Source organism: Kineosporia rhizophila (assembly GCF_021277265.1).
Taxonomy (GTDB): domain Bacteria; phylum Actinomycetota; class Actinomycetes; order Actinomycetales; family Kineosporiaceae; genus Kineosporia; species Kineosporia rhizophila.
The window spans coordinates 343,259-400,078 of the sequence record NZ_JAJSOH010000001.1; the positions used below are offsets into that span (position 1 = coordinate 343,259).

A 56,820-nucleotide genomic window follows, 5' to 3' on the forward strand; every position below is an offset into this window, starting at 1 on the left:
CGGTGTAGGGACCGGCCGGGGCGGGCCGGCCGTCGTGGCCGGGCAGGTCGAAGCGCAGCACCCGGAAGTTCTGGACCAGGCCGGGCAGCTGCGGGTCCCACATCCGGTGCGAGGTGCCGATCGAGGACCCGAGCACCAGGACCGGGGCCTGCGGGTCGCCGTCCACCACGAAGTTGATCATCGCCACCCTGCTCGTCCGGTCACCGAACCTGCCCGTGCACCCGACACCCTACGCAGCAACCCGGCCGGATCGTGCGCCGACGGGTGGGTCCGGATCACCGCCGAATCCCCGGGACCGGCTCAGATCCCGGTCATCAGCCCGCCGTCGACCTGCAGGCTGACTCCAGTGACGTAGGAGGCGGCCGGGGAGAGCAGGAACACTGCGGCGGCGGCGAACTCGTCCGGGTCTCCGTAGCGGCCGGCCGGGATCTTCGCGTCCCACTCCTGCTGGATCTGCGACACCGGGAGGCCGGTGCGCTCGGAGCGCCCCTGGTCCAGCTGCTCCACCCGGGCGGTGGCGATCCGGCCGGGGATCAGCTGGTTGACCCGTACCTCGGGGGCCCAGCTACGACTCAGCGACTTGGCCAGTGCGGCCACGCCGGAGCGGAACACGCTGGACAGGATCAGGTCGTCGGACGGTTCCCGGACCTGGCTGGAGGTGCAGAACAGCACGCTGCTCCCGCCCTTCACCAGGTGCGGCCGGGCCGCCTTGGCCAGCCTCACGGCGGGCCGCAGCAGCAGGTCGAAACCGAGCTGCCAGTCCTCGTCCTCGGTGGCGTCGAACCCCTTGGCGGGCGGGCCCCCGGTGTTCACCACCACACCGTTCAGGCCGCCGAACCGGCCGGCGGCGTCCTGTACCCAGGCCTCCAGCGCCGCGCCGTCGGTCAGGTCGACCGGCCGCCCGGTGGCGGTGCCGTTGACCGCCCCCTCGTTCAGCGCCGTCACTGCGGTCTCGACCCGTTCCGCGGTGCGCCCGCAGATCGACACGTCGTGCCCGGCCAGCACCAACTGCCGCGCGATCGCGTGCCCGAGGCCCGACGTCGCCGCCGCCACCAGGTATCCACCCATCGTTCTTCTCCTCCAGCGCCGATCCCGGCCCAGCCGTCCGCCGGCCGGACCGACGGTACCGATCAAAGGCGCCGAGCGGGACAGCTACTGGTAGACCTCGGACGAGCGGCGCTGCGCGGAGTAGTGCCCACGGTCCGAACTGCCGTAGCGCTCGGAGCCGTAACGCGATCCGTAACCGGAGTCGTAACGGGGTTCGTAGGAAGGCTCGTACGAAGGTTCGCGGGACGGCTCGGAACGGTAGGAGGGCTCGGGCCGGTAGGGCGCCTCGTAGTCCGGCTCGGGGCGGTAGGCCGCCGGTTCGGGGGCGGGCACGGTCCGCGGCGCCGAAGGCGCGTCGGCCAGGGCCTGCACCGCCATCGCGACCCCGGCCGCGCACGGCTCGATCACCGGCACGCCCAGCTCGTCGGCCAGCGGTCCACGCAGGCGCTCCATCCCGACACTGCCCAGAATCACCGCCTCGGCCCCTCGGCGGCCGACCAGCTCCCGCGAGGCCGACAGCACCGCGTTCGCCGCCTCCCGCGTGCCCAGCTCCAGCACGCCGCGCCCGATCGCCAGGTCGGCCACCACCCGGCCGCTCACCCCGAGCCGCGCCCAGTACAGCTCGTGCCGGAAGGTGGCCATCGGCAGCGTGCTCACCACGCCGATCCGCCGGCTGTGCGCCATCGCCGAGATCAGCGCCGCCTCCGCGATCCCGACCACCGGCACCGGTGCGGCGGCCCGCAGCTCGTCCAGACCGGTGTCCGAGAAGCAGCCCACCACGTACGCGTCGGCCCGGTGCTGTCCGGCCGTGGCCAGCAGGGGGCCGACCGCCGCGCGGGCGTCGTCGTCGGTCTCGATCGCTCGGGGCCCGCCGTAGGAGGTGACCGCGGTCGCGCCGACTCCCCAGCGGCGGGCGGCCCGGTCCAGCGACTCCTGGATCCCCGCGGTGATCTCCGCCGAGCTGGTCGGGTTGATGACGACGACATGAGGCATGCGGTAGTCCGTTTCACAGCGTTGGTCGGGCACCGGCCCGTGCCCGGTCCCACAAGGTACGACCGGGTAGCCACGAGACGCACAAAAGTCTCAGACGGCGCTCATGCACCACGAGGGCAGCAATGCGACCAAAGCCTCACGCCCAGCGCCCGCCCGAGCCGGTCCCGGGGTTTCCCGGGCCACGGCAGAATCCGACCAGAACCGCATTTCGTTATCGGTCAGCACGACCAAGATCACGGAAGATAGGGCTTTTCCGGCAGGAACTCCTTGGTGTATACCTCGGCCAGTTCCGGCTTCTCGTTCAGCCGGCCGGCCCGGGTCAGCGCCTCGACGGTGCCGCGCCAGGCGCGGTCGTCGATGGCCAGGTAGCCGTTCTTCTGCTGTCGGCCGGCTCCCCAGTGGTAGCCCAGCTCCTCCAGCTCCTTGGCCGTGACCGCCTCGTCGATCTGCGGGTAGGTCTTCTTCATCAGCGCCACCGCGGCGGCCGGATTCTGCACGGCCCACTGCATGCCCCGGGCGTAGACGTCGACGAACCCGGAGACTGCCTGCGGGTTCTTCTCGGCGAAGTCGGTGTTGACGTCGAGCACCTGGCCGATCACCCCGACCTGCTCGGCGAACGGGAACACCACCGGCTTGGCCCCGAACTCCTGCTCGGCCTGGAGCGGGGCCAGGGTGAGGAACTCGGGGTAGCAGTCGACCACGCCCTGGAACAGCAGGGGCAGCCCGGCGTCGGGGGCCACCTCGTTCACCCGGCCACGCAGGCCCTCCCGGTCGCGCCAGATCTGCCAGACCGCGTCGTCGGCGTCGTTGCCGGCCGTGGCCAGCTTCCGGTCGAGCAGGCTCTCCGGGTTGTCGGCGGTGATGCTGGAGCCCGGGCGGCAGATCAGCCCCTCCAGCGCCTGCGGCTGGACCAGCCCGACCGCCTTCACCGGCAGGCCCTCGGCCTGCGCGAGCAGCAGTTCGACCCCGCCGCCCAGGGTCAGGTCGTGCTGACCGTCGGCCACCGAGCGGAGCTGATCGACCTTGCCCCCGGGGGTGGTCGTCACCTTGAGCCCAGCCTCGGAGAACCAGCCCTCGCGCAGCCCGACCAGCACGGGAAGGTCGGCCGAGGTGGGCGTGTGGTCGTAGATCCAGCGCACCGGGGTGGGGCCGTCGGCCACCGCCGCGTTCTGATCCTCGTCGGAGCCGCAGGCGGCCAGCACGCTCAGCGCCACGGCGGCCAGGGCGGCGGTACGGACGCGGCGGTTCCTGGTCATCTGTCCGGTCTCCGGCTGCTTCATCGGGGCGGGAGTGAGGGCAATCACCAGAACCGACTGAAGACGTCCGTGGTCCCGGGAGGCGTGAGCGTAGCGGACATTCCACGCACGTTGTCAGCTGACCGCTTCTGCCCGATCACTTTTCGTCAACTGTCGGACAGATTCCGGAACCCTCGGAACATCCCTGGTCACAGCCCGTAGCAATACGGGCGGACGGGTGTGGCCATTTTCATGTTGCCACTTCCTATAGGATCAAGGTTAGGCTGACCTAACCATGACTGAAGAGACTTCATCCCCCCGTCCGCTGCGCATCGGGGTGATCGGTGCGGGCCCGGCGGGCATCTACGCTGCCGACATCCTGACCAAGTCCGAGGTCCCGGTCGAGATCGACGTCCTCGAGCGGCTGCCCGCCCCGTACGGCCTGGTCCGATACGGCGTGGCCCCCGACCACCCGCGGATCAAGGAGATCATCAAGGCCCTGCGCCGGGTGCTCGACCACGAGAACATCCGCTTCATCGGGAACGTGAACTACGGCACCGACCTCAAGCTCGAGGACCTGAGGGCGCACTACGACGCCGTCATCTTCGCCACCGGCGCCTTCGCCGACCGCGACCTCGACGTCCCCGGCACCGACCTGCCCGGCAGCTTCGGCGCCGCCGACTTCGTCAACTGGTACGACGGTCACCCCGACGTGCCCCGCGAGTGGCCGCTGACCGCGCAGAGCGTGGCCGTGCTGGGTGCCGGCAACGTGGCCCTGGACGTGGCCCGGGTGCTGTCCAAGACGGCCGACGAGATGCTCGTGACCGAGATCCCGGACAACGTCTACCAGGGCCTGAAGGCCAACCAGGCCACCGACGTGCACGTGTTCGCCCGTCGCGGCCCGGTGCAGGTGAAGTTCTCCCCGCTGGAGCTGCGCGAGCTGGCCCACTCCCCCAACGTGGACGTCGTCGTGCACCCGGAGGGTTTCGAGTTCGACGAGGCGAGCATGCGCCTGGCGAACGAGGACAAGCACGTCAAGCAGGTCATGAAGACGCTCAACGCCTGGGTGGGCAAGGAGCCGACCGGCAAGATCCACCGGCTGCACCTGCACTTCCTCGAGGCGCCGGTGGAGATCTCCGGCGACGGCAAGGTCGAGAACCTGCGCACCGAGCGCATGGAGCTCACCGGTGACGGGAACGTGCGCGGCACCGGGCAGTTCACCGACTGGCCGGTCCAGGCGGTCTACCGCGCCGTGGGTTACCGCAGCTCGGCCCTGCCGGACATCCCGTTCGACCACTCCCGCCACGTGATCAGCAACGACGGCGGCCGGGTGCTGGACGTGAACGGCAACCAGGTGCCCGGCGTCTACTGCACCGGCTGGATCAAGCGCGGCCCGATCGGCCTGATCGGGCACACCAAGTCCGACGCCAACGAGACCGTGCAGCACATCCTCAAGGAGGTCTCCCCGGACGACCCCGCCCCGCACGGCGTGGACATCCTGGCCCACCTGGAGCTGGTCGGCGTCGACTACACCACCTGGGACGGCTGGAACTCGCTGGACGCGCACGAGGTCAGCCTCGGCGAGCCGCACAGCCGCGAGCGCATCAAGGTGGTCGAGCGTGAGGACATGATCCGGATCAGCAAGGCCTCGCCGACCGACTGAGCACCTCCCGGCACGACAGAAGGTCCGGCACCCCCTCGGGTGCCGGACCTTCTTCGCGTCTCAGCCCAGCAGGCTGAAGGCCTTGTCGTAGTTCGCGTCCGCCTTGTAGGTGAGAACGCCCACACAGGTGCCGTTCTCGTCCTGGTACCAGACGGTGAAGGCGTCTCCCTCACCCTCCTCGTACAGCGCCTCGACGTATCCGTCGCCCCAGGCGGCGTATTTCAGCCAACGGTCGCCGATCTGGCTCCAGAATCCCGGCGGGGAGGACCATTCCGCACCCTCGACCCCGGCCGCCGATCGGCCCGCGATCTTGCCCATCGTCTCGGCGTCGAACCAGTGCTCGACCGAGATCCCGCGCCCGGCCGCGGTGTTGAAGGCGTGCACCACGTCGCCGGCCGCCAGCACCCCGTCGGCCGAGGTGCGCATCTGCGCGTCGACCAGGATCCGGCCCTCGTGCAGCCGCAGCCCCGCCTCTGCGGCCAGGTCGGAGGCCGGGCGCACGCCGACCGCCAGGAGAACCTCGTCGGCCCGCACCGGTTCCCGGCCGGCCAGCTGCACGGTGACGCCCTGGGCGTCACGCTCGATCGCGGTGACCGTGACCCCGGTGACCAGGTGCACCCCGTCCTCGGTGAGCCAGCGGGCGATCCGGGCAGCTGCCTCGTCGCCCAGCCGGTTCTCCTGCGGCGCATACTCGTTCGTCACCTGCACCACCTCGACCCCCAGCCGGCGCAGTGACGAGGCGGCCTCGCAGCCGATGAAGCCGGAGCCGATCACCGCCACCGTCTTCGCCCCGGCCACCGCCTGCCGGAGCCGGCGGCCGTCTTCCAGGGTGCGCAGCCGGAGCAGCGAGCTGTCTTCACCGCCCGGCACCGGCAGGTCGGCCGGGTTCGCACCGGTGGCGAAAATGCACTTCCGGTAGGCGAAGTCAGCGCCCTCCCGGGTACTCACCCGACGGGCCTCGACGTCGACCGAGACCACCCGGTCGCGGGCCCAGGTGACCTCGAGCCGGGCCAGTTCCCCCTCGTCCAGCAACCCGAAGTCACCCTCCGCCTGCTCTCCGCGCAGGAAGTCCTTCGACAGCGGGGGACGCTCGTGGGGCGAGTCCGGATCGGCCGCGACCAGCACCACCCGGCCGAGGCCGCCCGCCTCCCGGTAGGCCCGCACGGCCGAGAGCCCGGCCGGGCCGCCACCGATCACGAGCAGTTCCACCACCTGGTCAGTCATGACCGTCATCCTTGCGCGCATCTCGGCCTGCGCAACCGTCCCCCCAGGGCGAGAGTCGGATTCGTGACCTCCGGCCCCACCCGGGCCGGACCTGATCAGCCTTGAGGAGTTTCACGTGTCGCTCAGCGGTAAGAAGATCGCCTTCCTGGTCGCCGACGAGGGCATCGAGCAGGTCGAACTGACCGAACCGTGGGAAGCGGTGAAGCAGGACGGCGGGCAGCCGGTCCTGATCGTCGGCAGTGACAGCAAGACCGTGCAGGGCTTCAACCACCTGGACAAGGCCGACACCTTCGACGCCGACCTGCCGGTCTCGCAGGCCGGGGTGGAGGACTACGACGGCCTGGTGCTGCCGGGCGGCGTGGCCAACCCGGACGCGCTGCGCACCAACCCCGAGGCCGTGGCCTTCGTGAAGGCCTTCGTCGACGCCGGCAAGCCGGTCGCGGCGATCTGCCACGCCCCGTGGACGCTGGTCGAGGCGGACGTGGTCCGCGGCCGCACGGTGACCAGCTGGCCGAGCCTGCAGACCGATCTGCGTAACGCCGGTGCGCAGTGGGTGGACCAGGAGGTGGTGGTCGACTCCAGCGGCCCGGGCCCGCTGATCACCAGCCGCAACCCCGGCGACATCCCGGCCTTCAACCGGGCGCTGGCCAGCGCCTTCTGACCGGGACGAGGAGGGATCAGGGGTCTCCCGGGGAACCGGGGAACCCCTGATTCCGACAAGCGTCGCTTAATGGGCGTACGATCACCCTCCGACACCGTTATTACTTTAAGTGAGTTGAAAATTCTTTCAGTCTCGTCCGCGACGGCCCGCGCCGAACCCTTCACGTAGAGTGCTGAGAAAGCGTCGATCTGACCTTATCGTCCCGAAACTCCGGCGTGATCACGAGACTACGTAAAGCCAGCGTCATCGAGGCCGAAAATTGCTGTCCCGGAGCGTGTTAGCGTCCGGATCATGCTTGAGCTGCGACCTAACTGCGAAGCCTGCGACACCGACCTGGCGGCCGACTCGCCGGACGTGTGGATCTGCTCCTTCGAGTGCACCTGGTGCACCGACTGCGCCGCCACCTTCGCTGACAATGCGTGCCCGAACGACAAGGGCAACCTGGTCTCCCGCCCGATCCGCACCCCGGAGATGCTGGAGAAGTTCCCGGCCTCCACCGAGCGCAAGCACAACCCCGAGCTCGTCCCGGCCGGCTGAGGTCACGGCCGGGTCCGCTCAAGCAGTGACCTGACCCGATCGAGACGGCATACTGACAGGTCTGCTGTCTCGACGGGGAGGTCTGCCGGTGCCTGCGGAACGCGTTGTGCCGAATGCCGAGGCCGCCGACCTCGTCGCCCTCACCCGGCAGATCGCCGCGAGACACCTGGCCCCCCTGGTCGACGCCCACGAGGCCGAAGAGACCTTCCCGCGCGAGGTCTTCCGCGTCCTGGGCCGGGCCGGCCTGCTCGGCCTGCCCTACCCGGCCGAGTACGGCGGCGGCGAACAGCCCTACCAGGTCTACCTCCAGGTGCTGGAGGAGATCGCCACGGTCTGGGCCAGCGTCGGGGTGGGCGTCAGCGTGCACGCCCTTTCCTGCTTCGGCCTGGCCGAGTTCGGCACGCCCCAGCAGAAGAAGGACTGGCTGCCCGACCTGCTCGGTGGTGAGCAGCTCGGCGCCTACTGTCTGTCCGAACCGCACGCCGGCTCCGACCCGGCCGCCCTGCGCGCCACTGCCGTGCGCAGGGGCGACGACTACGTGCTGAACGGCGTGAAGGCCTGGACCACGCACGGCGGGCAGGCCGACTTCTACAAGATCATGGCCCGCACCTCGGACGAGAAGAACGGCATCTCCTGCTTTCTCGTCCCGGCCGGCACTCCCGGCCTGGAGGCCGATCCGCCCGAGCGCAAGATGGGCCTGACCGCCTCGCACACCACCGCGATCCGGCTCACCGACGTCCGGATCCCGGCCGAGCGCCGTCTCGGGGCCGAGGGCGACGGGCTGAAAATTGCTCTGAAGGGCCTGGACTCGGGCCGTCTGGGGATCGCCGCGGTGGCCACCGGCCTGGCCCAGGCCGCCCTCGACGCCGCGGTCGAGTACGCCGGGCAGCGCGAGACCTTCGGCCGGGCCATCATCGAGCACCAGGGCCTGAGCTTCCTGCTCGCCGACATGGCGGCCGCGGTGGAGGTCTCCCGGGCCGCCTACCTGGCCGCCGCCCGACGCCGCGACCTGGGCCTTCCGTTCACCCGCCAGGCCTCGATCGCCAAGCTGGTCGCCACCGACAACGCCATGCGGGTCACCACCGACGCGGTGCAGGTCCTCGGCGGTTACGGCTACACCCGCGACTTCCCGCTGGAGCGCTACATGCGCGAGGCCAAGGTGATGCAGATCTTCGAGGGCACCAACCAGATCCAGCGGATGGTGATCGGGCGGGCCCTCGCCGACACCAAGGGAAAGATCCACATCGCGGAAGGATCCTGATGCAGATCACCGGCACCGCCGCCGTCGTCACCGGCGCCGCCTCCGGCCTGGGCAACGCCACCGCTGCGGCACTGGCCGCCAACGGCGCCCGGGTCTACGGTCTCGACCTGCCCTCGGCGGTGGAGAAGGCACCCGAGATCGACGGGGTCACCTACCTGGAGGTGGACGTCACCGCCCCGGACGAGGTGGAGGCGGCCGTTGCCCGGGCCGCGGCCGGAGAACCCCTGCGCACCGTCGTGAACTGCGCCGGAATTGGTTCTGCGGCACGGATTCTGGGTAAGAAGGGTCGTCACGACATTGCCCTCTACACCAAGGTGGTGCAGGTCAATCTGATCGGCACGTTCACCGTGCTCACCTACGCGGCCGAGCAGATCGCCCGGACCGAACCGGACGCCGGTGGCCAGCGTGGGGTCATCATCAACACCGCCTCGGTGGCCGCGTTCGAGGGCCAGGTCGGTCAGGCGGCGTACTCGTCCTCGAAGGGCGGCGTGGTCGGCCTGTGCCTGCCTGCGGCCCGCGACCTCGCGCAGTACGGGATCCGGGTGAACACCATCGCCCCGGGCACGATCGAGACCCCGATGCTGGCCGGGGTCACCGAGGAGTACCTCGAAGGTCTTTCCGCCGCGGTGCCTTTCCCGAAGCGGCTGGGCCGGCCCGACGAGTACGCCAAGCTGGCCCTGATGCTCGTCGACCACGACTACATCAACGGCGAGACGGTGCGCATGGACGGCGCGATCCGGATGCCACCCCGCTGAGGTGACCGGCAGAACAACGGTGCCCACAAACGTCTTCAATTTATGACGTTTGTGGTCACCAATGTTTCACTGCCCCTGGGCCTTCAGCATCTCGGCGAACGGGATCACTTCGGCGAAGGGATCTTTCGCTCCACCGGACGAGGTGGAGGCGCCACTCATCAGGGCCGCCAGCTGACGTCCGGCCCGCTCCACCCGGCCACCCAGCTCACCCTCACCTTCGGAGGCCCAGTCCTCGCTGGCCGCGTACACCGCCGTGGGCACCACCACCGCCCGCAGGTAGCTGAACAGCGGCCGCAGAGCGTGTTCCAGCGCCAGCGAGTGCCGGGACGAGCCACCGGTCGCGCCGATCAGCACCGGCTTGCCCTCCAGCGCCTCGGGGTCGAGCACGTCGAAGAACGACTTGAACAACCCGCTGTAGGAGGCGCTGAAGATCGGGGTCACCGCGATCACCGCATCCGCCGCGGTGACCGCGTCCACCGCGGCCCGCAGCGCCGGCGCGGGGAAGCCGGTGAGCAGGTTGTTGGTGATGTCGTGGGCCAGGTCGCGCAGTTCCAGCACGGTGACCTCGGGCACCTCGGCCAGCTCGCGCACCACGGCCGAGGACAGCTTGTCGGCCAGGAGGCGGGTGGACGAGGGCTGACTCAGCCCGGCGCTGATGACGACCAGCGAGGTCATGACTTACTCCCCAACGGTTGCGAGCGACTGCTCGCGCTGCAGCGCAGCGAGGCGGTTGGCGTGGGTGGGCGCGTCCGGGGTGCCCGGGGCGCGACGGGCGGCGAACTCGGCCCGCAGGGTGGGCAGGATCTCTCCCAGCAGATCGAGCTGCTCGAGCACGGTCTTGAGCGGCAGGCCGGCGTGGTCGATCAGGAACAGCTGACGCTGGTAGTCGCCGACGTACTCGCGGAAGCTCAGCGTCCGCTCGATCACCTGCTGCGGGCTGCCGACGGTCAGCGGGGTCTGCGAGGTGAACTCCTCCATCGAGGGCCCGTGCCCGTAGACCGGCGCGTTGTCGAAGTAGGGACGGAACTCCTTCACCGCGTCCTGCGAGTTCCGGCGCATGAAGAACTGCCCGCCCAGGCCGACGATCGCCTGCTCGGCGGTGCCGTGGCCGTAGTGCGCGAACCGCTGACGGTAGAACTGCACCATCCGGGTGGTGTGCTCCTTGGGCCAGAAGATGTGGTTGTGCAGGAAACCGTCACCGTAGTAGGCGGCCTGCTCGGCGATCTCCGGGCTGCGGATCGAGCCGTGCCAGACGAACGGCGGCAGGCCGTCGAGCGGGCGCGGGGTGGCGGTGAACCCCTTGAGCGGGCTGCGGAACTTGCCCTCCCAGTCCACCACCTCTTCGCGCCACAGCTTGTGCAGCAGCGAGTAGTTCTCCACCGCCAGCGGGATGCCCTGCCGGATGTCCTGGCCGAACCAGGGGTAGACCGGGCCGGTGTTGCCGCGCCCCATCACCAGGTCGACCCGGCCGTCGGCCAGGTGCTGCAGCATCGCGTAGTCCTCGGCGATCTTCACCGGGTCGTTCGTGGTGATCAGCGTGGTCGAGGTGCTCAGGATCAGCTTCTCGGTGGTGGCCGCGACGAAGCCGAGCATGGTGGTCGGTGACGAGGGCACGAACGGCGGGTTGTGGTGCTCGCCGGTGGCGAAGACGTCCAGCCCGACCTCTTCGGCCTTCTGGGCGATCCGCACCATGGCCTTGATCCGCTCGCGTTCGGTCGGCTCCTGGCCGGTGGTCGGGTCCGGCGTCACGTCGCCGACCGTGAAAACTCCGAACTGCATCACGAACTCCCTGCTCAGCTGGATGTCACCGGTGCTGGGGACATCCTCTCGAATAGATCGTTGCTTGAGCAACTACTTGCCCCCTCGGGTCATTCCCGCGGCACGCCCGGCGCGGGCCGGGCGCGTCGCGACGCCGGTGGGCTAGCGTCTTGCGCCGTGCCCGAAGCCGGTCCAGTCCGGACCCGGCAGATGGAACGGACGGAAGTACAGATGGTGAACGAACGCGAAGTGCGGAACCCCGGCGCAGGCCGCAGCAGTTACCAGGACATGACCCAGTCAGGATCGGCTCCGGCAGTGCGGCCCGAGCTGCGGCCCGAACGCACCTGGACCGTCCGCCGCGCCCAGCTCGTGGACATTCCGGCCGTCTCCCGCATGCTGCGTTCCCCCTCGCTGGCCGACTGGCCGCTGCCGGGGGGCGTGTCCGACGACGACCTGACCACGGCCACCCGGCTGATGCTCACGCACGTCGGGCTGGAGCACGGTGAGTTCTGGGTGGCCGACGACGACGGCGAGGTCCGGGCCGCTGTGGTGATCTTCCCGCCCACCGTCCCGGCCGGGGGCTTCGGCACCCAGCACCGTCTGGAGGGTGCCCTGCGGCTGGAGCTGGGCCTGCTGCCGGGCCTGCCCGACCACACCGACATCACCGAGCTCGCGGCCCTGGCCGGTGCCCCGGACATGCACTGGCTGCTGATGCCGCTGCACGCCCCGGGCGACGAGGAGGTGCTGGGCGACCTGCTCGCCGCAGCGCTGCCGGTGGTCGACGAGACCGGCATGCCGGTGATGTGCCTGGAGCAGGGGGCGCCCGCCGGGCCGATCCGCGCGGCCGGGTTCGAGCCGCTGACCGTGCCGGTCGAGCTCGCGCTCACCGCTTCTCTGCGCTCGGGGGCCAGCGCCCCCGACGACGCCGGGTCGCTGCTCGCCGTCAGTCTCTGACTGCTTCTCGATTTGAGGACGCGCTTCAGTCACCGATGACGCGGCGCCAGTCGGCGACCAGTTCCGGCACGCCCGGATAGCGCTGGTCGGGGTCGGGCTGGGTGGCCCGGGTGACGACGGCCCGTTGGGCCGGGCTGCCGCGCCAGCCCTGCGGCCCGTCCAGCAGGTGCTGGGCCACCCGGCCCAGCGCGTGCACGCTGGTGCGCTGGTCGATGAGCGAGCCGCGGGTGAACTCCTCCGGGGCCATGTAGCGGGTCGACCCGGGTAACCGGTCGGAGTCCAGCACGAACGGGCCCGGACGGTACTCGTCGAGATCGATCAGGCTGAGCCGGCCGTCGGTCTCGTCGTACAGCAGGCACCCGTCGTACAGGTCGCAGGTGACCCACCCGGCGGCGGCCACCGCGAGGTGGGCCTCCAGCACCTGCTCGACCGCCCGTTGAGCTCGCTCCGGCGGCCCCTGCTGCAGGCGGAGCAGGGCACGGCGATCGGAACCGGCGGTGGTGGCCCGGTTCAGCACCTCACCCTCACGCCACGGATAGACCAGGGTGCTGCCGTCCGTGCCGTCGAGGACAAGCTCTGGTCGCACGACGACCTCGTGCCGGACCACGGCGTGCAGTGCCGCCACCCGGGCGAGCCCGGCCTGGGCCCGCGGTTCGCGTGCGGTCTTGACGAACCAGCGCTGCCCCTCGTGCTCCACTCCCCACGACAGGCACCCGGAGTCCTGGGCGTCGAGGACCACGAAGGCCTCGGCGATGTCCCAGGGACTCATCGGATCAACCTAGTGCCCGAAGTAGTGACCCTGCTCCAGATCGGCCAGCAGGCCCGGGTGCGCGGGGTTCCAGCCGAGCAGCTCACGGGTGGCCCCGTTGGGCATGGTGAAGTCGATCCCGACGAACGGGAAGCCGGCGAAGTGCTCGGCCACCTGCTCCGACGGGATGCTGCGGACCGGCAGGCCGAGCTGTCGGCCGATCACCTCGGCGATGTCGCGCAGCCGCACACCGGCCTCGGTGGCCGCGTACAACTGGGTGCCTGCGGGTACCTCCTTCTCCAGGGCCAGCCGGTACAACGTGGCCACATCCCGGGTGTGCGCGGCCGGCCAGGTGTTCTCGCCCTCACCCGGATAACCGGAGACCCCGGTGCGACGGGCGATGCCGATCAGCAGGGGGACGAACCCGGCCCGGTCGGCCTCGCTGTGGGTGACCGGGGGGATGGCGAAGGTCGCGGTGCGGATGTCCTGCCGGGCCAGGTCCGCGATCAGCTGGGTGACCTCGTTGCGGGGGTTGGCCGCGATCGTGGCGTCGGCCTTCGGATCGCCGGTGCGCTGCATGCCGATCCCGAGCAGCGCCTTGCCGGTGCCGGCCAGGGCCTGCCCCAGCGCCTGCACCCGGGCCCGGTCGTTGGACACGGCCCCGGCGAAGTCGCCGGCCATCATCAGGTCGTTGTCGAAGGCCAGGTGGATCACCGCATCGGCGTCGGCCGCGGCCCCGGAGAGCCGGCCGAAGTCGTCGAGCGAACCGCGCCAGGCCAGGGCCCCCAGCTCACGAATCTTCTTCTCGGCCGCGCCGGAACGGGCCGAGCCCACCACCTCGTGCCCCGCCCCGACGAGTTCGGAGACAACTGCGGAGCCGATGTGCCCACTGGCCCCGGTGACGAAAACGCGCATTGCCGTCCTCCTTGATGTGACTGAGTAACATCAAAGTAGCACCGGCAACGTGACCGAGTCACATCACCTAGGCTGTCGGCATGGGCCGCTGGGAACCGAACACGCGTCTGAAGCTGATCGACGCCGCGGTGGAGCTCTTCGCCGCCAACGGCTACGAGGCCACCACCGTCGTGCAGATCGCCGCACAGGCCGGGGTCTCCAAAATGACGTTCTTCCGGCACTTCGCCGACAAGCGCGAGGTGCTGTTCGCCGGTCAGGCCGAGTTCGTGGAACTGTTGCGCGACAGCGTGTCCCGGGGCCCGAAGGGGGCCGGCGCGTTGGCGGTCGCTGCCGCGGCGGTCACTGAACTCGCGGCCGTCTTCCCGGTGGAGCGACAGGCACCGACAGCTCGACTGAACGCCGTCGTCGCCTCCCACCCGGATCTGCGTGAGCGCTCCGCCTACAAGCGGGCTCTTCTGACCGCGGCTCTGGAAGGTGCCCTGCTGGAGCGACAGGTGCCGGCGGCGACGGCGGGAGTGGCCGCTGATGTCGCAGTTCGTGCCCTGCACGATGCTTTCGACCGCTGGGCCGAGCCGGGGCAGAAGCGCTCTCTGCCCGAGCTCATCGGTCAGGCACTCGGGGAGCTGACCCAGGCCGCGACCGAACTCGTCGGCCACTAGGTTCACCCCGTGACCGTCACTCGCTCCCTCCTGCTCTTCGCCCTGGCCGCCGTCGCCGAGATCGGCGGGGCCTGGCTGGTCTGGCAGGGGCTGCGGGAGAACCGGGGCGTGCTCTGGGTGGGCGCCGGGGTGGTGGCGCTGGGCCTCTACGGCGTGGTCGCCACCCTGCAGCCGGACGCCGAGTTCGGCCGGATCCTGGCTGCCTACGGCGGGGTGTTCATCGCCGGTTCGCTGGCCTGGGGTGCCCTGGTGGACGGTTACCGCCCCGACCGGTTCGACCTGGTCGGGGCGGCGATCTGCCTGGTCGGGGTCGCGGTGATCATGTACGCCCCGCGAGCCTGAGGTCTAGCTCAGCAGGGGGTCGGCGGCGGTCCGGAGTTCACCCAGAGGGGCCGGCGGGGGCAGAACCGGCTCGGTGGGCGGGGCGTCGGCCGGGCCGTCGCCGGTCGTGTCCTCGTGCTCCTCGCGGGCCAGGAAGGCCACCCCGGTGAGCACCATGACCAGGCCGACCAGCTCCAGGGTGAGCAGGGCCGGGTCGGAGCTGGGGGCCTCGTCGAACACCACGATGCCGAAGGTGACCGCGACCACCGGGTTGATCACGTTGAGCACCGGCAGCGAGTGCGACAGCGGGGCCCGGTTGTAGGCGTACTGGTTGCTCAGGAAGGCCGCCGCCCCCAGACCCGCCAGCGCGTAGATCGGCCAGGTGGTGAGCGCGTCCCAGACCCCGTCGGACGAGGTGACCACCTTGATCATCGAGGCGATCATGCCGAACAGCAGGCCGCCGGCGATGCCCATCAGCAGCCCGGCCCGCTGCACCTCCACCCGGGTGGCCAGCCACCAGGTGAGCGCCGCGACCGTGCCGGCCACCGCGACGAACCACAGCGCCGAGCTCGCCGTGAAGTGCCCCGAGCTCTCGCTGCTGTGCGCCCCGACCAGGAACACCGCGATGCCCGCAGCCACCAGCACGACCCACGACATCATCCGCGGCTCGGGCCAGCGGCGGTCCAGCACCGCGCGGAACACGAAGGCGAACACCAGCCCGGTGACCACGATCGGCTGGACCACGGCCAGCGACCCCAGGGCCAGGGCGACCGAGTGCAGCACCAGCCCGGTCAGGCTGGCGACGATCCCGGCCAGCCACGTCGGCTGGCCGGCCAGGTGCCGCAGCAGCTGGAGGAGCCCGGAGAGACCGCCCGGCCCCTGCGGCGCCCGGGACGCGCTGTGGTGCATCAGGGCGGTCGACAACCCGAACGCCACGGCGTCCAGGAAGGCGACCCCGATGGCCAGCGTGTTCACCGTTCGATCACGTGCTTCTCACTGCTCTCTCACTACTGGCCGCCGACCGGGGCCGGGGCACCGAGGCCGGACGGCCGGGCGTCGGGCCGGTCACCACGGGCGGGCCGCCGTCGGTCCGGCCCAGTTCTCTCAGTCTGCGGTAGTGGCTGATCGTGGCCGACGTCAGGGTCGGGTACTCGACCAGCGGCAGACCCGAGTCCCGCACCACCTTGGCCACCACGGTGGTGTGCAGCTCGGGCAGCTGGTGCCGCGGGGCCACCGGCTTGAGGTGGTGCGCCAGGTGGTGGGTCATGCCCCCGGTGAGCCAGCGCATCGGCAGGCTGCGGGTGCTGAACGAGGCGGTGGTGGCCACCAGGTGCCGCGACCAGTCGCGCGGGGCGGGCTGCTCGCTGGGCGCGTACAGACCCTCGTTGATGTGGCCGACCACCAGCACGATCGCGGCCTGCACCGCGCTCAGGCTCATCGCCACCAGGAAGTACAGGGTGAACCGGCCCAGGCCCAGCAGGACCGCGTAGGGGCTGACCACCAGCGCCCAGAAGGACTTCTCGAAGAGCCACTGCCCCAGCCGCACCCGGAACGGTGGCACCTCGACGCCCGGGACGTTGCCCTTACGGACGTAGGTGAGCTGGCTGTGCAGCTCGCCCACCCAGACCAGCGCGTAGAGGAACCAGGCGTAGAGGTGCTGGTAGCGGTGGTGGGGCCGGCGCTCGACGCCCGGGTGCATCCGGATCGTGGTGTTCCGGGTGGCCTCGTCGAGCGGGTACACCTGCGAGGAGCGGTGGTGCACGCGGTGCTTCAGCGTCCAGTGCTGCACGAAGAAGCCCAGCGGGATCGCGGTCTGCACGGCCCAGACGTTCGGCCAGGTCCGGCGGGAGAACCGGCGGTGGCCGGCGTCGTGCAGGATGGTCAGGGTGCCGGTGGCGAAGGTCAGGCTCAGCGGCAGGGCGGCCAGCAGGAGCCAGGGCCAGCCCGGGTCCAGCACGGCCACGGTGAGCATCTGGGCGTGGATCAGCAGCCCGATCGCCGCCCAGTCCCGCCACGGTTCGCCTCGGTGCCGCTCGCTGCGCCGGGCGGTGAGCCGCCGGGTGACCCCCCGCAGGCGGTCGTCTCCCCCGGCCTCGCCCGGCCCCGGTTTCCCGCGGCCCGGGCGCAGCTCGAATCGCCACGTGTTGCTGGTCATGATCGCCTCACCGCCGGTCCGGCCTTCCGTCGTCGCTGCTCGCGAGTCCCCGGAGTTCCCCCACCCGGACCGCACGAACGCTGGGCTGACGCTGCCAGCCCGACACCATGGATCGGCCTCCGGTCAGGCTGACCTAACCCTAACCGGCCCCGATCGGGCCCCGGACTGCTTCGGATCGCCGGAACAGTACCAATTCCCGGAGCCCGGACCGCTCAGGGCCGCGCCCGGAGATGTCCTCGAGAATGCCGCTACGGGCGTAATGTTCACGCTCCCGGACGCTGCTCTTCATCCCGGCTTCACGTCGGTCCGCGGGCCCGGCCGGGCGGTCTTGCTGGTCCAGTCCAGGGTGAGTTCGACGGCGTGGGTCCAGTTCCGGTACTCCGACTCGCGGCGCCGCGGGTCCATCGCCGGCGACCACTGCGCGGCCAGGTGCCAGTTGCGCCTCAGCCCCTCCAGGTCCGACCAGTAGCCGACAGCCAGCCCGGCGGCGTAACCGGCTCCGAGCGAGACGGTCTCGGCCACCATCGGGCGCACCACCGGCACGTCGAGGACGTCGGCGACGAACTGCATGAGCAGGTTGTCCGAGGTCATCCCACCGTCCACCTTCAGCGCCTGCAGCCGCAGCGAGGAGTCGGCGTTCATCGCGTCCAGCACCTCGCGAGTCTGCCAGCCGGTCGACTCCAGCACCGCCCGGGCCAGGTGCCCGCGGGTGATGTAACTGGTCAGGCCCGCGATCACGCCCCGGGCCTCGGGCCGCCAGTGCGGGGCGAACAGACCGTAGAACGCCGGCACGATGTAGCAGCCCCCGTTGTCGTCCACCGTGCGGGCCAGGGTCTCGATCTCGGCCGCGCTGGAGATCAGCCCGAGGCCGTCGCGGAACCACTGCACCAGCGAACCGGTGATCGCGATCGAGCCCTCCAGCGCGTAGTGCGCCGGCTCCCCGGCCACCTGGTAGGCCACCGTGGTGAGCAGCCCGTGGGTGGAGGCGACCAGTTCGGTACCGGTGTTCAGCAGCAGGAAACTGCCGGTGCCGTAGGTGCACTTTCCCTCGCCCGCACCGAAACAGGTCTGCCCGAACAGGGCCGCCTGCTGGTCGCCCAGCGCAGCCGCGATCGGTACTCCCTCCAGGGCGCCGTGCCCGGTGCCGTACGTCTCCAGCGAGCCGCGGATCTCCGGCAGGACCGCCTCGGGGATGCCGAAGAACTCCAGCAACTCCGGATCCCACTGCAGCGAGCGGATGTTCATCAGCAGGGTGCGGCTGGCGTTGGTCACGTCGGTGACGTGGACACCGGAGGTGAGGTTCCAGATCAGCCAGGACTCCATCGTCCCGAAGAGCACCTCGCCGCGTTCGGCCCGCTCCCGCAGCCCGGGCGTCTGGTCGAGGATCCAGCGCATCTTCGGGGCGCTGAAGTACGAGGCCAGCGGCAGGCCGGTGAGCGCGGGGATCCGCTCGGCGCCGGGCCGGTGCACCATCTCGTCGACCATGGCGTCGGTGCGGGTGTCCTGCCAGACGATCGCCCGGCGCACCGGCCGGCCGCTCTCGCGCTCCCAGACCACGATCGTCTCGCGCTGATTGGCGATCCCGACCGCGGCGATGTCGTGGGCGCTGGCCCCCACGTCGGCCAGCACCCGCTTCACCACCTTCTCCACGTTGCGCCAGATCTCCAGCGGATCGTGTTCCAGCCAGCCCGGTTTCGGGAAGTACTGGTGGTGCTCGAGCTGGTGCACGGCGACCAGCTGGCCGCCGTGGTCGAACAGGATCGCCCGGGTGCTGGTCGTGCCCTGGTCGATCGCCATCACGAAACGTGGCTTCACGCCTGTGTCCTCGGGGTTGTGAGTTCGCGCCCGACGGCCCGGGAACATTCCTGGACCAGGGCGAGCAGCCGGGGGCGGGGCGCCCCCGCGGAGTCGCAGAGCCGGTCCAGAGCACCGTGGATGCCGATCGCGCCGACCACCAGCCCGCCCACCCCGGTCAGCGGGGCCGCCAGGCCGGCCGTGTCCATCGCGTACTCACCGGCCGACACCGCCCAGCCCTGGCGCCGGATCTGCGTCAGCTCGGCCGCCAGCCGGGCCCGGGTGGCGATGGTGCGGCTGGTGTACGGGGTCAGGGCGTCGTCGGTCAGGGTCTGGGCGGCGGTCGGGTGGAAGGCCAGCAGCACCTTGCCCAGCGCGGTGGCGTGCCCGGGCAGCAGCGCCCCGACGTCGGCCTTCTGGCTGGAGTGGTCCGGGCGGAAGACGTAGTGGACCACCCGCGCGTCGGCCCCCTCGGGCACCACCACCCGCACCGCCTCACCGCTGCGCGCGGCCAGCGGGTCGGCCCAGTTCATGCTGCGGGCCCGCAGCTCGTTCGGGTCGACCGGGCGGCCGCCCAGCGCGAACAGGCCGTCGCCGATCAGGTAGCGGCCGGTGATCCGGTCCTGCTCGACGAAGCCCACGTCGCCCAGGGTGCGCAGGATGCCGTGCGCCGTGCCGCGGGAGAGCTGAACGGCTGAACTGATCTCACTCAGGCGCAGCGGAGCCGGCGCCGCGGCGAGCAGCTTCAGGATCGCGGCGGCACGCTCGATGGACTGGATCGAGCCCGGCATCCGGCCAACGTAGACCGGTCAGCACATGTTCGACAATGTCGACGGGCGAGCGTTGTTGCCGTGGCCTGGGTCTTCATAGCTTCGAGGGACCCGGAAACATCAGGGCAACATTCATCGGACAAGGGTGACGCCATGCCAAAGACGGCACGCGCAGCCGGTCGCACGACCGCAGCGGACAAGAATCCGCCCAACCTTCCCTCCCCGGCCCCCAGGGTCCCCGGTCTCACCGGTGAACTGGCCGCCGAGTTCTTCGGAACCTTCATCCTGATCCTCTTCGGGGTCGGCGTGGTCGCCCAGGTGGTCGCCGGCGGGATCGGTGACCACGACAGCATCACCTGGGCCTGGGGCTTCGGCGTCATGCTGGGCATCTTCGCCGCCGGCAAGATCAGCGGCGCCCACCTGAACCCCGCGGTCACCATCGCCCTGGCCGCCTACCAGGGCTTCTCCTGGGCCAAGGTCGCGCCCTACATCGCGGCCCAGACCGTCGGTGCCTTCCTGGCCGCGCTGATCGTGCGCTGGAACTACACCGACGTGATCGCCGCCGTGGACCCCGGCCACACCATTGCCACCCAGGGCATCTTCTCGACCCTTCCGGGCAACGGGACCCTGCCGGTCGGCCAGGGCGGCGCCCTGCGCGACCAGATCATCGGTACCGCGATCCTGGTCTTCCTGGTCTTCGCGATCACCGACTCCCGCAACTCCCCGCCGCTGGCCAACCTCACCCCGCTGTTCGTCGGCCTGCTGGTGGTCGCGATCGGGATGGCCTGGGGCACGCTCGACGGCTACGCGATCAACCCGGCCCGCGACTTCGGCCCGCGTCTGGCCTCGTTCTTCACCGGTTACGGCACCGCGATGCGAGATCAGAACGGAGACCTGTTCTTCTGGGTCCCGATCGTCGGCCCGATCATCGGCGGTCTCGTCGGCGGCGCCCTGTACAAGTACGGCCTGCAGATCTTCCTGCCCAAGGCCGACGAAACCACCCCTGCCCAGGCAAAGGAGCTGTAAGTCATGGCAGACCTCATCGGTGCGATCGACCAGGGCACCACGTCGACCCGGTTCATGCTCTTCGACCACGCGGGCAACGAGCGCGGCAAGAGCCAGCTCGAGCACGAGCAGATCCTGCCCCAGGCCGGCTGGGTGGAGCACAGCCCGGTGGAGATCTGGGAGCGCACCCGGTCGGTGATGACCAACACGCTCAACGGCCTGGGCCTGCAGCCCTCGGACCTGGCCGCGCTGGGTATCACCAACCAGCGTGAGACCACGGTGGTCTGGAACAAGAAGACCGGCCGCCCGTACTACAACGCGATCGTCTGGCAGGACACCCGCACCGACCGGATCGCCTCGGCCCTGGACCGTGAGGGCAAGGGCGACGTGATCCGGCAGAAGGCGGGCATCCCGCCGGCCACCTACTTCTCGGCCGGCAAGATCCAGTGGATCCTGGAGAACGTCCCGGGCGCCCGTGAGGACGCCGAGAAGGGCGACGCGATCTTCGGCAACACCGACAGCTGGCTGGTCTGGAACCTGACCGGCGGGGTGAACGGCGGCAAGCACGTCACCGACGTGACCAACGCCAGCCGCACCATGCTGATGAACCTCGAGACGCTGGACTGGGACGACGAACTGCTGTCGTTCTTCAACATCCCCCGGCAGATGCTCCCGGAGATCAAGCCGTCGTCCGAGCCGTCCTGGTACGGCGAGGTGGTCAGCCCCAGCGGCTTCCACGGCATCCCGATCTCCGGCATCCTCGGCGACCAGCAGGCCGCCATGGTGGGCCAGGTGTGCTTCGCCGCGGGCGAGGCCAAGAACACCTACGGCACCGGCAACTTCCTGCTGCTGAACACCGGCAACGAGCTCGTCCGCTCGAAGAACGGCCTGCTCACCACGGTCTGCTACAAGTTCGGCGACGAGGCCCCGGTCTACGCGCTGGAGGGCTCGATCGCGGTCACCGGCTCGGCCGTGCAGTGGCTGCGCGACCAGCTCGGCATCATCTCGGGCGCCTCCGAGATCGAGACCCTGGCCCGCAGCGTCAAGGACTCCGGCGGCATGTACTTCGTGCCGGCCTTCTCCGGCCTGTTCGCTCCCTACTGGCGCAGTGACGCCCGCGGGGCCATCGTCGGTATGTCGCGGTACAACACCAACGCGCACCTGGCCCGGGCCACGCTGGAGTCGATCTGCTACCAGAGCAAGGACGTGTCGGACGCGATGGAGGCGGACTCGGGTGTGAAGCTCGAGGTGCTCAAGGTGGACGGCGGGGTGACCGCTAACGAGCTGTGCATGCAGCTCCAGGCGGACATCCTGGACGTGCCCGTGAGCCGCCCGGTGGTCGCCGAGACCACGGCGCTCGGGGCGGCCTACGCGGCCGGCCTGGCCGTCGGGTTCTGGCAGAACACCGACGAGCTGCGGCAGAACTGGAACGAGTCGAAGCGCTGGAGCCCGGAGTGGTCCGAGGAGCAGCGCACCAGCGGTTACGCGGGCTGGAAGAAGGCCGTGGACCGGACGACAGGATGGGTGGAAGTGGAATGAGCACCGCGCAGGAACCGTTCAGCCCGGCCGGACGCGAAGCCGCACTGGCCAGGCTGGCGGAGGAGGAACTCGACGTCCTGGTGATCGGGGGTGGGGTGGTCGGCGCCGGTGCGGCGCTGGACGCCGTCACCCGCGGTCTGAGCACCGGTCTGGTCGAGATGCGGGACTACGCGGCGGGCACCTCCAGCCGGTCGACCAAGCTGTTCCACGGTGGTCTGCGCTACCTGGAGCAGCTCAACTTCGCGCTGGTGTTCGAGGCGCTGAAGGAACGGTCGCTGAACCTGGAGACCCTCGCCCCGCACCTCGTCCACCCGGTGGAGTTCATCTACCCGCTGACCAAGCCGTTCGACCACGCCTACGTGTCCCTGGGCATGGGTGTGTACGACGTCATGGGCTCGGGCCGGGGCGTGCCGCACCACATGCGGTACATGCGCCGGGCCAAGGCGGCCGAGTCGTTCCCCTCCGGCAAGCGTGCGGAGATCACCGGGGCGATCTCGTTCTACGAGGGCCAGGTGGACGACGCTCGGCACACCATGATGATCGCCCGTACGGCGGCCTCCTACGGTGCGGCGATCGCCAACAGCACCCGGGTGGAACGGTTCCTGCGTGAGGACGACCGCGTGATCGGCGTGGTCGCCCGGGATCTGGAGTCCGGCAAGGAGTTCGAGATCCGCGCCCAGCACGTGATCAACGCGGCCGGGGTGTGGACCGACGAGATCCAGGAGATGGTCGGCGGCCGCGGGTCGTTCCGGGTGCGCGCCTCCAAGGGCGTGCACCTGGTGGTCCCGCGCAACCGGATCAACAGCCGTACCGGCATCATCCACCGGACCGAGAAGAGCCTGCTCTTCATCATCCCGCGGGGCAGCCACTGGGTGATCGGCACGACCGACACGGACTGGAACCTGGACAAGGCCCACCCGGCCGCCAGCCAGACCGACATCGACTACCTCCTCGACCACGCCAACGCGCTGCTGGCCGACCCACTCACCCGGGAGGACGTCGTCGGCGTCTACGCCGGGCTCCGGCCGCTGCTGGCCGGGGAGGACGAGTCGACCAGCACGCTCTCCCGGGAGCACGCGGTGGCCAGCCCGGTCCGCGGTCTGACCGTGATCGCCGGCGGGAAGTACACCACCTACCGGGTGATGGCCAAGGACGCGGTCGACAACGCGGTGCACGGCCTGGAGCGCAAGGTTGCCGGGTCGATCACCGAGAAGGTGCCGCTGATCGGGGCCGACGGCTACTTCGCGGCCTGGAACAACCGGGCCCAGATCGCGAAGCGGGCCGGGCTGCGGGTGCATGTGCTCGAGCACCTGCTCAACCGCTACGGCAGCCTCTACACCCAGCTGCTCGACCTGATCCAGGAACGGCCGGAACTGGCCGAGCCGCTGGCCGGCGGGCCGGAGTACCTGAAGGCCGAGATCGTCTACGCGGCCTCGCACGAGGGCGCCCAGCACCTGGACGACATCCTGGCCCGGCGCACCCGGCTCTCGATCGAGGTGCCGGACCGTGGGCACCAGGCCGCCTCCGAGGTCGCCGAACTGGTGGCCCCGGTGCTGGGCTGGGGTCCGGAGCAGGTCGCCCGCGAGGTGGAGCACTACCAGAAGCGGGTGGCGGCCGAGATCGAGTCGCAGAAGCAGCCCGACGACCAGACCGCCGACGCCGCCCGGCTCGGTGCTCCGGACGTGCGGGTCGGTATCCCGAAGGACTGAGCCGATCAGGCACAGACCTGATCAGCAGCAGTTCTGCACCAGACTTCGCGGTCGGCCCGGAGAACCCCCGGGCCGGCCGCGATCTCCAAGCCCGTTGTGTTCTGGGTCATGTTCACCGGAAACGGCCGCGTCCGAGGGCTTTCGAACCTATCTTCGGCGATCATGAAGAACATCCGCCGGGCCACCGCCGGTCTGGTCACTGCGGCCGTGGTCACCTCGCTGGTCGTGCTGGCCCCCGCCTCCCCGGCCGGTGCGGCCGACGCCCCCTGCTCGATCACCCCGAACTCGGTCACGGTCTACGACCGGCCGAAGACGGTGAAGCTCGACGTGAAGTCCGACTTCCCCTACTGGGCCGCCGACGTCACCCGTGACCTGCGTTTCGACGCCGACGACGAGAACCCCCGGGCGACGATCTCACCCCAGGCGCTGTACCCGCAGAACGCCGGGAAGCGCACCGCGACGATCGCCCTGCTGGACGAGACCGGTGACTCCACCGTCTGCGAGCCCGCGTTCAGCCTGATGCAGGGCTCGGCGGTCACCGTCGCGGTGAAGAAGACCGGCACCAAGCGTCAGGTCTCGGGCACGCTCAGGCAGATCGTCTTCGGCGCGGTCGAGCCGTGGCAGCCCGCCGTGGGCCAGAAGGTCGCCGTGCAGTACAAGGCCAAGAGCGGCAAGTGGGTCACCACCGCCACGGTGAAGACCACGGCCGGCGGCAAGTTCAAGGTCACGAAGAAGCTGGGCAAGCGGACGTGGCGGGTCACCTACGCCGGTACCGCCACCGTTGCCCCCCGCACCTCCAAGTCGATCACTCGCTGACCCGGTGGGGTACGGGCCCCTCCCGCACCCCACCACCAAACCGCTCACCGACGTCCTCTGTTCGGTCGAGACCCGAACCACCGCCGGAGCGGTACCCGGGCGCCTACTCTCGGAGGATGATCTCGCTGCGCAAGCCCGCGGCCGGCATCGTGGCCGCAGCCGTCCTCGTCCCGCTGACCCTGATCGGGTCGGCCGGGACCGCCTCTGCCCAGACCACCACCTGCGACCTGCGCCCCCGCGGCACCATCGTCGGGGCCAAGACCAAGACGGTCGACTTCAACGTCCCCTCCGCCACCGAGTTCACCTACGAGCTGCCCGAACTGGGCCTGTACGTCTACGACACCGAGGTGGACGGCGACGGCAGCTTCGCCGAGATCGGCCCCGAGCTGTACAAGAACTCCGACGCCGGGGCCCACCAGGGCGAGGTGCAGCGGGTGCGCCGCAGCGACGGCGAGCAGGACACCTGCACCGCCACCTGGAGGATCAAGCGGGCCACCCGGCTGCAGGACGTGAAGGTCAGCAGGATCGAGCACGGCCGCAAGCTCACCGGCCGGCTGGAACGCGTGGTCTGGGGCAAGAAACCGGACGACCGCTGGACCAGCTACTCGAAGGGGTCGGTCAGCATCTACTTCGAGAACGCCCGGGGCAAGTGGCAGAACGCCGGTTCCGCCGAGCTCACCAAGGGCGGCAGGTTCACGTTCACCAAGCAGATCGGGGAACGCCGGTGGCGCCTGTACTTCCAGGGTGACAACCTCTCCGGCTCCTCGCCCGAGATCGAGGTCAAGGGCTGATCCGGTAGCCAAGGTCACGATTGCCTGAATTGCACCCCGGCGGAGCGGAATCCGCGTAGGTTTCCGGCCATGACTTCGCTTCGCCGGGCTGCTGTTGCCCTGGCCTCCGCCGTAACCCTCACGTCGCTGGCCCTTCTCGCCCCCGCCACGTCCGCCTCCGCCGCGCCCGTGGCCCCCGGCATCTCCTCTTCGCAGTGCCCGCTCCAGCCCACCCTGGTCACCCTCGCCGACAAGCCGGAGAACGTGAAGTTCGACGTGAAGTCGGCGTACCCGTACTGGTCGATGCGCTTCACCACCGACGACCTGGGCGTGCAGGGGCCCTACCTGCTGCCCGACAAGAGCGACCTGACCTTCAAGCTCAGCCCGGCCAAGCTCTACAACAGCACCGCCGGCCTGGTGCCGGTCAAGCTCGACCTGTACGAGGAGGACCTCGACCTGGTCGGCACCTGCAACACCTCGTTCCGGCTGCTGCGGGCCTCCAAGACCACGGTGGCGGTGAAGAAGGTGAAGAACGGGCGGCAGATCTCCGGCACGGTGCGCCGGGTGTCGTTCGGGCAGCCGGCCGACCGGACCTGGATCAAGGTCAAGGGCCAGGGCGTCTCGATCGAGGTCAAGAAGAAGGGCCAGTGGGTCTCCGTCGACTGGGTGAAGACCGCCGCCGACGGCACCTTCAGCAGCAAGGTGAAGGCGAGCAAGAAGAAGAGCCAGTGGCGGGCCGTTTTCGGCGGCATGGGCAGCACCACCACCAGCACCTCGAAGACCGTCACCAAGTGACGGATTGACCCGCCTGCGGGTGCTCTGGTCGGCTGGTGCTCGATCCAGCCGACCGGACCACCTGCGGGAGTGACGATGCCGTCGTCCGAGCAAGAACTCCAGCCCTGGCTGCACGACCTGGTCACCACCCTGTGCGCCCCGACCACCGTGCTCGCCGAGCCCTCCGGGCAGATCCGCGGCACCGGGGCCCAGGGGGTGCTGCACAGCGACGTGAGAGTGCTCCGGCGCGCGCTGTTGCGGGTGAACGGCGAAGAGCCCGAACCGGTCGGCGGAGGTGCGGTCTCGGCCGGGATCGCCCGGTTCGTCTCGGTACCCCGGGCCCTGGCCTCGGGGGCCGTGCGCATCGACCGCACCCGCACGGTGACCGCGGGCGAGGTCTCGGAGCGCATCGTGCTGACTTCGGTCTCGTCCCAACCGGTCTCGCTACGGGTCGAACTGGAGCTGGGCACCGACCTGGCCCGGGTCGAGACCTTCCGGGCCGGCCGGGCCACCGAGGACGCCCCGGCATCCGGCGGGCACCCGGTCCGATGGGGGGACGGGGGTGCCCGGGTCATGGTCTCGGCCCCCGGAGCGCAGCGGGTCGACTCGACCGACCCGCCCCACCTGCAGTTGTGCTGGTCGGTGGAGCTGCCGCCACGCGGCACGAAGAGCCTGGGCTGGAACCTGACCGCGAGCACCGAGGCCACCCCGGTGATCGCCCCCGGGCTCACCTCCGTGCTCGGGCGCAGCCTCACCGTCCAGGCCGACGACCACCGGATAGCGGCCCTGCTCAGCACCTCGTGGTCCGACCTACGCGCTCTGCGGATGGCTCCGGCCGACGATCCCTCGGCGGTTTTCCTGGCCGCCGGATCACCCTGGTACTTCACTCTTTTCGGCCGGGACAGCATCTGGGCCGCCCGCTTCCTGCTGCCCTTCGGCACCGACCTGGCCGAGGGCACCCTCCGGGCCCTGGCGGCCCGGCAGGGCACTGCGGTGAACCCCGCCACGGCCGAGGAACCCGGTAAGATCCCGCACGAGATCCGTTCCGGCACAACCCGGATCGGCAGCATGACCCTTCCGCCGCTGTACTACGGCACGGTCGACGCGACGCCGCTGTGGATCTGCCTGCTGCACGACGCCTGGCGGTGGGGGCTGGCCGAGGAGTCCGTGCAGGCCCTGCTGCCGGCTCTGGAGGCGGCCCTGGGCTGGATGCAGAACCACGGCGACCCCGACGGCGACGGCTTCCTCGAATACCTCGACCGCTCCGGGCACGGCCTGGCCAACCAGGGCTGGAAGGACTCCCCCGACTCGGTCCGCTTCGCCGACGGCACGATCGCCGAGGGCCCGGTGGCGCTGTGCGAGGTGCAGGGTTACGCCTACGAGGCGGCCGTGCACGGGGCCGCCCTGCTCGAGCACTTCGGCCGGCCCGACGCCCTGTTCTGGCGGGACTGGGCGCAGGGCCTCGCCGAGCGGTTCCGCGCCCGGTTCTGGGTCACCCGGGACGACGGGATGCACTTCCCGGCGCTCGCCCGGGACGGCGCCCAGCGCCCGGTCGACTCGCTGACCAGCAACATCGGCCATCTGCTGGGCACCGGCCTGCTCACCGCGGCCGAGTCCGAGCACGTCGCCGCCCTGCTGGCCCGGCCCGAACTGTCCAGCGGTCACGGCCTGCGCACGATGGCCACCTCCGAGGGCGGCTACGACCCGCTCAGCTACCACTGCGGTTCGGTCTGGGCCCACGACACCGCGATCGCGATCCACGGGCTGACCCGCGCCGGCCTCGGCACCGCCGCGTTCGGCCTGGTCGAAGGGCTGCTCGCGGCCGGGGCGGGCTTCGGCTACCGGCTGCCTGAGCTGTACGGCGGCGACCCGGCCGGCTACACCGCCGGCCCCCTGCCCTACCCCACCGCCTGCCGCCCGCAGGCCTGGTCGGCGGCCGCGATCGGCCCGATCGTGCAGGCCCTGGCCGGTCTCTCGGCCGAGAACGGCACGCTGGAGTGCCTGCCGCCCGAGGGGTCACCGTTCGGGGCGCTGGAGGTCAGCGGCCTGAGGTTCGGCCGGGAAGAGCTGACGGTGAGCGTGGAGCGGGACGGGCGCGGAAGGCTCCATCCCCCGGCCGAGGGGCTCAGGGGCAGTTCTCCGACAGCTTGACCGCCTCCAGGCGCACCAGCTTGGTCTTCAGCACCTGCTTGCCCGCGACCGGCGACTGGCGGCAGACCTTCCAGCCGGAGTCGAGCAGCTGGAAGCGGTCCTGGTCGGTGGCGTCCACCTGGTCGAGCAGGTAGCTGCCGCGGGCCTGCAGGTCGTCCTGCGCCTGCTGCAGATTGCGGCCGACGAGGTCGGGCATGGTGAAGCGGGGCTCGGTGACGCCCTTCTTCACGTCGGACGCCACCTCCTTGAACCGGTCGGCGGCCTCCCGGGCCTCGTCGCGGCGCTCCTCCTCGGCCGTGCGCGGGTCGTTCTCGCGGTCTTCGGCGCGCTCCCGCTCGATCTCCTCGCGGCTCTGGGTGGAGGCCGGGGCCGCCTCGGCGGGCGGGTTCTCGCCCGCGTCGATCGAGCCCACCTGGGCACCGCCGCCTCCGCAGGCGACCAGCGAGAGCGCCAGCAACCCGGCCCCGACGGCCGCGAGCGTGCTCCGAACAGCCCTCATGCCGCGTCCCCCTTTCGGCTCTGATGTGACCGTACGTCATGCACCCGGGCGGGGGCACGGTGTGCGTGGACCACCACCGGCGAACCCGCACGATCGGGTCGATCTTCTGCCTTCCACGGTAACCCGGACGACACCTCAAGCTTTTGGAGCAGCGAGCCGAATCGTCGAGCACTGGTGGTGAAGGACGGCCGAGAAGGAGCACCCCCCGATGTCCCCCATGCCGCACCTGGCTCGCAAGAGCAAGAGCGATCCGCACACCGAACTGGACCGGGCTGCCCACGAGTTCGCCGACCAGCTGGGCACCGAGCGCCTGCAGGCCGAGATCGTGCGCCGGCTGGAGGAGCACTGCCAGGCCCACGAGCCGCACGACGGGTTCCACGCGGTGCACGTGGTGGACTCGACCGGCGGCCTGCCCGACGTGGCCGAGGTGCAGCTGGCCGTGCTGCACCCGCGGCACCTGCACGACCCGGCCGAGGTGCACGGTTCGCTGGCCGACCCGGTGCCCACCTCACCCGCGGCCGAGCACACCCTGAGGCTGACCGCCGCGCACGGCCGCCGGCCCCGCACCCATCGCAACGCCGTGGTCGTCCTGGCTCCGGACGCACACCACTACCCCATGCTGGAGTCGTCCGTCCGGGAGTACCTGGCCTGGTCCCACGTGGCTGCGATGGCCCATCCGCTGGGGCTGCCCAGCGGCTCGGCCGAGCAGGCCCGGGCCTGGATGAGCGCGGCCGACGACAACGTCCGGGCGCAGCTGCTGGAAACCTACTTCTGGGTGCTGGTCCCGGTGCAGGCCGACGAGGAGGCGCCGGTGGGCGTGCGGGTGCTGACCGCCGAGGGCGCCACCAGCAGCCTGGCCGAGCGGGCCGGGCTGACCCTGCGCGCCGAGGGTGAACTGGTCACCGCCCGCGACGACCACGCGATCCGGCGCGACCTGGACGGCCCGCTGACCACCAGCTGGCGCGCCGGGCACATCAGCCTGGGCGAGCTCTGGGAGCTCTACACCTCGCTGACCTACCTGCCCCGGCTGAGCGACCGCTCGGTGCTGGAGGCCGCCCTGGCCTCCGCGATCGGTGACGAGCTGGACTGGCAGTACCAGGGTTTCGCCCTGGCCGACGGGTACGACCAGCGCAAGTCCTCCTACCTGGGCCTGCGTCTGCCGGGCGACGACCAGCCGCCCGAGCGGGTGAAGGACAGCACCCTGGTGGTGCGCCCCGACCGGGCGGTCGAGCAGCGCCACAGCGACCTGGCCGAGGAGAACCTGAGCCGGCTGAAGACGATCGACCACCTCGACCACGAGGACCCGATCCCGCCGCTGCCCCGGCTCTCGCCGGACGGCCAGCTGACCCCGGCCGCCATCCTGCAGGCCGGTCAGGGCCGCGACGACCAGGGCCGGCCGACCGGCGACCGGGAGCGCTCGGCGAACTGACCTTCTCCTGCCCGCAGAAAAGCTGGCCCAGCCGCCGTCCGGGCACCAGGGTGGCGACATGAGGATCCTGGTGCTGGGCGGAACCGAGTTCGTCGGACGGGCGCTGGTCGACGCGGCCGTGCAGCGCGGTCACGAGGTGACCACGCTGAACCGGGGCCGCAACGCCGATGTGGACGCGAAAGTGGTCTCGCTGCGCGGTGACCGGACCACGCCCGAGGGGCTGCAGGCCCTCCAGGGGCGCACCTGGGACGTGGTCCTGGACACCTGGAGCTGGGACTCCTACGCAGTCAATGACAGTGCCCGCGCTCTGCGGGACCAGGTCGGGCGCTACGTCTTCGTGTCCACCCGCTCGGTGTACCGCTACCCGAGCCCGGCCGGCGCCGACGAGAGCGCGCCGCTGCTGGACGGCGATCCGGAGGCCGGGCGGGACGGCACACCCGTGCCCTACGGCGAGGCCAAGCGCGGTGCCGAGATCGCCGTGGAGCAGGCCTTCGGCGATCGTCACCTGCACGTGCGCGCCGGTCTGATCCTCGGCCCGCACGAGAACATCGGCCGGCTGCCCTGGTGGCTGGGACGGCTGGCCCGGGGCGGCGACGTCCTGGCGCCCGGCCCCGAGAACCTGCCGCTGCAGTACGTGGACGCCCGTGACCTCGCCGAATGGACGATCGACGCGGCCGAGCAGGGCCTTTCCGGGCCGTACGACATGGTCAGCCGTTCCGGCCACACCACCATGGGCGAGTTCCTGCGCACCTGTGCCACGGTCACCGGATCCGATGCCCGATTGCGCTGGGCCGACCCGGAGGCGGTGGTGGCGGCGGGGATCGAACCGTGGACGCAACTGCCGGTCTGGATCCCGCCCGGTCCCGACCACGCCGGCCTGCACCTGAGCGACACGTCGAAGGTGCTCGCCGCCGGCCTGCGCTGCCGCCCGCCGGCCGAGACGGTCGAGGACACGTGGAGCTGGCTGCAGTCGATCGGTGGGCAGGCCCCCCAGCGTCCCGACCGGCCCGTGGTGGGGCTCGACCCGCAGCGCGAGGCGGCCTTCCTGAAGGCCCTGTGACCAGCACCGACGGTGATCCGACGCTGACCGGCAGTCGGCGCAATCGGTTCGAAATGTGCAGGTCATGCATGTGATCTAGCCTCGAGTGGCGGTGATCATCCGCGTCCGGCGATCAGTGCGAGGTACCACCAGTCGTGAGCGGTTCCGGCGAACTCACCAGCCTCGGCGTGGAAGAAGAGTTCCACGTCGTCGACCTGCTCTCCCGCGAGCTCGTGGCCCAGGCCCCGAAGCTGCTCGAGCACCTGCCCGCCGACACGTACTCCGACGAGCTGATGCGCAGCGTGGTCGAGAGCAACACCCCGGTCTGCGACACCCTCGCCGACCTGCGGCAGGCTCTGGTGAACACCCGCCGGGCGCTGGTCGAGGTGGCCACCCCGATGGGTCTGGGCGTGGTCGCCGCGGGCACCGTCCCGCTGGTCGACCCGCTGCAGCTGTCGGTGACCCCGAGCAAGCGATACGAGCACATGCTCGACGAGTACCAGGCCCTGGTGCGCGAGCAGCTGATCTGCGGCGCCCAGGTGCACGTGCAGGTCTCCGACCGCGACCTGGCCGTGCAGATCGCCCAGCGGGTCACGCCGCGTCTGCCGGCGCTGCTCGCCCTCTCGGCGTCCTCCCCGTTCTGGATGGGTGAGGACTCGGGCTACGCCAGCAACCGCTCGCTGCTGTGGTCGCGCTGGCCCACGGCCGGCCTCAGCGGTGAGGTCAGCTCCGCCGCCGAGCACGACCAGCTGATCGCCGACCTGGTCGCCTCCGGCACGATCAGCGACGCCGGGATGATCTACTTCGACGTCCGCCCCTCCTCGCACCTGCCCACCCTCGAGCTGCGCCTCACCGACGCCTGCCCCGACCTCGACACCGTGGTGCTGCTGGCCGGGCTGTTCCGGGCGATGGTGCGCCAGGAGCACGCGGCGATCACCGCGGGCGAGCCGGCCCGCCGCTGGCCCGCCCCGCTGCTGCGCGCCGCGCTCTGGCGGGCCGCCCGCTCCGGGCTCGAGGGCGACCTGCTCGACCTGCCGCGTTCCTCCCGGCCGGTCCCGGCCGCCGAGGCCGTGCACAACCTGCTGGACGACCTGCGCCCGCAGCTCGAGGCGGCCGGAGACTGGACCGAGGTCGGCGAGCTGGCCGAGAGGGCGCTGGTGCGGGGCAGTTCCGCGGCCGAGCAGCGCGCGGTCTACGAACGCCGTGAGCGCTTCGCCGACGTGGTCGACATGCTGGTCAGCCGCACCGACCCGGACCGCCCGGCGCCCACCGTGCCGGGCGAGCCCGGGCACCCGGCCGCGCTGCCGCTCTACCAGAAGTCCGGCGACGAGGCCCTGGCCGCCGACGGCCCGACCCCGCCCTACGCCGAGATGATGCGTGTGCTCGAGGATCTCGGCCCGGGCGGGATGCGTCAGCGCGAGCGCCGGCGCGACGAGGAACAGCGCTCGCACGGCGTCACCTTCGGGGTGCCGGGCCGGGCCAGCGCCCGCCTGTTCCCGGTCGACCTGCTGCCGCGGGTGGTGCAGGCCGACGAGTGGAGCAGGCTCAGCCTCGGTCTGCGCCAGCGCGCAGCCGCCCTCGATGCGTTCCTGCACGACGTCTACGGTGAGCGCACGATCGTCAAGGAGGGCGTGGTGCCGGCCTGGGTGGTCGACTCGGCCCCCGGTCTGCGCGGCACCGGTGCCCTGGTGCACCGGCAGAAGGTGCGCGCCCACATCAGCGGCATGGACCTGGTGAAGGACTCGGTCACCGGCGACTGGCTGATCCTGGAGGACAACCTGCGGGTGCCCTCGGGCCTGGGCTACTCGGTGCAGAACCGGCGCCTGACCGACGCCGTCATGGGCGACCTGCCCCGGCCCCAGGGCCTGCTCGATCCCGAGGCGGTGCCCGGCCTGCTGCTGCAGACGCTGCAGAACGCGGCCCTGCCCAGCGCCCCCGACAACCCGCAGGTGGTGCTGCTCAGCGAGGGCCCCGAGGGCTCGGCCTGGTTCGAGCACCGGATGCTGGCCAACGAGATGGGCGTACCGGTCGCCGAGATCGGCGACCTGCTGGTCGAGAACGACACGGTGTACCTGCTGCGCGAGGGCGGCCGGGTCCGGGTCGACGTGCTCTATCTACGGGTCGACGAGGAGGCGCTGCTGCACGCCTCCGGTGCCGACGGACGTCCATTGGGCCCCTCTCTGCTCTCCGCGGTGGGGGCGGCCCGGGTGGCCCTGTGCAACACGCCGGGCAACGGGGTGGGCGACGACAAGGCGATCTACGCGTTCGTGCCCCAGATGGTCGAGTACTACCTGGGCGAGAAGCCGCTGCTGAAGAGCGTTCCCACCTATCTGTGCGGGCTCCCCGACCAGGCCGCGCAGGTGCTCGACCGGCTCGGGGAACTGGTGCTCAAGCCGGTCGACGGCTACGGCGGCGAGGGCGTGATGATCGGCCCGATGGCCTCCGAGCAGGAGCTGCAGGCCCACCGCAAGCAGCTGACGGCCGCCCCGCACCGCTGGATCGCCCAGGACGTGGTGTCGTTGTCGACCATGCCCTGCCTCACCGACGACCGGCTCACCGCCCACCACGTCGACCTGCGGGCCTTCGTGCTGAACCCGGGAACCGGCGAGCTGCAGGTCGCGCCGACCGCCCTGACCCGGGTGGCCCCGGCCGACAGCATGGTCGTGAACAGTTCCCGCGGAGGCGGTTCCAAGGACACCTGGCTGCTGACGTAGCTCTCGGGTTGCGCGCCCCCCACAAGCACGTGTCAACTCGGTAGGGCGTTGTGGCTCGGTGTTGGCAAGTCTGGGAGGTTCGTGCATGTGCGGCTTGGGTGGCGAGTTCCGGCTGGACGGAGGAAGGCCCGACGCCGAGGCGGTGGCGCGGATGTCACCCTGCCTGGAGCGCCGGGGGCCGGACTCGAAGGGCACCTGGTCGCACGGGCCGGTCGCGTTCCTGCACCACCGGCTGCGGATCATCGACCTCTCACCGGCCGGCTCCCAGCCGATGGTCGACGAGGAGCTGCGTCTGGCCCTGGTGTTCAACGGCTGCATCTACAACCACCACGAGCTGCGCCGCGAACTCGAGGGCCACGGCTACCGTTTCCGGTCCACGTCCGACACCGAGGTGGTCCTCAAGGCCTACCACCGCTGGGGCACCGCCTGTGTGGAGCGCTTCCTCGGGATGTTCGCGTTCGTCGTGCACGAGCTCGACTCCGGGCGCCTGGTGATGGCCCGGGACCGGCTCGGGATCAAGCCGCTCTACCTGAGCGAGACCCCGCAGCGGATCCGCTTCGCCTCCAGCCTGCCCGCCCTGACCGCGGCCGGCGACGTGGACACCAGCATCGACCGGGTGGCCCTGCACCACTACCTGTCCTGGCACTCGGTGGTCCCGGCCCCGCGCACCGTCCTCAACGGCGTCCGCAAACTGCCACCGGCCACGGTCCGGGTGATCGAACCCGACGGTTCCGGCACCGAGACCGTCTACTGGAACCCCCCGGCGACCCGGTCGTCCGTGATCCGCCCCGAGGAGTGGCGCGAGCGCACCCTGGCCGCCCTCGACCTGGCCGTGCAGCGGCGGATGGTGGCCGACGTGCCGGTCGGCGTGCTGCTGTCCGGCGGCCTCGACTCCAGCCTGGTGGTCGCGCTGCTGGCCCGGGCCGGGCAGTCCGGCCTGGCCACCTTCAGCATCGGCTTCGACGCGGTGGGCGGCGAGAGCGGCGACGAGTTCGAGTACTCCGACCTGGTGGCCAAGGAGTTCGACACCGACCACCACAAGATCCCGATCCCGCCCGAGCGGCTGGCCAGCGGGGTGGACGGCGCGATCGCGGCGATGAGCGAGCCGATGGTCAGCCACGACTGCGTGGCGTTCTACCTGCTCTCCGAAGAGGTCTCGAAGAAGATCACGGTGGTCCAGTCGGGCCAGGGCGCGGACGAGGTGTTCGCCGGCTACGACTGGTACCCGCCGCTGCGCGACGTGCCCCGCGAGGACGCGGTCGCCGCCTACTCGAAGGTCTTCTTCGACCGGCCCGACGCGACCGTGGCCCAGCTGCTGAACCCGGACTGGTACGTGCCCGGCGATCCCAGCACGGCCTTCGTCCGCGAGCACTTCGCCGCCCCGGGCGCGCAGACCACGCTGGACGCGGCGTTGCGCATCGACAGCCGGGTCATGCTCGTCGACGACCCGGTCAAGCGGGTCGACAACATGACGATGGCCTGGGGGCTGGAGGCGCGGGTGCCTTTCCTCGATCATGAGCTGGTGGAACTCGCGGCCCAGTGCCCACCCGAACTGAAGCTGGCCCACGGCGGCAAGGGGGTGCTGAAGGAGGCGGCCCGCGGGGTGGTGCCGGACGCGGTGATCGACCGGACGAAGGGCTACTTCCCGGTGCCCGGCGTGCGGCATCTGGAGGGCAGCATCCTCGACCGGGTGCGCGACGCGCTGACCTCGTCCGCGGCCCGTGACCGGGGGCTGTTCCGCGACGACGTGGTCACCACGCTGCTGGCCGACCCGAACACCGCCCGCACCACGATCGGCGCCAACGTGCTGTGGCAGATCGGTCTGCTCGAGCTGTGGCTCCAGCGGACCGGTCTGTGAGCGTTCAGGGGCCCGGCGCGGAGGTCGAGACCCAGGGCATGGGTGTCGAGGACCAGTCCGCCGAGGCCGTACCGGAAGACGTCTACGGCAGCTGGTCGCCCACCCCTGATCCGGACGGTTCACGGGTCGCCTTCATCTCCGACCGGGGCGGTGCCCCCGCGATCTGGATCAAGGGCCCCGGCCCGCAGCCCACCGCCTCCGGCATCTCGCTGGCCCGGGTCACCTCGATCGGCTGGTCGCCCGACGGCGAGTGGCTGGCCTGCCTGGTGGCCGGGTCGGGCAGTTCGAGGGACGAGGTGTGGGTGGCCCGGCCGGACGGCTCGGGTCTGCGCCTGGTCGCCGGTGGCCCCGGCTCGACCGCCTGGCTGGGAGCCGGATCCCGGCAGGGATGGACGGCCGACGGACGGCTGATGGTCACCGAGACGGTCGGGGCGGTGGCTTCCGCGGTGCTCGTCTCCCCCGCGGACGGTTCGCGCTCGGTGATCACTTCGGGGCCACTGATCTCGATTTTGGACGTCTCTGGTGGGCGAGCGCTGATCCGGCGGGGTCCGCGTAGCTACCGCACTCTGGCGGTGTGCGCGCTGGACGGCTCGGACGAGCAGCCAGTCAGTACGTCGGTCACCGGGGAGCGGGGCGGATTCGCCGACCTGGGCGGCCTTTCCCCCGACGGCCGGTTCGTCTACGCCCGTTCCGAGGCCGACCACGACCTGGCCACGCTGGTCCGGGTCTCGCTGTCCGACGCCTCGGTCGAGCTGCTCGCCCAGCGCAAAGACGCTGAGCTGCAGAGCTTCACGCTGTCCACCGACGGGAGCACGGCCGTACTCCTGTGGAACGAGTACGGCGGCACCAACGCGGTCAGCCTGCTCGACCTGCAGTCTCTGGAGCAGGAGGAAGTCGGCCCGCTGCCCCGCGACGTGGTGGACAACTGCCTGCTGTTCGCCGGGGGCAAGTCACTGATCCTCACCGCGGAAGACTGGTCCGACCCTCGGGGCGCCTGGACCATCGACCTGGCTTCCGGCACCACTCTGCCCCTGACCAGCCGGGCCGACGGTGAGCTGCGCGGTTCGCGGGGGGCCAGTTACGCCACCGTGGACACCGCCGACCTGACTCGTCCCGTGCTGCGCCGCTTCCCCGGTCTGGACGGCCGGGAGATCAGCGGCTGGCTGTACCGGCCGGACTCCCCGGCCCCCTGGCCGACGATGATCCACCTGCACGGCGGCCCGGAGGCGCAGGAGCGCCCGGTGTACAACTCGCTGTTCCAGTCGCTGGTGGCCGCCGGGGTCGCGGTGTTCGCCCCCAACGTCCGGGGCTCCTCGGGTTTCGGGCGTTCGTACGAGACGGCCGACGACGTCGAACTGCGGCTCGGATCGGTCCAGGACGTCTACGCGGCGGCGGAACATCTCATCGGCTGCGGCATTTCGACACCCGGGCGGGTGGGCCTGATGGGCCGCTCGTACGGCGGCTACCTGACCCTGGCCGGGCTGACCTGGTACCCGGAGATGTTCGCAGTGGGCATCGACGTCTGCGGCATGGCCGATCTGGAGACGTTCTACCAGCACACCGAGCCCTGGATCGCGGCCGCCGCGGTGTCCAAGTACGGCGACCCGGCGAAGCACGCCGACCTGCTGCGCGGCTTCTCCCCGATCCACCGCATCGACCGACTGCGCGCCCCCTTGCTGGTGGTGCACGGCGCCGACGACACCAACGTGCCGGTGGAGGAAGCCGAGCAGGTGGTGGCCGCCCTGGCCGAACGCGAGCGACCGCACCGCTACCTGCTCTTCCCCGGCGAGGGGCACGAACTGCTCGACACCGCGAACCGCGTGACCTTCGTGCGGGCCGCCGTGGAATGGGCCTGCGACCACCTCGGGGTAGAGCGCTCCGAGGCCTGAAAGTGATGTGAGAAGGACGCGTGCAGCGCGAGTGCCGGACGGCTCCGGCCCCACGACAGGCTCACCCATCTGGGCTAGCCTGAACGCGAAGGGGAGTAACTCCACCTGCTCTCGCCAGTGCGGAGTCAGGTGAGGATGGTCGACATCACGGCGCCCCGCAGACCGCGGGGAGCACGGTCATCCACCGCCGGCCCTTAGGCAGCTCGAAGGGCGCGGCGGCGAGCCAGACCTTCGGCCACAAGTCCGTTTTCTGGCCGGGTCACTCACCCTCGGCACCGCCCCCGGTGACCCGGCCGAAGCCGACCGAGGGAGCCGTCCGTCGTGATCACGACCACCGAAGCTGCTGCCCCACCCATGAGAAGTCCACGCCTGCTCATGCTCAGGTCGATCGGCCTGTGCACGCTCCTGGCCCTGCCCGCGATCATCACCCGGCTCTCCGGCGCCCACCCGGAACCGGTGCTCTCGATGATCCTCTACGGCGTGGCCGTGTTCGCCGCCTCGTTCCTGCTCGCCTGGGCCGCCGAGGCCGCCCAGGTGGACATCTCCGGCGGCCTGGCGATCGCCATCCTGGCCCTGATCGCCGTGCTGCCGGAGTACGCGGTCGACCTCTACTACGCCTACACCGCCGGCAGTAATCCCGAGTACGTGCAGTACGCCGCCGCGAACATGACCGGCTCGAACCGGCTCCTGCTGGGGCTCGGCTGGCCGGTCGTGGTGCTGGTGGGGCTGTGGGGCCTGCGCCGGCTGCGTGGGCGCACCACCCACGTGCTGCCCCTGAACCGGGGCAACCGGCTGGAACTGGGGTTCCTGCTGTTCGCCGGCATCTTCGCCTTCGTGATGCCGCTGACCGGCGAGATCCACCTGTGGATGGGCGTGATCCTGTTCGCCTGGTTCGCCTACTACGCCTACCGGCTGAGCCGGGGCGCGGTCGAGGAACCGCATCTGCAGGGCACTTCCGCGGCCATCGGCGGTCTGCCCCGGCGACAGCGCCGGCTCACCCTGTTCGGCCTGTTCCTCTTCGCCGCGTTCATCGTGATGATCGCCGCCGAGCCGTTCGCGCACAGCCTGGTCGACGCCGGGGCCGACCTCGGGATCGACGAGTTCCTGCTGGTGCAGTGGGTCGCCCCGCTGGCCTCGGAGGCGCCGGAGTTCATCATCGCGATCATGTTCGCCTGGCGGGGCAACGCCGGGGCGGCCCTGGCCACGCTGATCTCCTCGAAGGTCAACCAGTGGACGCTCCTGGTCGGGTCGCTGCCGATCGCCTACCTGGCCGGTGGCGGCGAGACGGCTCTGCAGCTGGACCACCGGCAGACCGAGGAGATGCTGCTGACCGCGGCCCAGACGATGATGGGGATCGCCCTCATCCTGGGGCTGCGGTTCCACCACTGGTCCGCCTGGATCCTGTTGCTGCTGTTCATGGTTCAGTTCCCGGTGACCGGGACCGACGGCCGGCTGATCCTGTCCGCCGTCTACGGGGCGATCGCGCTGGCGGCGTTCGCCTGGCACTGGCGGCACATCTGGCCGACGCTCAAGGCCCCCTTCGCCAAGCTGGAGGAGGCGGAGCCCGACTCCTCCCAGTGAGGGCGTTCTCCGCGCGGGGCCCTCGGGCCCCGCGCGCTCTCCCCCACGGCGCGCCCGGACTTCACCCCATGGTCTTCTGACCGTCGATCGACTCCCGGATGATGTCGGCGTGCCCGGAGTGCTGGGCGATCTCGCCGATCAGGTGCAGCAGCACCCGACGGGCCGACCAGGTGGCACCCGGGGTGAACCAGGGGGCCTCCGGCAGCGGGTGCGAGACGTCGAGGCTGGGCAGGGCGCGCACCACCGACTCGGTGCGCGCGGCCACTTCCTCCCACTCCGCCAGCACGCTCTCCAGCGTCTCGTCACCGACCAGCCGCCACCCGTCCACCCAGAAGCCCGGGTCGGTCTCCCAGCCCTCGGGGAGAGCCATCGCCGCGGTGCCCTCGACGATGAACCGGGCCCAGTCGTTCTCGGTGTCCTTCAGGTGCTTGGCCAGCCCGACCAGCGTGAGCTGGCTGGCGGTGGGCCGGGAGCCGACCTGCTCGGCGCTGAGCTTCTGCAGGGTGAAGCGGAAGAAGTGCCGACGCTCGGCCAGCGTCTCGAGCAGCTCGGCGGCCTCCTGAGCCGGTCCGGCCGGTCCGGTGGGCTGGGAAGCGTCCTGGGCGGCGGTCTGAGTGATCGACATCTCGGTCTCCTTCGCAGGCTGGCCGACCCGCGTTCTCGGGCCGTTGGAAGAACCGTAGAGAGCCTTTAGGTCAGTTTCTTTCCGCATGAGACCCGTTCCGGGCAGCTCTTCGGCCGATTCCGCCACGACGGGCTGATCGTGACTCACCGTCAGTAATAGCGGCTCGAGTAGTCCGCTGTCTGGAGTAACCTGGATCTCGTCGGCGGCATACCCGACATGATCGTCACGTTGTGGTAAGGGCGCGGAGCACGACGCGGTACCCCGCATCCACCACGCAAGCACTACGTTCAGGATCGTTGCTTCCCATGGCTGAGAACCTCACCACCGCCGACCTCCCTCAGTTCGTCGCCGTTTCCCCGGGCACCGTCCTGGAGAGCGGGCGGTTCGAGCTCAGGGTCACGATTCCCTCCAGCCGCTTCACCCGGAGCACGCAGGTCGACGTGAACCACAGCGCCACCGTCGCCTCCATCGAGCGCAACCTCAGCGACCGCTACGGCGAGTGCGTCGAGGTGGTCAACGCCCGATGCATCAAGAGCAGCATCAAGAGCAGCTGAGAGCTCACACTTCAGACCCGTCGTACGAGGCCGGTCGGGGGCATCTACCCCCGCGCCGGCCTCAGTGACGTCCACCCCTGGTCACCGGCGTGAGCCAGCCGGACACGAGTGGTGTTCGTGGGTTTCACCAGCTCAAATTTGCCCTATCCCGGCCTTATCAATCTGCCGAACGGTGCACGTGACTGCGCTTCCTGCAGCAAGCTAGGAGCGCCGAAACTGACGTCGGGAAGCCGGGGGGATCAGCATGTGCGAGGCACGGGGAGAACCTGCCGGCGAACGGGCAGCAGATGGAGCCGAAGGGGCAGCATTGCTGCTCCTGATGTCGCCTCAGGCAGGATCTGCCTGTTAGCGTCCGATGAGTAACGCCTGCGAGCCATCGCCCGATGTACAGCATAGTGCACTTCCCGTGGCGAACCGGGCGAGCCGGTCAGCAGGTCCTCCAGCCCCAGTCAGACAGCCCCCAGCCAGACAGCACAGACAGCGCGGAGTTCGGCTCCGGCAGACGAGAGCGAGCCATGAGGTACGTCGGTAGACATCGGGCGCCCCGCCCCCTCTTGCTGCGCCGCCCCATCGTCGGTGGGGTCGCAGCGGCCGTTGTCGTGGTCGTTCCCGCCTGGGCGGTGACCGGTCCGCTGAGCGGTCCTACCGACAAGACCCGCAACGCCTCGGTCAACCTCGCCGACGGCACCGAACTGCCGGCCTCCACCGACGCCTCGGCCGACGACGAGGACATCGACACCGCCGACGTGCCCACCACCGGCCCCACCGGCTCCCCGTCGGCCGGGCAGGAGGTCAAGACCCGCACCGAGGTGGTCACCACGACCACCACCGACGCCGCGGGCAACCCGGTGGTCACCTCCACCACGCGCACCGTCGTGATCCCGCCCGACGAGGACGAGCCGACCGGCAGCAACCCGACGAAGACCACGAAGACCACCAAGCCGGGCAAGCCGTCGAGCACCACCAAGACCACGACGTCGAAGCCGACGAAGACCACCAGCCAGCCCACGAAGACCACGTCGAAGCCGACCAGCACCTCCACCACCACGAGCAAGCCTCCGGTGGAGACGTCGGAACCCACGTCCGAGCCGACCAAGACGACCGACGAGCCGACCAAGACCACGCCGGTCGAGACCACGAGCGACGACGAGACCACGACCAAGCCCGACACGGTCGGCATCGACACGAGCTCGACCACCACCTCGGCCACGGAAACGGCCTCGACGACCGCCTCGAAGGCGATTCTGACCCTGGCCGCGCTGGCCGACCCGACCAACCTTCTGGGCTGGTCGTAGGCCGGTTCACTGCCCGCGCACGGCACGGAGCCGGCCACCGGTCGGTGCTGATGGGGTGCCCGCTGCACCAGCGGACCCAGAATTCACGTCGGGCCCGATCCGCCCGCCCGCCACCGGCGAACCCGGAACTCACGTCAAGCTTGATCCGCCCGCCCCGCCACACCCGGCAAACCCGGAGCTCACCTCGGGCCTGATCCGCCGCCCCGTCACACCCGGCGAACCCCGGAACTCACCTCAGGCCTGATCCGCTCGCCCCGCTACACCCGGCGAACCCCGGAACTCACCTCAGGCCCAATCCGCTCGCCCCGTCACACCCGGCGAGCCCAGAACTCACCTCTGGCCTGATCCGCCCGCCCCGCCACCGGTGAACCCGGAAACTCACGTCGGGCCTGATCCCCCACCCCGCCACACCCGGCGAACTCAGAATTCACATCAGGCCGGTCGGCCATCCGCCGTGCCGGATGCCGCGGCTATCACCTGCGGCTCGGCTCGACCAGGGCCCCAGTTCGCCCGGTGCTGCGTCCAGTCGGCCAGAACGTGAGTCTGGTCCAGTTCGACCAACACTTCACCGAGCAGCAGTTCCAGGACGTGGCAACGCCGGCCTGACACCCTCCGCGAATCGCATCACATTCATGATCTGCGATCGCATCGGGCCAGCTGCCTGTCGCAAGGCCGGCAATGAGCCGTCCGACCAAACCACCAGGCCACCCCAACAACAACAGCCAGGCTCTGGATCACCAATTACCTCTCCGGCTCCAAGGCACTGAACGCCCCAGGCGGACTTCACGTGGGAGCGGGCCTTGAGAGGCGAACCTCAGCAGGCTCCCGGACGCACCTGCGCGTGCCCCCTGCCGTCGGAACCCCGGCAGAACGTTGTCGAGAAAACAGAACTTGGCTCGGACAAAGTCATATTCGCCCGCGAGTGGGTGTTTTCCACTAGCCTGCTATGAAAAGCCGAAAACCGCCGAGGCCCTGGTCGGCCCCGGCGGTCACGGGTTATCGGGTGTTGTCGTCGTGGACCTTGTTCAGTCCTCGTCGAGCCTCTGCTGCGGGATCCCAGCCAGCAAGGCCCGAACTTCCGACTCGCGGTAGCGGCGATGGCCACCGAGCGTTCGGATCGAAGAGAGCTTGCCGGCTTTGGCCCACCGGGTGACGGTCTTCGGATCGACACGGAATAGCGCGGCAACCTCAGCCGGTGTGAGCAGCGGCTCGGCGTCGGGCGATCGGGTGGTCATGTCAGCCTCCATGAACGGGGCGGATACCCCGGCTTCCGACATCGTGCCTTGTTAGGACACGTCGCGGGAACAATCCAGACGGATGATCCCCCATCAGGAGGAAGCATGACGTTGGTTGTGTACGTACGGTCACGGCATGGCACCTTACAGTGATCGAACCACGAATGTGGCCCATCCGACACGCCACGCGGGTCGGTTCTAACCTTCGCTCTCGTGAGCACTCCCTCGATAGGCGATCTGCCTGCCGAACACCGCCTACATGCCCCGCAACCGGGCTGGACGTTCTTGGCCAGACCACAGCAAATCCCCTCGAGAGCGGCGTGTACCCCACTAAATCAGCCATCACTGTGTGGAGCATCCCCGAAGCACTCAGATCCATATTCTCAGATCCGAAGAGGACGAAGCGTCACGGTACGACTTCTGAGTGAAGTGACACCTGTGAGTGACGCCTGACTCACGGTCTATCGCTGGTGACCACGAGCCGACCCCCCGGCGATCGCGAACAGCTTCGCGGCGTGTTGCCTACGATTAGGACATAGCTATCAAACCATGCGGAAGCGCCGATCGCTGCCCCCGCCCGTCATGTGAGACCGGCCACTGCCCGGACAGGCAACAACGAGCCGGCCGGGCTCTCCCGGAGCGGCGGGGTGAGCGTCCCACGCAGGTTGCACGTAGGATGGGCAGTGCAAGCCCGCGGTCGGCAAACGGGTCACGGCTTCCCCTGGGTGGGTAAGCCGTTCCAACCGGGATGCCGGAACCGCACCAGACGATGTAGCGTTTGGCGTCACGAGAGACTGATGACCACTCCGGGGCCGCGCCATGTGCGCCTGCGCCGGGTCGACGTTTAAGGGGGTCGACGCCATGGGGCGCGGCCGTCAGAAGGCCAAGCAGACGAAGGTCGCTAGGGAGCTGAAGTACTACAGCCCCAGCACCGACTATGACGCCTTACAGAGGGAACTCGGCCATGGGGACCATCGCTCGAGCCCGCCCGTGGACGACACGGATGCCGGGCGCGAAGACGACGGCGAATATGACGAGTACGCGGACTGGGCATCCAACGGTCGTCGTCATTGACTACTGACTCGATCCCCGGTGCCCGTCGGGTGCCGGGGATCGAGTCTGTCAAGGTGACTCCGGTGGACAGCTGGTCTTCCTGAGCACAGGTCGTCTGCACCAGGCGATGAGAAGTACGCATGCTGACCTGCCATGACGAGGTGGCTGGTCTTTCCATGCTCGAGACGGGTCCGGCACCTTCGGGTGCCGAATCCGTCTTTCTCATGCCCGCGTACCTGCCGCCTACCGCCTGAGCCGCCGCTCAGGCGCCGCGGTACTCCCCGACCAGCCGGACCGAACCGCCGTCCACACCCTTGGTGCCCTGGACGGTGCCTTCGCCGGTCTGCCCGTCGGGCGCCGAGACCTGCCCCAGTACCCAGGCGGGAAGGTTGCGGCCGGCGAAGATCTCCAGCGCGCGGTCGGCCACGGCCGGATCGACCACCAGGACCATGCCCACCCCGAGGTTGAACGTGCCCTCGGCGTCCAGCAGCGGCACCGAACCGAGCTTCATGATCAGGTCGAAGACCGGCTGCGGGGCCCAGGTGGAGCGCTCGAGGACGGCGCTGGTGCCCGCCGGCAGGACCCGGGCGAGGTTGGCCGCGAGCCCGCCCCCGGTGACGTGTGACACCGCGTGCAGGTCGTGGCCCAGCGCCTCGGCCGCGGCCAGGACGTCGGCGGTGTAGATCCGGGTGGGCTCCAGCAGCTCCTGGCCGATGGTGCGGCCGAGCTCGGGCACCTCCCGCTCCAGCGACCAGCCGGCCTGCTTCAGCACGCCACGCACCAGGGAGTAGCCGTTGGAGTGCAGACCGGACGAGGCCAGGCCGATCACCACGTCGCCGACCCGCACCCGCTCGGGTGAGAGCACCGACTCGGCCTCGACCACCCCGGTCGCCGCCCCGGCGACGTCGTACTCGTCCGCCGCCATCAGACCCGGGTGTTCGGCCGTCTCGCCGCCGACCAGCGCCGTACCGGCCAGCTCACAGCCCTTGGCGATGCCGCTGACGATGGCCGCGATGCGCTCCGGCACGACCTTGCCGACCGCGATGTAGTCGGTCATGAAGAGCGGACGGGCCCCGCACACGACGATGTCGTCCACCACCATGCCGACCAGGTCGATCCCGATCGTGTCGTGGATGTCCAGGGCCCGGGCGATGGCGATCTTCGTGCCCACGCCGTCGGTGCTGGTGGCCAGCAGCGGCCGCTGGTACCTGGTCAGGAAACTTGCGTCGTACAGGCCGGCGAAGCCGCCCAGGCCGCCCAGGACCTCGGGGCCGTGGGTGCGCCGCACCGACGCCTTCATCAGCTCGACCGCCCGGTCACCGGCCTCGGTGTCGACACCGGCGGAGGCATAGGTCAGGGCCGTGGTACCCGGCTCGGCTGAAGCCACAATGATCACCTTACTTGGTTCAACGGCCGACGGACCGTCGTCGTCACCGTCGCGGGGACGGGAGGAACGGTCTACGCCGGAGGACGGAGGCTGACGTTCGTCAGGGACGGGAGAGCGCGTCGACGGCGCCGCCGGCCAGGCCGGTGGAGACACCTTCGGCGTCGCGGTGGCCCTGCGGCGCGCGGTCGCGCTGCGAGATCTCCAGGCCGAGAGGGAGCTGCGGCTGCTGCTCCAGGGCGTGCTTGCCCAGGTGCTCGGAGTCGGGCAGCTCGATCGGGTACTCGCCGGTGAAGCAGGCGGTGCACAACCGCTCACGCTTCTGCTCGGTGGCCTCGACCATGCCGTCCAGCGAGATGTAGCCCAGCGAGTCGGCGCCGATACTGGCGCGGATCTCCTCCACGCCCAGCCCGCTGGCGATCAGCTCGGCCCGGCTGGCGAAGTCGATGCCGTAGAAGCACGGCCAGGTGACCGGGGCCGAGGAGATGCGCACGTGGATCTCGGCGGCGCCGGCCTCGCGCAGCATCCGGACCAGGGCCCGCTGGGTGTTGCCGCGCACGATCGAGTCGTCGACCACGACCAGGCGCTTGCCCTTGATCACGTTCTTCAGCGGGTTCAGCTTCAGCCGGATGCCCAGCTGCCGGATGGTCTGGCTGGGCTGGATGAACGTGCGCCCGACGTAGGCGTTCTTCACCAGGCCCTGGCTGAACGGGATGCCCGACTCCTGGGCGTAGCCCACCGCGGCCGGGGTGCCGGACTCGGGCACCGGGATGACCAGGTCGGCCTCGACCGGGTGCTCCTGGGCCAGCTTGCGGCCCATGTCGACCCGGGCCTCGTGCACCACCTTGCCGTTGATCGTGGTGTCGGGCCGGGCCAGGTACACGTACTCGAAGATGCAGCCGGTCGGCTTGGCCTCGGCGAAGCGCTGGGAGCGCAGGCCGTCGGCGTCGATCGCGATGAACTCGCCCGGCTCGACCTCCCGCACGAACGCGGCGCCGACGATGTCCAGCGCGGCCGTCTCGGAGGCGATCACCCAGCCGGTCTCGAGCTTGCCGATGACCAGCGGGCGCACCCCGTGCGGGTCACGGGCGCCGTAGAGGGTGTGCTCGTCCATGAAGACGAAGCTGAAGGCCCCACGCAGGTGCGGGAGCACGTCCAGCGCAGTGGTTTCCAGCGTGTGATCCGGGTCACCCGCGAGAAGGGCGGTCACCAGGGCGGTGTCGGTGGTGTTGCCGTTGACGATCTCGCCCCGGTCGGGCGTGCCGTAGCGCTGCGCCACCAGCTCGCGCAGCTCGTGCCCGTTGACCAGGTTGCCGTTGTGCGCCAGGGCCACCGTGCCGGCGGCCGTGTCGCCCAGCGTGGGCTGGGCGTTCTGCCAGGTCGAGCCGCCGGTGGTGCTGTAGCGGGCGTGACCGACCGCGATGTGCCCACGCAGGGAGTCGAGAGAGGTCTCGTCGAAGACCTGGGAGACCAGGCCGATGTCCTTGTAGACCAGCAGTTGCTTGCCGTTGCTGACGGCGATGCCCGCTGCCTCCTGGCCGCGGTGCTGAAGTGCGTACAGGCCGTAATAGGCCAGTTTCGCCACTTCTTCACCGGGGGCCCAGACTCCGAAGACTCCGCAGGCGTCCTGCGGGCCCTTCTCGCCGGGAAGTAGTTCGTGCGAAAGCCGTCCGTCGCCGCGCGCCACGTCATCGAGTGTCGCACATCCGGAGGAGGTCGCAGCATCGGCCGGAAGGACAGACCCTCGCCCGACCGGCCCGGCGCGCTTGCGGATCAGCCCTTCCGGCGGTCCAGGAGAACGGCCAGACCGCAGCCGAACAGGGCGCCCAGCAGGCCGAAAATGGCCACGAAATAGCCCAGAATGGTGCGCTCGGAGTAGGTGCTGGTGGCCTCGAACGACAGAGCCAGCACCGCACCGAGGAGGACGCCCACGAGCACGCCTGTGAATCCGAACGCACGGTAACGCGGGGCCCGCCGCAGGCGGTACCCGGCCGGCTCCGGCGCCTCGGCCTCAGGCGTCACCTCAGGAGCCTCCGGCTCGCTCGGTTCAGCCGGCCCGGCCGCGCCGGTCGTGTCGTCCTCGTCGATCGGGCTCACGGACAGTCCCTTGCTCTCAGCCACCCCACGACGGTACCGACTACCGGGAAGTCTCGGAGAGGAGACCGCCGAGCGGCAGCAGATCGGACAGGTCGGCGCGCTGCCCACTGGCCCGCACCCGTCCGTTGTATGCGGCGTCGGCCCAGCTCAGCCGGCCGGAGACGAGCTCCAGCCAGGTCTGCGGATCGGTCTCGACCACGTTCGGCGGGGTACCCCGGGTGTGCCGCGGCCCCTCGATGCACTGCACGGCCCCGAAGGGCGGCACCCGCACCTCGGTGGTCGGCCCCGGCGCCCGGGCGGCGATCTCCTCGAGGGTGAACCGCACCGCATTGGCCAGAGTGGCCCGCGGCACCCCCGTGGGCTCGGCCGCCCACGCCGCCAGGGCACCACGCCCCACCGCCGTATCGATCTTGCGTTTCCTCACCACCACGTGCTCATTTTGTGCCCTAGCGGGCCGACGCCCCAATCGGGAGCGCCTCCCTCAGGCCGCCTTCATCACCCCGAGCGGCGAAACCCCCTGCAGCCCGGGGAAGATCTGCGACAGCGATCCGGCCCCGCAGCGTTTCTGCAGGATCTCGCCGAGGATCGCGCGGTAGTCGGTGGTGCCGGCCAGGTCGCCGTCCACCAGGTCACCGTCGGCCAGGCCGGGCCAGCGGCCGTGCACCCGGCCGCCGTTCACCCCGCCGCCCAGCAGCAGCACCGCATTGCCGTGCCCGTGATCCACCCCGCCGGAGCCGTTCTCGACCACCCGGCGGCCGAACTCCGAGAGCGTGACCACGGTGACCTTCCTGAACCGGCTGCCCAGGTCGGTGGCGAAGGCGGCGAGGGCCTGGGCGAGGTCGTTCAGATGGTCGTGCATCCAGCCGCTGTCGGCCGAGCCCATGTTCGCGTGCATGTCCCAGTCGCCCTCGTCCACGCAGGCCACCTGCAGGCCCACGTCGGCCTTGATCATCCGGGCCACGTCGCGCAGGGCCTTGCCGAGCGCCGAGTCCTTCGGGTAGCGGGCCCCGCCGGCCGGGGTGTACTTGGCGGCCGCCAGGGCCGCGGTGGTGCTGGTGGCGCCGAGGGTGGCCTGGGCCGGGGCGGCGATCGAGGCCGGGGCGCCGGCGTTCATCGCGGTCAGGGCCTTGGTCCAGCGCTTGCGCTCGGCGGTGTCCCAGGCACCGGCGATGGTGAAGGAGTCCAGGCTGCCCATGGCCATCTCGGCCGAGGGCCCGGCCAGGGCCAGCGGCACCTCGTTGGACCCGACCTGCGAGGCCTGGAAGATCGTGCCCCGGGCGCGGCTGCCGAGCGTGCGGTCCAGCCAGCCGGTGCGCAGGCTGGAGCCGGGCGCCGCGCGCTCCAGCTCCTGCATGGCCTGGAAGTGCGACCGGGTCGGGTTGTCCTGGCCCACCGCGTGCACGGCGCCGAAAGTGCCCGCGTCCCAGAACTTCTTCAGCGGGGCCAGGGCCGGGTGCAGGCCGAAGATGCCCCCGGCCGGGATCAGCGAGCGCTCCGGGACACCGATCGTGGGGCGGGCCTCGAGGTAGGCCGGGTCACCGATCGGCACGACCGCGTTCAGGCCGTCGAAGCCACCCCGCAGCGAGAGCACCACCAGCACGTCGCCGGTATAGGCGGCGGGGCTCGCGGCGAAGGCGAACTGGGCGTTGAAGCCGTCCACGGCCGTCATCACCCCGCCCAGGGCACCGGCGGTGGCCAGGCCGCGCAGCAGGCTGCGGCGCGAGAGTCCGGTGGAGGCGGCGTCGGGGCACTGGCAGTCGGAGAGGGTACTCATGCAGGTGGTGGTGTCCTCAGGCGTCGAGTCGGTCTGGCGGCGGATGTCGTCGGATCGGCGGGGCGTCGGGTCACATCGGTGCTACTGCCGACCTGTCGGTCGTCGTCGCCGCTACCTGAGTGGAACCGAAGTGAGCCGGGCCACCTGCGAGGCCCACCAGCGTCCTCAAGCTCTAACGAAGTGCGTGCGCAGGTGAGTCGAGCAGCAGACTCACCACGTACGGCAGCCGCCAGCCGATGATCACACTGTCCTTCTTGACCGGACTCGCGGGGGTGATCCGGTGCCACTCGTCGGAGAGGAAGTCGCAGATCGCGACCTGCTGGACCTGGGTGGCCTTGCGTTGCAGCAGCCGCTCGGAGAGAACGTTGATCAGCGCCCCGTGCGTGGCCGGCCGGGGGTTCGGGATCATCGCCGAGAGATTCGGGCCGACCAGGGTTTTCGGCCAGAACCGAGCTGCGATGTTGAGGTGCGAGTTCCAGCGCGCCAACGTTCCCGCCGGTGACTGCCAGGCACTGGCCACGTCGGGATAACCGTTCGGCGGCCCCCAGTAGAGCGGGCAGTGGCCCATGTCCAGGATCATCCAGTGCAGGCTCTCGATGCCTTCGGTGCCCTTGGCGTCCGGCTTCATCCCGAGGATGCGCATAGTGGCCACCAGATCCTCGTACGGCCGGCGCAGCTTCTGACCTGATGAGGTGGCGAACTCCCTGCTGCCGAACAACTCTCGCAGAACCGGGACGATCGCGGTGTCGTTCGCCAGGTAGGTCTCGGCGAGCCGGGTCACCAGTGCGGCGGGCGGGTTGTCGGCGACGAACCGCAGGCACAGCTTGTAGGCCAGCTGCCGGGCGGTGTTCTCGTGCCGCGCCAGGTAGTTCAGGTACCTCACGGCCAGTTCCTGACCGCCCTCGGCGGTCGGGTTGGGATCCGAGAAACCGAGAACGCCTACCGGGCCGACGAAATGACGTTTGGGGCGGTAGGTGGCCTCGCCGGAACCGTCGGTGCCGAAACCGGTCAGGATGCGCGCACTGTCCTTCACGTCGTCCTCGGTGTACCCGGTCCCGACCCCGACGGTGTGCAGTTCCAGCAGCTCGCGGCCCTGGTTCTCGTTCGGGTGATCCTTGGTGGAGGAGGCGTTGTCGAGATAGCTCTGCATCGCGGGGTGCAGGCTGGCCGCCACCAGCAGGTCGCCGAACCGGCCGAAGGTGTGCTCGCGGATCACCCGGTCGTAGTCGGCGCGCGAGTCCCAGACGTCGCCGGAAGGGCAGGTGACATTGAGGTGGTTGGACCAGAACTCGACCATCAGCTCGAACAGCTGGCGCTCGCTCCAGATCGCCCGGACCATGGTGGCCCGGGTGAGTTCCAGCATGACGTCCCAGGATCCGAAGTTCTTGGCGTACTCCTGGCGGATCTTGGCGATCGGCCACTTCACCCGGGGGAAGCGGCCGAGGATGCCCTCCACGTAGCTGTCCGGGATCTGCGCGGGCGTGAGCTGGCGGTCCAGCCAGGCCTTGCGGCCCATCTTCTGCGCCTCGGCCAGCAGCGCCGGGGTCGGTCCGTAAGTGGCTCGTCGGAGCAGGAGAAGGGTCTGGGCGTCCATTGGCCTGCCTGTCGGCATCCGTCCGGGTTGCCTTAGCGGCCGGGCGGGTGAGGGCCTTCAGAGCAAACAATGGACGGGGGTGGGCCCCCGAACGGGTCAGCCCACCTGGGTGCGGGCCCGGTAACAGTGCGTGCGATGGGGCAGCGCGAGTTCCTGCGGCGTGCCCTGTTCGGCCGCCACCCGTTCGCCCAGCCGCTCGATGCGCTCGACGATTTCGGCGCGCTGGGGGTGGGTGTCCACGTAGGACCAGCTCGAGGCCAGCTCACTCAGCGCGCCGGGGGTCAGCGACAGCTGGTACTCGAACTCGGCGTGTTCCAGGGGGCCGAACGGTTCGGGGAGCTCGACCACCGTGTCGCCGGCGTGAACCCGGCCACCGGCCTGCTCGGTCCGCGCCAGACCGGCGATCTCGTTCAGTTCCCGCACCCAGGGCACATCGGTGTCCCGCTCGTGCCAGGCCACCGCCAGCAACCCGCCCGGCCGCAGCACCCGGGCGATCTCCAGCGCCGCCTGCGGCTGCTGGAACCAGTGCCAGGCCTGGGCCACGGTGACCACGTCGGCGCTGTGGTCGGGCAGCGGGATCTGCTCGGCCGGGGCCTGCAGCGCAGCGGCCTGGGGAACCGCGGTGAGGAGTACCTGGTACATGCCCGGGCTGGGCTCGACCGCGGTGACCCGGTGGCCCAGGTCGACCAGGGTGCGGGTGAGCTTGCCGGTGCCCGCCCCGAGGTCGATCACGTCGAGGTGCCGATCCGACGTCCCGGTCAGCCAGCGGACGGTCGGCGCGGGCCAGCCGGGACGGATGCTGTCGTAGGTGGTGGCGTTGGCGTCGAACGAGACCCGCTGCTGTTCCCACGTCATTGCGTGTGCCTTTCGTCGGGGGCCACCCCGAGCAGCCCGCTCATCGTGTTGATCAGGACCCGGCCGAACAGGTCGTCGGCGCTCTTGCGGGCCAGCGCGTCGGGGGGCGGCGGAGCGGAGACGATCGCGGCCAGGTAGGGGTGGCGGCCGTCGCCGATCTGCTCGGCCAGGTAGGCGGCGTTGGCCAGCTGTGCCTCGGGGCTGGTGTTGCTGTTGGCGGCGGCCTCGTCCATCGCGAAGAGCCCGACCACCCCGTTGAAGATCGCCGCCGTCTCCATCTTGGCCTGACCCGAGGCCGGCACCTCGGCCAGCGCGGCCACCACGCGCTCGGTGTAGTCGATCATCGCCGGCCCGAGCATGGCGGTGTTCACCCGGCCGGTCATCATCACTTCCAGGAACCAGGGGTGCTCGCGGAAGGCCTGCCGCAGGGCCCGGCCGATGTCCAGCAGGTCGGCCCGCCAGCCCCGGCCGGTGGGGGTGGCCGGTAGTTCGAGGGTGCGCAGGCAGGCGTCGCTCATCAGCGCCAGGAGCTCGTCGCGGCTGGCCACGTAGCGGTAGAGCGAGGCCGGGGCGATGCCGACGGCGGCCGCCGCCTTGCGGATCGAGACCGCCTTCAGCCCCTCGGCGTCGGCCAGCTTCATGGTGGCCTCGGCGATCGAGGCGCGGCTGTGCTCCGGCGCGGGGCCGCGGGCACCCCTTTCGGAGCGCTTCCAGATCGGCAGGTCGGGGTCGGGCACGTGTTCATCTTCGCGCACCAGAGAAACTGCGAACAGCGGCCGCAGTATGGTTCACTAAGAACCGCGAACACCGATCGCAGTTAAGGGAGGGCGCATGGGGAGCGTGATCGAGGCCGCTGGGCTGGGCCGGGGGTACGGAGAGGTGCGGGCACTGGATTCGCTGGATCTGTCCGTCGCGGAGGGGACGGTCTGCGCTCTGCTCGGACCGAACGGCGCGGGCAAGACCACCGCGATCCGGATTCTGGCCACACTCGCCCGGCCCGACTCCGGCAGCGCGCGGATCTGTGGCTTCGACGTGGTCGAGCAGGCCCAGCAGGTGCGGCAGAACATCGGCCTGGCCGGGCAGCACGCGGCGGTGGACGATGCGCTGACCGGGCGGGACAACCTGTTCATCCTCGGCCAGATGCACCATCTGAGCCGCCGGGCCGCGCGGGCCCGGGCGGCGGAGCTGCTCGAGCAGTTCGGGCTGACCGAGGCGGCGGACCGGCTGGTGAAGACGTGGTCGGGCGGGATGCGGCGGCGGCTCGACCTGATCGCCAGCCTGATCACCCGCCCGCCGGTGCTGTTCCTGGACGAGCCGACCACCGGCCTGGATCCCCGCAGCCGCGACGAGATCCATTCCACAGTGAGCGATCTCGCCGCCGCGGGCACCACTGTTCTGCTCACCACGCAGTACCTGGAAGAGGCGGACCGGCTGGCCGACGACGTGGTGATCATCGACGCCGGCCGCGAGATCGCCCACGGCACCCCCCGCAGCTGAAAGACCTGGCTGGTTCCCGGGTGGAGGTACTGCTTGCCTCCGCCGAGCAGCTGAACCCGGCTCAGGAAGCCGTGAGATCGCTCGGTGGGCAGGATCTGGCCGTCCAGGACAACCGGGTCTCGGCGACCGTGCCGACCGGGTCGCTCACGCTGCCCCGCCTGGTGCGGCACCTGGACGAACTCGGAATACCCGTGCAGGACGCCGGGATCCGCCGGCCCACGCTCGACGAGGTGTTCCTGAAACTGACCGCACGAGAGGGGAGCCTGCGATGAGGGACGCCCTGCCCGCCGCCGAGCGCCTGCTCACCTCGGTGATCCGCAATCCGGCCTTCATCCTGGTCCTGGTCACCGCGCCGATCGTGCTGGTGCTGATCTTCGGGTTCATCTTCGGCGGCGCCATCACCGTTCCCGGCGCGGGCACCGGCGGCGCCACCTACCGCGAGTTCCTGCTGCCCGGGCTGCTGGTCATGACCGCCTCCAACATCGTTCCCTCAATGGTCAGCGCGGCCAAGGACAATCACTCCGGCCTGACCGACCGCTTCCGCTCGCTGCCTGTCCGCCGGGTCGCCATCCCGGCCGGAAGTGCCCTGGCCACACTGGTCTACGGCACGATCAGCTTCTCGATCATGATGCTCTGCGGCCTGGCCGTGGGCTGGCGGATCCGGGGTGGCCTGGCCGACGCCCTGCTGGCGGTGCTGATCCTGCTGCTGTTCCAGTTCGCCGCCAGCTGGATCGGGATGTTCCTGGGCTACCTCTTCGACGACGAGGAGACGGCCGGGCAGGCGGCGATCCTGGCGATCCCGCTGGGGATGGTCTCGAACGTGTTCGTGCCGACCGGCGGTATGCCGGCCTGGCTGGCCACGATCGCCGAATGGAATCCGCTCAGCGCCGTCGCCGCCGCGCTGCGCGAACTGTTCGGCAACCCGACTGCCCCCACGGGCGGTGCCTGGCCCCTCGAGAACCCGGTCACCGCGTCCATCGTCTGGGCTCTGGGGTTGCTTGCGGTGTTCGTGCCGCTGTGCACCCGGCGGTATGTGCGCGCAGGTCGCTGACTTTCACACAAACTAGGGACGTCGGTGGGCACCAAGGTGCCCACCGACGTCTTTAATCTGTTTCATGGGTTGGGAGGAGGTGGCGCGGCCCCGGTCATGATCGCGACCGTGTCGGACATCGAGTGCGACGACGGGGTGACCCCCGCGACCCGCCGGCCCAGCCGCTGGATGTGGATGCGGTCGGCGACCTCGAACACGTGCGGCATGTTGTGGCTGATCAGGATCACCGGCAGGCCGCGGTCGCGGACGTCGCGGATCAGCTGGAGTACCCGGTTGCCCTCCTTGACCCCGAGCGCCGCGGTGGGCTCGTCGAGGATCACCACCTTGCTGCCAAAGGCGGCCGACCGGGCCACCGCCACGCCCTGCCGCTGACCGCCGGACAGGCTCTCCACCGCTTGGCCGATGTTCTGCAGGGTGGCGATGCCGAGTTCGCTCATGTGCCGCTGCGCCTCGGTGCGCATCTGTTTGCGGTCGAGCATCCGCAGCACCGAGCCCAGCGGACCGGGCTTGCGCAGTTCCCGGCCCAGGAACAGGTTGTCGGCGATGTCCAGGCCGGGAGCCACCGCCAGGGTCTGGTAGACCGTCTCGATCCCGGCCTGCCGGGCGTCCATCGGGCTCCGGAAGTTCACCTGCTCCCCGTCCAGCCAGATCTCGCCGGTATCCGGTACCAGCGCTCCCGACAGCGCCTTGATCAGGCTGGACTTGCCGGCCCCGTTGTCGCCGATCACGGCCAGGATCTCGCCCGGGTACAGGTCGAGGTCGGAGCCGTTCAGCGCGGTCACCCGGCCGTAGCGTTTGACCAGGTTCCGGGCCCGCATCACCGGGGTCGGCCCGGTCATCTCCACCCGGTGCAGCCTCTCGCCCTCCGCGGGCGTCTCGGTACTCATGCCCTCACCTTCCGGATCCATTGATCGATGGTGACCGCGAGCAGGACCAGCAGGCCGATCGCGAAGCCCTGCCAGACCACCTGGACTCCGGCCAGCACCAGCCCGTTACGGAACACGCCGACGATCAGCGCCCCGACGAGCGTGCCGACCACCCCGCCCCGGCCACCGAAAAGGCTGGTCCCGCCGAGCACCACGGCGGTGATCGAGTCGAGGTTGTACTCCGTGCCCACGTTCGGGTCGGCGCTGGCCAGGCGGCCGATCAGGACCCAGGCGGCGACCGCGTAGATCGCCCCGGCCACGGTGTAGACCGACAGCAGGACGCGCCCGGTTCGGATACCGGCCAGCCGCGCGGCCTCGATGTCGTCGCCGGCGGCGCGGACGTGTTTCCCCCACGCGGTGTGCGCCAGCAGGTAGAAGAAGAACCCGAACAGCAGCAACATGATGATGGATCCGTAGGTCAGACGGAAGCTGCCGATCGGGATGGTCTCGCCGGTCCAGGTCATGATGCCGGGCAGGTCGGTGCCCCGGACCGTCTCGCTGCCGGAGACCACCGAGTTCAGGGCGAAGAAGATGGACAGGGTGCCGAGGGTGACGATGAACGGCGGCAGTTTGACCGCGGTCACCAGCACCCCGTTGAACGCCCCCATCGCAGTGCCGAACGCCAGGCCCGCCAGCAACGCGATCAGCCCCGGAAAGCCCGCGTCGTAGGCCAGGTTCGCCATCAGGATCGAGGAGAACACCGCGATCGCCCCGGCCGACAGGTCGATCCCGGCGGTCAGGATGATCAGGGTCTGGCCGAGGGCGAGCAGGGCGGTCACGGTGACCTGCTGCAGCACCAGGCTGAGGTTCTCGGGGTGCAGGAAGCGGGTGTTGATGATCGAGAAGACGACGACCGCCAGGCCCAGCACCGCCAGCGGGCCCAGGGTGGGCTGGGCGTGCAGCCGGTGCTGCACCCTGTCCCGCAGCGACTCGTGCGCCCGCTGCTCGAAACCGGTATCGGTGCTCATCCCTCTACCCCCAGCAGTTCTCGGTGCCGAACGTGGTGTCCTCGGAGTCCACGCCGGACTGCGGATCGTCGGTGATCAGGGTGACTCCGGTGTCGGTGAAGTCCTGGCCCTCCGGATTCGCGGGTTTGACCCCGCTACGGGCGAACTCGGTGATCGAGGCGACCCCCTCGGCCGCCATCTTCAGCGGGTACTGCTGCGAGGTGGCGCCCAGCTGGCCGTCTTTCACGCTCTGCACGCCCGGGCAGCCGCCGTCGATCGCCACCACGACCACGTCCTCGGCCTTGCCGGCCGCTCGGAGGGCCTGGTAGCCCCCGGCCGCGGCGGGCTCGTTGATGGCGTAGACCAGGTTGATGTCGGGGTCGCGCTGCAGCAGGTTCTCCATCGCGGTGCGCCCGCCGTCGGCCGCCCCGTCGGTGACGTCGTGCCCGGAGATGCGCGGGTCGTCCTCGTCGCCGATCCGGTTCGGGTCGCCCACGTCGATCCCGAAGCCCGCCATGAACCCCTGGTCGCGCTGCACGTCCACGGAGACCTGGTCGGAGTTGAGGTCGAGGAAGGCGATCCGGGCGTTGGCCGCCTCGTCGCCCAGCTTGGCCTTGGCCCACTGGCCGACCAGCTCTCCGGCCCGGTAGTTGTCGGTGGCGAAGGTGGAGTCGGCCGCACCCGGCGGGTCGAGCTGGCTGTCCAGCGCG

At 70.3% G+C, this 56,820-nt stretch carries 52 protein-coding genes and 1 pseudogene (2 of these 53 only partly in view); 26 read left to right on the forward strand and 27 right to left on the reverse strand.

Translation table 11 applies throughout. The annotated features are described in order from the left end of the window. The 4 genes from LWF15_RS01575 to LWF15_RS01590 form a co-directional block, all read right to left on the reverse strand. Positions 1–181: the beginning of an alpha/beta fold hydrolase gene (locus LWF15_RS01575; protein ID WP_232808497.1), read on the reverse strand. Its footprint begins 578 nt before the window's first position; the window shows 181 of its 759 coding nt (coding positions 1–181); the start codon lies at positions 179–181; its stop codon lies off the left edge, out of view. Positions 182–300: 119 nt separating this feature from the next. Continuing rightward, a complete protein-coding gene (locus LWF15_RS01580; RefSeq protein ID WP_232808498.1) occupies positions 301–1,068 on the reverse strand; it encodes an SDR family oxidoreductase in 768 nt (255 codons plus the stop codon). 84 nt (positions 1,069–1,152) lie between these two features. After that, positions 1,153–2,040 (reverse strand): aspartate/glutamate racemase family protein, encoded by an 888-nt coding sequence (locus LWF15_RS01585; RefSeq protein WP_232808499.1) that lies wholly within the window; start codon positions 2,038–2,040, stop codon positions 1,153–1,155. A gap of 233 nt (positions 2,041–2,273) precedes the next feature. Beyond that, positions 2,274–3,296, reverse strand: a complete 1,023-nt coding sequence (locus LWF15_RS01590; RefSeq protein WP_232808500.1) for an ABC transporter substrate-binding protein — start codon at positions 3,294–3,296, stop codon at positions 2,274–2,276. Positions 3,297–3,570: 274 nt separating this feature from the next. Here LWF15_RS01590 and LWF15_RS01595 point away from each other — a divergent pair, with 274 nt between their 5' ends. Then, entirely contained in the window at positions 3,571–4,938 is a 1,368-nt protein-coding gene (locus tag LWF15_RS01595) for an FAD-dependent oxidoreductase (RefSeq protein ID WP_232808501.1), read from the forward strand. Between the two features lie 60 nt (positions 4,939–4,998). Here LWF15_RS01595 and LWF15_RS01600 read toward each other — a convergent pair whose 3' ends face one another. Further along, a complete protein-coding gene (locus LWF15_RS01600; RefSeq protein WP_232808502.1) occupies positions 4,999–6,162 on the reverse strand; it encodes an NAD(P)/FAD-dependent oxidoreductase in 1,164 nt (387 codons plus the stop codon). 115 nt (positions 6,163–6,277) lie between these two features. Between LWF15_RS01600 and LWF15_RS01605 the strand changes: the two genes are divergently transcribed. The 4 genes from LWF15_RS01605 (at position 6,278) to LWF15_RS01620 (ending at position 9,376) form a co-directional block, all read left to right on the forward strand. Beyond that, entirely contained in the window at positions 6,278–6,823 is a 546-nt protein-coding gene (locus LWF15_RS01605) for a type 1 glutamine amidotransferase domain-containing protein (RefSeq protein WP_232808503.1), read from the forward strand. A gap of 291 nt (positions 6,824–7,114) precedes the next feature. Next, positions 7,115–7,360, forward strand: a complete 246-nt coding sequence (locus LWF15_RS01610; RefSeq protein ID WP_232808504.1) for a DUF1272 domain-containing protein — start codon at positions 7,115–7,117, stop codon at positions 7,358–7,360. 88 nt (positions 7,361–7,448) lie between these two features. Continuing rightward, positions 7,449–8,621, forward strand: a complete 1,173-nt coding sequence (locus tag LWF15_RS01615; protein WP_232808505.1) for an acyl-CoA dehydrogenase family protein — start codon at positions 7,449–7,451, stop codon at positions 8,619–8,621. Then, the gene (locus LWF15_RS01620) at positions 8,621–9,376 is read left to right on the forward strand and encodes an SDR family oxidoreductase (RefSeq protein ID WP_232808506.1); all 756 of its coding nucleotides are present in this window, start codon (positions 8,621–8,623) and stop codon (positions 9,374–9,376) included. Before LWF15_RS01615 ends, LWF15_RS01620 begins: the two co-directional genes overlap by 1 nt. A gap of 66 nt (positions 9,377–9,442) precedes the next feature. Here LWF15_RS01620 and LWF15_RS01625 read toward each other — a convergent pair whose 3' ends face one another. Continuing rightward, positions 9,443–10,051, reverse strand: a complete 609-nt coding sequence (locus LWF15_RS01625; RefSeq protein WP_232808507.1) for an FMN reductase — start codon at positions 10,049–10,051, stop codon at positions 9,443–9,445. A gap of 3 nt (positions 10,052–10,054) precedes the next feature. Then, positions 10,055–11,155 carry an LLM class flavin-dependent oxidoreductase gene (locus LWF15_RS01630; protein WP_232808508.1) on the reverse strand — a complete coding sequence of 367 codons (1,101 nt, stop codon included), beginning with the start codon at positions 11,153–11,155 and terminating at the stop codon, positions 10,055–10,057. Positions 11,156–11,365: 210 nt separating this feature from the next. On the opposite strand from LWF15_RS01630, the gene LWF15_RS01635 reads away from it, so the two are divergent. Continuing rightward, complete coding sequence (locus LWF15_RS01635) at positions 11,366–12,088, forward strand: hypothetical protein (RefSeq protein WP_232808509.1); 723 nt, start codon at positions 11,366–11,368, stop codon at positions 12,086–12,088. Positions 12,089–12,113: 25 nt separating this feature from the next. On the opposite strand, the gene LWF15_RS01640 is transcribed toward LWF15_RS01635, so the two are convergent. Continuing rightward, a complete protein-coding gene (locus tag LWF15_RS01640) occupies positions 12,114–12,857 on the reverse strand; it encodes a serine/threonine-protein kinase (protein ID WP_232808510.1) in 744 nt (247 codons plus the stop codon). Positions 12,858–12,866: 9 nt separating this feature from the next. Beyond that, the gene (locus tag LWF15_RS01645; RefSeq protein WP_232808511.1) at positions 12,867–13,751 is read right to left on the reverse strand and encodes an SDR family oxidoreductase; all 885 of its coding nucleotides are present in this window, start codon (positions 13,749–13,751) and stop codon (positions 12,867–12,869) included. 80 nt (positions 13,752–13,831) lie between these two features. Between LWF15_RS01645 and LWF15_RS01650 the strand changes: the two genes are divergently transcribed. Continuing rightward, positions 13,832–14,410: a TetR/AcrR family transcriptional regulator gene (locus LWF15_RS01650; protein ID WP_232808512.1), complete on the forward strand. Its 579-nt coding sequence runs from the start codon at positions 13,832–13,834 to the stop codon at positions 14,408–14,410. A gap of 9 nt (positions 14,411–14,419) precedes the next feature. Beyond that, positions 14,420–14,752 (forward strand): YnfA family protein, encoded by a 333-nt coding sequence (locus LWF15_RS01655; protein WP_232808513.1) that lies wholly within the window; start codon positions 14,420–14,422, stop codon positions 14,750–14,752. Between the two features lie 3 nt (positions 14,753–14,755). Here the strand turns inward: LWF15_RS01655 and LWF15_RS01660 are convergent, their stop codons facing one another. The 4 genes from LWF15_RS01660 to LWF15_RS01675 form a co-directional block, all read right to left on the reverse strand. After that, complete coding sequence (locus LWF15_RS01660; RefSeq protein ID WP_232808514.1) at positions 14,756–15,706, reverse strand: DMT family transporter; 951 nt, start codon at positions 15,704–15,706, stop codon at positions 14,756–14,758. Between the two features lie 7 nt (positions 15,707–15,713). Next, positions 15,714–16,886: a fatty acid desaturase family protein gene (locus tag LWF15_RS01665; RefSeq protein WP_232808515.1), complete on the reverse strand. Its 1,173-nt coding sequence runs from the start codon at positions 16,884–16,886 to the stop codon at positions 15,714–15,716. A 285-nt stretch (positions 16,887–17,171) separates the two neighbouring features. Next, positions 17,172–18,701 carry a glycerol kinase GlpK gene (gene glpK, locus LWF15_RS01670; RefSeq protein ID WP_232808516.1) on the reverse strand — a complete coding sequence of 510 codons (1,530 nt, stop codon included), beginning with the start codon at positions 18,699–18,701 and terminating at the stop codon, positions 17,172–17,174. Beyond that, positions 18,698–19,471 (reverse strand): IclR family transcriptional regulator, encoded by a 774-nt coding sequence (locus tag LWF15_RS01675; RefSeq protein ID WP_232808517.1) that lies wholly within the window; start codon positions 19,469–19,471, stop codon positions 18,698–18,700. Before LWF15_RS01675 ends, glpK (LWF15_RS01670) begins: the two co-directional genes overlap by 4 nt. Positions 19,472–19,603: 132 nt before the next feature. On the opposite strand from LWF15_RS01675, the gene LWF15_RS01680 reads away from it, so the two are divergent. The 7 genes from LWF15_RS01680 to LWF15_RS01710 all read left to right on the forward strand — a co-directional run bounded on the left by LWF15_RS01680 (position 19,604) and on the right by LWF15_RS01710 (position 28,214). Beyond that, positions 19,604–20,476, forward strand: coding sequence for an MIP/aquaporin family protein (locus LWF15_RS01680; RefSeq protein WP_232808518.1), 873 nt, complete (start codon positions 19,604–19,606; stop codon positions 20,474–20,476). A gap of 3 nt (positions 20,477–20,479) precedes the next feature. Then, positions 20,480–21,994, forward strand: coding sequence for a glycerol kinase GlpK (gene glpK, locus LWF15_RS01685; protein WP_232808519.1), 1,515 nt, complete (start codon positions 20,480–20,482; stop codon positions 21,992–21,994). Continuing rightward, a complete protein-coding gene (locus LWF15_RS01690) occupies positions 21,991–23,703 on the forward strand; it encodes a glycerol-3-phosphate dehydrogenase/oxidase (protein ID WP_232808520.1) in 1,713 nt (570 codons plus the stop codon). Before glpK (LWF15_RS01685) ends, LWF15_RS01690 begins: the two co-directional genes overlap by 4 nt. Before the next feature lie 162 nt (positions 23,704–23,865). Further along, positions 23,866–24,519 (forward strand): hypothetical protein, encoded by a 654-nt coding sequence (locus tag LWF15_RS01695; RefSeq protein ID WP_232808521.1) that lies wholly within the window; start codon positions 23,866–23,868, stop codon positions 24,517–24,519. A 116-nt stretch (positions 24,520–24,635) separates the two neighbouring features. Next, a complete protein-coding gene (locus LWF15_RS01700; RefSeq protein ID WP_232808522.1) occupies positions 24,636–25,310 on the forward strand; it encodes a hypothetical protein in 675 nt (224 codons plus the stop codon). Between the two features lie 69 nt (positions 25,311–25,379). Beyond that, positions 25,380–26,084, forward strand: coding sequence for a hypothetical protein (locus LWF15_RS01705; RefSeq protein ID WP_232808523.1), 705 nt, complete (start codon positions 25,380–25,382; stop codon positions 26,082–26,084). Between the two features lie 75 nt (positions 26,085–26,159). After that, positions 26,160–28,214 carry an amylo-alpha-1,6-glucosidase gene (locus tag LWF15_RS01710; RefSeq protein WP_232808524.1) on the forward strand — a complete coding sequence of 685 codons (2,055 nt, stop codon included), beginning with the start codon at positions 26,160–26,162 and terminating at the stop codon, positions 28,212–28,214. Here LWF15_RS01710 and LWF15_RS01715 read toward each other — a convergent pair. Beyond that, positions 28,189–28,713 (reverse strand): PASTA domain-containing protein, encoded by a 525-nt coding sequence (locus tag LWF15_RS01715; RefSeq protein WP_232808525.1) that lies wholly within the window; start codon positions 28,711–28,713, stop codon positions 28,189–28,191. The two genes, LWF15_RS01710 and LWF15_RS01715, sit on opposite strands and share 26 nt — an antisense overlap. A 208-nt stretch (positions 28,714–28,921) precedes the next feature. Here LWF15_RS01715 and LWF15_RS01720 point away from each other — a divergent pair, with 208 nt between their 5' ends. The 6 genes from LWF15_RS01720 (at position 28,922) to LWF15_RS01745 (ending at position 39,223) form a co-directional block, all read left to right on the forward strand. Next, positions 28,922–30,142, forward strand: a complete 1,221-nt coding sequence (locus LWF15_RS01720) for a hypothetical protein (RefSeq protein ID WP_232808526.1) — start codon at positions 28,922–28,924, stop codon at positions 30,140–30,142. 58 nt (positions 30,143–30,200) lie between these two features. Further along, positions 30,201–31,202 carry an NAD-dependent epimerase/dehydratase family protein gene (locus LWF15_RS01725; protein ID WP_232808527.1) on the forward strand — a complete coding sequence of 334 codons (1,002 nt, stop codon included), beginning with the start codon at positions 30,201–30,203 and terminating at the stop codon, positions 31,200–31,202. Positions 31,203–31,336: 134 nt separating this feature from the next. Beyond that, entirely contained in the window at positions 31,337–33,895 is a 2,559-nt protein-coding gene (locus LWF15_RS37240; protein WP_232808528.1) for a carboxylate--amine ligase/circularly permuted type 2 ATP-grasp protein, read from the forward strand. 85 nt (positions 33,896–33,980) lie between these two features. Then, positions 33,981–35,753: an N-acetylglutaminylglutamine amidotransferase gene (locus tag LWF15_RS01735; RefSeq protein WP_232808529.1), complete on the forward strand. Its 1,773-nt coding sequence runs from the start codon at positions 33,981–33,983 to the stop codon at positions 35,751–35,753. Next, positions 35,750–37,642 carry a S9 family peptidase gene (locus tag LWF15_RS01740; RefSeq protein ID WP_232808530.1) on the forward strand — a complete coding sequence of 631 codons (1,893 nt, stop codon included), beginning with the start codon at positions 35,750–35,752 and terminating at the stop codon, positions 37,640–37,642. The genes LWF15_RS01735 and LWF15_RS01740 overlap by 4 nt, the downstream gene beginning before the upstream one ends. A 324-nt stretch (positions 37,643–37,966) precedes the next feature. Then, on the forward strand, positions 37,967–39,223 hold the full coding sequence (locus LWF15_RS01745; RefSeq protein ID WP_408622472.1) for a sodium:proton exchanger: 1,257 nt from the start codon (positions 37,967–37,969) through the stop codon (positions 39,221–39,223). A gap of 61 nt (positions 39,224–39,284) precedes the next feature. Here the strand turns inward: LWF15_RS01745 and LWF15_RS01750 are convergent, their stop codons facing one another. Further along, on the reverse strand, positions 39,285–39,848 hold the full coding sequence (locus tag LWF15_RS01750) for a DinB family protein (RefSeq protein ID WP_232808532.1): 564 nt from the start codon (positions 39,846–39,848) through the stop codon (positions 39,285–39,287). Between the two features lie 305 nt (positions 39,849–40,153). On the opposite strand from LWF15_RS01750, the gene LWF15_RS01755 reads away from it, so the two are divergent. Then, entirely contained in the window at positions 40,154–40,402 is a 249-nt protein-coding gene (locus tag LWF15_RS01755; protein WP_232808533.1) for a hypothetical protein, read from the forward strand. 515 nt (positions 40,403–40,917) lie between these two features. After that, on the forward strand, positions 40,918–41,697 hold the full coding sequence (locus tag LWF15_RS01760) for a hypothetical protein (RefSeq protein ID WP_232808534.1): 780 nt from the start codon (positions 40,918–40,920) through the stop codon (positions 41,695–41,697). 1,025 nt (positions 41,698–42,722) lie between these two features. Here LWF15_RS01760 and bldC read toward each other — a convergent pair. Then, positions 42,723–42,932: a developmental transcriptional regulator BldC gene (gene bldC, locus LWF15_RS01765; protein WP_052533586.1), complete on the reverse strand. Its 210-nt coding sequence runs from the start codon at positions 42,930–42,932 to the stop codon at positions 42,723–42,725. Between the two features lie 861 nt (positions 42,933–43,793). Between bldC and LWF15_RS01770 the strand changes: the two genes are divergently transcribed. After that, positions 43,794–44,006, forward strand: a complete 213-nt coding sequence (locus LWF15_RS01770) for a DUF3073 domain-containing protein (RefSeq protein ID WP_232808535.1) — start codon at positions 43,794–43,796, stop codon at positions 44,004–44,006. Between the two features lie 241 nt (positions 44,007–44,247). On the opposite strand, the gene purM is transcribed toward LWF15_RS01770, so the two are convergent. From purM to LWF15_RS01810, 8 genes are all read right to left on the reverse strand, one after another. Continuing rightward, complete coding sequence (gene purM / locus LWF15_RS01775; protein ID WP_232808536.1) at positions 44,248–45,372, reverse strand: phosphoribosylformylglycinamidine cyclo-ligase; 1,125 nt, start codon at positions 45,370–45,372, stop codon at positions 44,248–44,250. A gap of 100 nt (positions 45,373–45,472) precedes the next feature. Continuing rightward, positions 45,473–47,056, reverse strand: coding sequence for an amidophosphoribosyltransferase (gene purF / locus LWF15_RS01780; RefSeq protein WP_232808537.1), 1,584 nt, complete (start codon positions 47,054–47,056; stop codon positions 45,473–45,475). 86 nt (positions 47,057–47,142) lie between these two features. Beyond that, positions 47,143–47,490: a hypothetical protein gene (locus tag LWF15_RS01785; RefSeq protein WP_232808538.1), complete on the reverse strand. Its 348-nt coding sequence runs from the start codon at positions 47,488–47,490 to the stop codon at positions 47,143–47,145. Between the two features lie 16 nt (positions 47,491–47,506). Continuing rightward, the gene (locus LWF15_RS01790; protein WP_285616581.1) at positions 47,507–47,896 is read right to left on the reverse strand and encodes a sterol carrier family protein; all 390 of its coding nucleotides are present in this window, start codon (positions 47,894–47,896) and stop codon (positions 47,507–47,509) included. 51 nt (positions 47,897–47,947) lie between these two features. Beyond that, positions 47,948–49,240, reverse strand: a complete 1,293-nt coding sequence (locus tag LWF15_RS01795) for a DUF1501 domain-containing protein (RefSeq protein WP_232808540.1) — start codon at positions 49,238–49,240, stop codon at positions 47,948–47,950. Between the two features lie 172 nt (positions 49,241–49,412). Continuing rightward, positions 49,413–50,834, reverse strand: coding sequence for a DUF1800 domain-containing protein (locus LWF15_RS01800; RefSeq protein ID WP_232808541.1), 1,422 nt, complete (start codon positions 50,832–50,834; stop codon positions 49,413–49,415). 96 nt (positions 50,835–50,930) lie between these two features. Next, complete coding sequence (locus tag LWF15_RS01805; RefSeq protein ID WP_232808542.1) at positions 50,931–51,689, reverse strand: class I SAM-dependent methyltransferase; 759 nt, start codon at positions 51,687–51,689, stop codon at positions 50,931–50,933. Further along, positions 51,686–52,426 carry a TetR/AcrR family transcriptional regulator gene (locus LWF15_RS01810; protein ID WP_232808543.1) on the reverse strand — a complete coding sequence of 247 codons (741 nt, stop codon included), beginning with the start codon at positions 52,424–52,426 and terminating at the stop codon, positions 51,686–51,688. Before LWF15_RS01810 ends, LWF15_RS01805 begins: the two co-directional genes overlap by 4 nt. Positions 52,427–52,520: 94 nt before the next feature. Here LWF15_RS01810 and LWF15_RS01815 point away from each other — a divergent pair. Both LWF15_RS01815 and LWF15_RS01825 read left to right on the forward strand, forming a co-directional pair. Next, a pseudogene (locus tag LWF15_RS01815) lies at positions 52,521–53,458 on the forward strand (ATP-binding cassette domain-containing protein). Next, positions 53,455–54,237 (forward strand): ABC transporter permease, encoded by a 783-nt coding sequence (locus LWF15_RS01825; protein WP_232808546.1) that lies wholly within the window; start codon positions 53,455–53,457, stop codon positions 54,235–54,237. The pseudogene LWF15_RS01815 and the gene LWF15_RS01825 overlap by 4 nt, the downstream one beginning before the upstream one ends. A gap of 62 nt (positions 54,238–54,299) precedes the next feature. On the opposite strand, the gene LWF15_RS01830 is transcribed toward LWF15_RS01825, so the two are convergent. The 3 genes in view from LWF15_RS01830 to LWF15_RS01840 are tightly spaced (at most 44 nt apart) and all read right to left on the reverse strand, a layout consistent with a single transcriptional unit that may run on beyond the window. Further along, entirely contained in the window at positions 54,300–55,076 is a 777-nt protein-coding gene (locus LWF15_RS01830; RefSeq protein ID WP_408622474.1) for an ATP-binding cassette domain-containing protein, read from the reverse strand. A gap of 44 nt (positions 55,077–55,120) precedes the next feature. Next, positions 55,121–56,131, reverse strand: a complete 1,011-nt coding sequence (locus LWF15_RS01835; protein WP_232808548.1) for an ABC transporter permease — start codon at positions 56,129–56,131, stop codon at positions 55,121–55,123. A gap of 4 nt (positions 56,132–56,135) precedes the next feature. Beyond that, positions 56,136–56,820: the 3' portion of a sugar ABC transporter substrate-binding protein gene (locus LWF15_RS01840; protein ID WP_232808549.1), read on the reverse strand. It continues 371 nt past the right edge of the window; the window shows 685 of its 1,056 coding nt (coding positions 372–1,056); its start codon lies off the right edge, out of view; the stop codon is at positions 56,136–56,138.

Excerpts from the sequence above, each read along its gene's own strand:
- LWF15_RS01580 (WP_232808498.1), bottom strand. The coding sequence starts at position 1,068 with ATGGGTGGATACCTGGTGGCGGCGGCGACGTCGGGCCTCGGGCACGCG.
- LWF15_RS01585 (WP_232808499.1), bottom strand. The coding sequence starts at position 2,040 with ATGCCTCATGTCGTCGTCATCAACCCGACCAGCTCGGCGGAGATCACC.
- LWF15_RS01590 (WP_232808500.1), bottom strand. The coding sequence starts at position 3,296 with ATGACCAGGAACCGCCGCGTCCGTACCGCCGCCCTGGCCGCCGTGGCG.
- LWF15_RS01595 (WP_232808501.1), top strand. The coding sequence starts at position 3,571 with ATGACTGAAGAGACTTCATCCCCCCGTCCGCTGCGCATCGGGGTGATC.
- LWF15_RS01600 (WP_232808502.1), bottom strand. The coding sequence starts at position 6,162 with ATGACTGACCAGGTGGTGGAACTGCTCGTGATCGGTGGCGGCCCGGCC.
- LWF15_RS01610 (WP_232808504.1), top strand. The coding sequence starts at position 7,115 with ATGCTTGAGCTGCGACCTAACTGCGAAGCCTGCGACACCGACCTGGCG.
- LWF15_RS01620 (WP_232808506.1), top strand. The coding sequence starts at position 8,621 with ATGCAGATCACCGGCACCGCCGCCGTCGTCACCGGCGCCGCCTCCGGC.
- LWF15_RS01625 (WP_232808507.1), bottom strand. The coding sequence starts at position 10,051 with ATGACCTCGCTGGTCGTCATCAGCGCCGGGCTGAGTCAGCCCTCGTCC.
- LWF15_RS01630 (WP_232808508.1), bottom strand. The coding sequence starts at position 11,155 with ATGCAGTTCGGAGTTTTCACGGTCGGCGACGTGACGCCGGACCCGACC.
- LWF15_RS01635 (WP_232808509.1), top strand. The coding sequence starts at position 11,366 with ATGGTGAACGAACGCGAAGTGCGGAACCCCGGCGCAGGCCGCAGCAGT.
- LWF15_RS01640 (WP_232808510.1), bottom strand. The coding sequence starts at position 12,857 with ATGAGTCCCTGGGACATCGCCGAGGCCTTCGTGGTCCTCGACGCCCAG.
- LWF15_RS01645 (WP_232808511.1), bottom strand. The coding sequence starts at position 13,751 with ATGCGCGTTTTCGTCACCGGGGCCAGTGGGCACATCGGCTCCGCAGTT.
- LWF15_RS01650 (WP_232808512.1), top strand. The coding sequence starts at position 13,832 with ATGGGCCGCTGGGAACCGAACACGCGTCTGAAGCTGATCGACGCCGCG.
- LWF15_RS01665 (WP_232808515.1), bottom strand. The coding sequence starts at position 16,886 with ATGACCAGCAACACGTGGCGATTCGAGCTGCGCCCGGGCCGCGGGAAA.
- LWF15_RS01675 (WP_232808517.1), bottom strand. The coding sequence starts at position 19,471 with ATGCCGGGCTCGATCCAGTCCATCGAGCGTGCCGCCGCGATCCTGAAG.
- LWF15_RS01680 (WP_232808518.1), top strand. The coding sequence starts at position 19,604 with ATGCCAAAGACGGCACGCGCAGCCGGTCGCACGACCGCAGCGGACAAG.
- glpK (WP_232808519.1), top strand. The coding sequence starts at position 20,480 with ATGGCAGACCTCATCGGTGCGATCGACCAGGGCACCACGTCGACCCGG.
- LWF15_RS01690 (WP_232808520.1), top strand. The coding sequence starts at position 21,991 with ATGAGCACCGCGCAGGAACCGTTCAGCCCGGCCGGACGCGAAGCCGCA.
- LWF15_RS01695 (WP_232808521.1), top strand. The coding sequence starts at position 23,866 with ATGAAGAACATCCGCCGGGCCACCGCCGGTCTGGTCACTGCGGCCGTG.
- LWF15_RS01700 (WP_232808522.1), top strand. The coding sequence starts at position 24,636 with ATGATCTCGCTGCGCAAGCCCGCGGCCGGCATCGTGGCCGCAGCCGTC.
- LWF15_RS01705 (WP_232808523.1), top strand. The coding sequence starts at position 25,380 with ATGACTTCGCTTCGCCGGGCTGCTGTTGCCCTGGCCTCCGCCGTAACC.
- LWF15_RS01710 (WP_232808524.1), top strand. The coding sequence starts at position 26,160 with ATGCCGTCGTCCGAGCAAGAACTCCAGCCCTGGCTGCACGACCTGGTC.
- LWF15_RS01715 (WP_232808525.1), bottom strand. The coding sequence starts at position 28,713 with ATGAGGGCTGTTCGGAGCACGCTCGCGGCCGTCGGGGCCGGGTTGCTG.
- LWF15_RS01720 (WP_232808526.1), top strand. The coding sequence starts at position 28,922 with ATGTCCCCCATGCCGCACCTGGCTCGCAAGAGCAAGAGCGATCCGCAC.
- LWF15_RS01725 (WP_232808527.1), top strand. The coding sequence starts at position 30,201 with ATGAGGATCCTGGTGCTGGGCGGAACCGAGTTCGTCGGACGGGCGCTG.
- LWF15_RS01735 (WP_232808529.1), top strand. The coding sequence starts at position 33,981 with ATGTGCGGCTTGGGTGGCGAGTTCCGGCTGGACGGAGGAAGGCCCGAC.
- LWF15_RS01750 (WP_232808532.1), bottom strand. The coding sequence starts at position 39,848 with ATGTCGATCACTCAGACCGCCGCCCAGGACGCTTCCCAGCCCACCGGA.
- LWF15_RS01755 (WP_232808533.1), top strand. The coding sequence starts at position 40,154 with ATGGCTGAGAACCTCACCACCGCCGACCTCCCTCAGTTCGTCGCCGTT.
- LWF15_RS01760 (WP_232808534.1), top strand. The coding sequence starts at position 40,918 with ATGAGGTACGTCGGTAGACATCGGGCGCCCCGCCCCCTCTTGCTGCGC.
- bldC (WP_052533586.1), bottom strand. The coding sequence starts at position 42,932 with ATGACCACCCGATCGCCCGACGCCGAGCCGCTGCTCACACCGGCTGAG.
- LWF15_RS01770 (WP_232808535.1), top strand. The coding sequence starts at position 43,794 with ATGGGGCGCGGCCGTCAGAAGGCCAAGCAGACGAAGGTCGCTAGGGAG.
- LWF15_RS01795 (WP_232808540.1), bottom strand. The coding sequence starts at position 49,240 with ATGAGTACCCTCTCCGACTGCCAGTGCCCCGACGCCGCCTCCACCGGA.
- LWF15_RS01800 (WP_232808541.1), bottom strand. The coding sequence starts at position 50,834 with ATGGACGCCCAGACCCTTCTCCTGCTCCGACGAGCCACTTACGGACCG.
- LWF15_RS01805 (WP_232808542.1), bottom strand. The coding sequence starts at position 51,689 with ATGACGTGGGAACAGCAGCGGGTCTCGTTCGACGCCAACGCCACCACC.
- LWF15_RS01825 (WP_232808546.1), top strand. The coding sequence starts at position 53,455 with ATGAGGGACGCCCTGCCCGCCGCCGAGCGCCTGCTCACCTCGGTGATC.
- LWF15_RS01830 (WP_408622474.1), bottom strand. The coding sequence starts at position 55,076 with ATGACCGGGCCGACCCCGGTGATGCGGGCCCGGAACCTGGTCAAACGC.
- LWF15_RS01835 (WP_232808548.1), bottom strand. The coding sequence starts at position 56,131 with ATGAGCACCGATACCGGTTTCGAGCAGCGGGCGCACGAGTCGCTGCGG.